The organism is Pseudomonas crudilactis, assembly GCF_013433315.1.
Lineage (GTDB): Bacteria > Pseudomonadota > Gammaproteobacteria > Pseudomonadales > Pseudomonadaceae > Aquipseudomonas > Aquipseudomonas crudilactis.
This window is the reverse complement of the sequence record NZ_WXVV01000010.1, coordinates 55,260-112,930: the sequence shown is the minus strand read 5'-3', so window position 1 is coordinate 112,930 and position 57,671 is coordinate 55,260. Positions and strand designations below refer to the sequence as shown.

The following is a 57,671-nucleotide window of genomic DNA, read 5'->3' as shown; positions in this document are numbered from 1 at the left end:
CACGGGTCAGCGGTGACTGGCAATCATTGCCACGCACACGACTGAGGGCGAAACAACACAAGGACGTCACACATGAAACCGTTAACCCTCAGCGACAGCAGTACGTCGGCGCAAATCTGGAACAGCGCCGCGCAACTGGACAACATCCCCGTCATCAATACCCGCAGTCTGGTGCCCGACGGTGCCCGCGCCGTGGTCATCGCGCCGCATCCGGGCGATGAAGTGGTCACCTGTGGCGGCCTGCTGCAATTACTCTCCAGCCTTGGTCATCCACTGCAATTGCTCTCGATCACCGATGGCAGCGCCAGCCATCCGGGTTCACGGCAATGGTCGGAAAAACGCCTGAGCGTGTTCCGCCCGCAGGAAAGCGTCGAAGCCTTGCGCCGCCTCGGCCTGCCGATGCACAGCCTGAAATGGGTGCGTGGCGGCTTCACCGACAACGCTCTGTGCGACCAGCAAGCGCAAGTGACCGAGTTTATCAGCCGTTACCTGCGCCCCGGTGACGTGGTGTTCAGTACCTGGCGCGGCGATGGCAACGATGACCATGAAGCGGTGGGTCGGGCCAGCGCCCAAGCGGCGGAACAGGCCGGGGCGACCTTCCACGATGTACCGGTGTGGGCCTGGCACTGGCCCGAGCGCGACCAGCAACTGATCCCTTGGGAACGCGCGCGCAAACTACGCCTCGACACCTGGACCGTGGCGCGCAAGAGCCACGCCACTCACGCCTATGCCAGCCAGTTGAAGGGCGAACCGGCGATCGGCATCGCACCGATGCTGCCACCGGTGATTCTCGAAAGAATGCGCCTGCCCTATGAAATCGTTTTCGTCTGAATCTCTGATTCCCTGTGGGAGCGAGCTTGCTCGCGAAGAGGCCGTCACATTCAATATTCGTATCGACCGGTACGACGCCTTCGCGAGCAAGCTCGCTCCCACAGGGTTTGATGTGCAATCGAAATTATCCAGAAGGAACTGCCGCCCCTCCCCATCAGTCGCATGAATAAGCGGCCCGCAATCCAGAGGAGTGAACGTGTCCAGCGATCCCAAGCGTCATGTTGTCGACGCGCCCGTCATCCATCGTTTAAGGGTGCTGACGGTCAACACCCACAAGGGTTTCACCGCACTCAATCGGCGTTTCATTCTGCCGGAACTGCGTGAAGCGGTGCGCAGCACCTCGGCCGACCTGGTGTTTCTGCAGGAAGTGGTGGGTGAACACGAACGCCATTCGAGCCGTTACAACGAATGGCCGCAAACCTCGCAATACGAGTTTCTCGCCGACAGCATGTGGAGCGATTTCGCTTACGGGCGCAACGCCGTCTATCCCGACGGCCACCACGGCAATGCGCTGCTGTCGAAATACCCGATCCGTGAATACCGCAACCTCGATGTGTCGATCACCGGCCCAGAACGCCGTGGCCTGCTGCACTGTGTGCTTGACGTGCCAGGTCACGCTGAGGTCCACGCGATCTGCGTGCATTTGAGTCTGCTCGAAAGCCATCGGCAATTGCAGCTGCAATTGCTCTGTCAGTTGCTCGAATCCCTGCCCGACGATGCCCCGGTGATCATCGCCGGTGACTTCAACGACTGGCAGTTACAGGGCAACGCCGCCCTTGCCCGTCGCGATTACCTGCACGAAGCCTTCGAGCGTCATCACGGCCGCCCGGCGAAGACCTATCCGGCGCGGTTTCCGTTGCTGCGACTGGACCGGATCTACCTGCGCAATGCCAGCAGCCATGACCCACGGATCCTCGGCAACAAGCCGTGGACACACCTCTCGGATCATCTGCCACTGGCGGTAGAGGTGCACCTGTAGCCGCAATAGTGACAGCAATGCAGGAGAAGATGGGGCAGCTCATTCGGCAGTTGAAAAATTACCGGCAGACCATCTGTCGGTAACTGGACACCTCTGAGTCGGGGCTTTCGTTGCGTTTTTCCATACAAACAACCACTTAGTTATGTGCAGAAAAACAAACGCTTGCAAAACCTGTTTTGCCACTACCGCTCATCGTTCAAATTCTTGACGCGGACTCGCGACTCTTCTTATCTCTACCTTACTACCCCCGGAATCACTACCCGGGACGAGCCTTCGGACACTCGCGAAATCGAGCGGTCACGGTTCGCCCCGCTCCATTCGGTCGCCCCTCGTTCGGGGTAGGAGAGACGCCACACAGAGAGAATGCATGCGCCTGCAAGGTAGACCTCCATGAAAACTTCCATCAGCCCACACGAGATCAAAATCACTTTCTGCACAGTGTCCAGTTCTATCTTGCTGTGCTCATCCATGGAGGCGCAGGCCGGTCCTGCGGCGGATGAAACCACCCCGTGGTATAGCGCAGATGTGCCGGTGATGACATTGCCGACCACCGTCATCACCCCAGGCCCGCAACGCTTCAGTCCACGCCCCGATCTGCAAGGCACGCGCCTGATCACCGAAGACCTCGCTCCGTCGGCCTGGGATGAGTTGTACGGCAGAAGCGCCCGGCAGGCGCAAACCGATGTGCTGTCGTCAGGCTACGCGATGCCCGGCAGCGGCCACTTCAAAGGGCCAGCCGTGCTGACCGTGCAAGGTGGCGGACATACTCAGACCATCGGCCTGATCGGCGGCGTCAACCAGATTCAAGCCAGTGGCAACGGCGTGCTCACAAGTCGCGCTTTGGCCGATCCGAACAGTGACACCCTCAATCTGCAAGGCCAGAGCCTCGGTGCCTACTACAGCCTCACCGGTGCCCAAGGCTGGCACGTTGATCTCTCGGCCAGCGGCGGCCGGGTCAGTGGTTTCAGTCGCAACGGCCAAGGCGCCCGGCAAGCCACTGAAGGCAGCGCGATGACCTTCTCGGTGGAAGGCGGTTTTCCGATTGGCCTGAGTGACAACTGGGTGGTCGAACCGCAGGCGCAATTGATCAATCAACGCATCACCCTCGACACGCCGTACGCCGGCTCGGGCAATGCTTCTTCCACCGATCTGACGGCGTGGAGCGGTCGCGTTGGTGCACGGTTGAAAGGCAGTTACGATTTGAATGGCTTGCCGGTCGAGCCCTATGTACGCACCAACCTGTGGCACACGGTGTATACCGGCAGCACGGTGACGCTGGATCAGGTCGACAAGATCAGCAGCAGCCGCAAGTCATCCACCGTTGAGTTGGGACTGGGGCTGGTGGCGCGAGTGACGCCGGCGGTGAGTCTGTATGTCAGTGCCGATTACAGCAGTGATGTCGATGACAATGATCTGAACGGGATCATTGGTAGCCTTGGGGTGCGGATGCGTTGGTGAGCGTCAGGTCACCGAAGCCCCCTGTGGGAGCGAGCTTGCTCGCGAAAGCGGTTGAGCACTCAACATCATCGTTGACTGACAAACCGCCTTCGCGAGCAAGCTCGCTCCCACAGGTTTTACAGTGCCTTGGATCAACCCTCCGGTTTAAGGATCAACACCGCCAACGGCGGCAGGTTCAACTCCAGCGACAACGACTGACCATGGCTCGGCACTTCCTCGGTAAACGCCCCGCCGCCATTGCCGTAATTGGAACCGGCATAGGTGTCGGCATCGCTGTTGAGTAATTCAGTCCAGCGTCCGGCAAACGGCACTCCCACGCGATAGGCCTGACGCGGCACCGGGGTGAAGTTGGCCACCACCAGCACCGGTTTACCCTCCTTGCTCCAACGCAGCCAGGCATAAACGCTGTTAATCGCATCATCACCGATCAACCACTGAAAACCCTGCGGCGCGTCGTCCTGATCGTGCAGTGCCGGCTCCTCGCGATACAGCCGATTGAGATCGCCGACCAGTTTCTGCACGCCTTTGTGCTCGGAATACTGCAGCAGATACCAATCCAGCTGCTGATCGTGATTCCACTCGCGCCACTGGCCAAATTCGCAGCCCATGAACAACAGTTTCTTGCCCGGATGCGTCCACATGAAACTCAAGTAGGCGCGCAGGTTGGCGAATTTCTGCCAGCGATCACCAGGCATCTTGTCGATCAGCGAATGCTTGCCGTGCACCACTTCATCGTGGGAGATCGGCAGGATGAAACGCTCGGACCAGGCGTAAACCAGACCAAAACTCAATTCGTTGTGATGATGCGCGCGGTACACCGGGTCCTGCTGAATGTAATGCAGCGAATCGTGCATCCAGCCCATGTTCCATTTGTAAGCGAAACCCAGACCGCCCTGCTGCGTGCTCTGGCTGACACCGGGCCACGCCGTGGATTCCTCAGCGATTACCAGTGCGCCCGGTGCTTCCAGTTCAACCACATCATTCAAGTGCCGCAGGAAGTCGATGGCTTCCAGATTCTCCCGACCGCCATGCCGGTTCGGCACCCATTCGCCAGCCTTACGCGAATAGTCGCGATAGAGCATCGAGGCCACCGCATCGACGCGCAAACCATCGACATGGAAATGCTTCAACCAGTGCAGCCCGGACGCGAGCATGTAGCCGTGCACTTCGGTACGACCCAAGTTGTAGATCAGCGTGTCCCAATCCTGATGGAAGCCTTCCAGCGGATTGCCGTACTCGTACAGCGCGGTGCCGTCGAACTGCGCCAGACCATGGGTATCGGTCGGAAAATGCGCCGGTACCCAATCGAGAATCACACCGATCTCCGCGCGGTGGCAGGCGTCAACGAACTCGGCAAACTGCGCCGGCGTGCCATACCGCGCGCTCGGCGCAAATTGCGAGAGCAGTTGATAACCCCAGGAACCACCGAACGGATGTTCCATGATCGGCATCAGTTCAATGTGGGTGAAACCCAGTTCCTTGACGTAGGGAATCAGCCGCTCAGCCAACTCCGGCCAGGTGTACTGGCGCGCCACTTCACCGAGATCATCCAGCTCGCATTGCCACGAACCTGCGTGCAGTTCATAGATCGACAGCGGCGCCGAATGCTTGTGACGGTCACGGCGGCTGTTCATCCAGTCCTGATCCTGCCAGTCGATCTGCAGCGGCTCAGCGACTTTCGACGCGGTGTCCGGCGGCAGACTGGTGGCCAGCGCCATCGGATCGGCCTTGAGCGGTAGAATTCCGTGAGCGCCGAGAATTTCGTATTTGTACAATTCGCCCGCTTGCAGGCGCGGGATGAACAGTTCCCAGACCCCGGACGGATGACGCAAGCGCATCGGATGGCGGCGACCGTCCCAGACGTTGAAATCACCCACCACCGACACGCGCCGGGCATTCGGCGCCCACACGGCAAAACGCACACCGTCGACGCCATCAACGGTTTTCAGCTGGGCGCCGAGGCATGCGCTGAGGTCGCGATGATTGCCCTCGGCAAACAGATACAAATCCATTTCACCGAGTAACTGGCCGAAGCTATACGGATCCTCGGCAACCTGCTCGCCGCCTGCCCAGCGCGTGCGCAACTGATAAGACCGCGCCTGATCGAAATGGCCGACAAACAGCCCCGGCGTTTCGGTCTGCTCCAGCGGACCGCGTTCTTCACCGCTGTCCTTGTCCAGCACCACGACACTCAACGCGCCGGGTAGATAGGCGCGAATAAACTGCCCGCCAGCGCCATCGCCGTGCGGGCCAAGAATGGAAAAAGGGTCGTGATGTTCAGCACGGACCAAGGCATCGATATCTTTTGCCGAGGGCAGCAATGCTTCTTTGACCTGACCCTGTTCCTTGTTCGAGAAACTCATGACTACTCTCCACCAAGATCGGAAAAGGGTTTAAGCCCCGTCAATAACCCATACAAACCGTGCAATGGCACGGGCAGCCACGTGGGGCGATTTTCGGCTTCATAGGCCACTTCATAGGCCGCCTTCTCCAGACCGAACAACGCAAGTGCAGCGTCGGCACCTTCAGGATCTTGCCAAGCATGATCAAGACTAGCTGCCGCGCGGCGATATGCCTGAACAAATGCCTCACGGGCCTCACGCAGATAACGCTCGGCGACCAGACGCCGCGCGGTTTCAGACTCCGCGCTGTGGTCAACGTTGTGCACGTTGATGGTCATCGCTGCCGCGTAATCGAAGGAGCGCAGCACGCCGCTGACGTCCTTGTACGGACTGTGTTTGCCACGACGCTCGCTCAATGGCCGCGCCGGTTCGCCCTCGAAGTCGATCAGATAGGCATCGCCCTTGATCACCAGCACCTGGCCCAAATGCAGATCGCCATGGACGCGAATGCGCAAACCGCCGACGGCTTTTTTCGCCAGATCCTGCACGTGGCCGAGAATGGTTTTCTTCTCGTCGACCAGGCGCTTGACCAGTTTCTGATCCGCTGCGTTGAGTTCGCCCTGATGCTGCTTGAGCAACTTCAACGCATGCTCGACCTGCGCCACAACATCCTTGCCGGTGGCCTGCATGTCTTTGGCCGTCGACACCTGCGGCGCGAAGTCGGCATTGTCGGTGGGCGCGGCGAGCACCTTGTGCATCTCACCCAGACGCTGACCGAGCATGCCGGCAAAATCCTTCAGCTCCCCGAGGGCGTTGTAATGCTGTTCCTGTTCGGACATGGCATCGGCCAGCTCATCGCGCAGCGCCCTTTCAAGGTTGTTCTGCGTCCATTCCCAGGCGTCACCCTGATTGCTCAAATAGCCTTGAGCAATCATCAGCAGATTGTCTTCGCCCTTGGCATCGCGGCGAATCACCGAGCCGAGCAGCGGAGAGATATTGGCAAATCCAGCCTCGGTCAGGTAAGCGCTCATCTCCAGTTCCGGGTGTACGCCAGAAGCGACTTTACGTATCAGCTTGAGCACCAGGCTGTTGCCGATCACCACCGAACTGTTCGATTGCTCGGCGGACAGATAGCGCACTTCCGACTCGGCACCGAGGCCGAGTTTTTCCAGATGCGGCGTCGGTGCGAAGCGGATTTCACCGTCGTTCGACTCCAGTACCGTGTTGTTCTGCATACCTTGCAGCACCGCACGAATAAACGCTTCAAGGCTGAAGGCGTCGGTGATCAGACCCACTTGTCGTACACGGCGTACACGCGACAAGGCCAATTGCTGCGGCAACGCCGGGCCAACCTGATCTTCGGCAATAAATCCGAACGGCAGTTGGTAGCGACTGGTCTGCCCGCCACTGGTCACTTCGATTTCGCTGAGCAGCACCGGATGCTGGGCATCGCCGAAGCGCACGCCATAGGCCAGATGCACCTTGTCGATGGCCGCATCCTTACCGGCGAACCAGCGCCGGTTCTGCAGCCAGCTCGGCAGGATGCTCTGCTCCAGCGTCGTACGCGACGGCGCTTCGAGCAGTTCTTCCATGCGTTTTTTCAGCACCAGCGTGGTGAAGTCCGGCAGGCTCTGCGCCGGTTCGACGTGCCAGCTCGGCATCTGGTTTTCCGTCGCCAGGGCGAACCAGTAGAAACCGTACGGCGCCAACGTCAGCAGAAAATTCAACTGGCCAATCGGCGGGAACGCATTGCCGCCAAGCATCTCCACCGGCACCATGCCGACGTAGGCCGACAGGTCCAGCTCCACCGCTTGCGCACTGCGCGAAACGTTGGCCACGCACAGGATGATTTCGTGCTTGCCGTCGGCATCGGTGAATTCGCGGGTGTAAGCCAGCACGCGGCGGTTGTTCGGCGACAGCATCTTCAAAGTGCCACGGCCGAAGGCCTTGGACTGCTTGCGCACCGCCAGCAAACGACGGGTCCAGTTGAGCAGCGAATGCGGATCACCGGACTGGGTTTCGACGTTGACCGACAGATAGCCGTACTGCGGGTCCATGATCGGCGGCAGCACCAGACTCGCCGGGTCGGCGCGGGAAAAGCCGCCGTTGCGGTCGATTGACCATTGCATCGGCGTACGCACGCCATCACGGTCGCCAAGGTAAATGTTGTCGCCCATGCCGATCTCATCGCCGTAATACAACGTCGGCGTGCCGGGCATCGACAGCAGCAGACTGTTGAGCAGCTCGATGCGGCGGCGATCACGCTCCATCAGCGGCGCCAGACGCCGGCGGATGCCAAGGTTGATCCGCGCACGGCGGTCAGCGGCGTAGTAATTCCATAGATAGTCACGTTCTTTGTCGGTGACCATCTCCAGCGTCAGTTCATCGTGGTTGCGCAGGAAAATCGCCCACTGACAGTTGGCAGGAATTTCCGGGGTCTGGCGCAGAATATCGGTGATCGGGAAGCGATCTTCCTGGGCCAGCGCCATGTACATGCGCGGCATCAGCGGGAAGTGAAAGGCCATGTGACATTCATCACCGTTGAGGCCTGCCGCATCGGTATCACCGAAGTACAGCTGAGTATCTTCCGGCCATTGGTTGGCTTCGGCGAGCAGCATGCGGTCGGGATAGTTGGCGTCGATTTCTGCGCGGATCTGTTTAAGAACGTCGTGGGTCTCGGGCAGATTTTCGTTATTGGTGCCGTCGCGCTCGATCAGGTAAGGAATCGCGTCCAGACGCAGACCGTCGATGCCCATGTCCAGCCAGTAGCGCATCACCGAGAGCACGGCTTTCATCACTTGCGGGTTATCGAAATTCAGATCCGGCTGGTGCGAATAGAACCGGTGCCAGAAGTACTGGCCGGCGACCGGGTCCCAGGTCCAGTTGGATTTTTCCGTGTCGAGGAAAATGATTCGGGTGCCGTCGTACTTCTGATCGTCATCCGACCACACATAGAAGTCCCGCGCTGCCGAGCCGGGTTTGGCCTTGCGCGCACGCTGGAACCACGGGTGCTGGTCGGAGGTATGGTTGATGACCAGCTCGGTGATCACCCGCAAGCCGCGTTTGTGCGCCTCGGCGATAAAGCGCTTGGCGTCGGCCATGGTCCCGTAATCGCTGTGCACGCCGCGGTATTCGGCGATGTCGTAGCCGTCGTCGCGACGTGGCGAGGGGTAGAACGGCAACAGCCAGATCGTATTGACGCCGAGGTCGGCGATGTAATCGAGTTTGGCGATCAGGCCGGGAAAGTCGCCGATCCCGTCGTTGTTGGAGTCGAAAAACGATTTGACGTGAACTTGATAGATCACCGCGTCCTTGTACCAGAGCGGGTCTTTGATGAAGGTGGCTGCCTTGGGTTTCTTCGCCATGTGAAACTCCTGAAAAATTCGTTTCTGCACAGAATCTGATTGTGCTGATCCCCCTGTAGGAGCTGCCGAAGGCTGCGATCTTTTGATCTTGCTTTTAAAAGATCGCAGCCTTCGGCAGCTCCTACAGGGGTTTGGGCAATGCTTAGGTGGCAGTAATTCGCCAGATGCCGAACGGCTGATACGCCGGGTCCAGGCGCATGAACTGGTATTTGCCGTGCCAGTCCCAACGGTGCCCGTTCATCAGGTCTTCGCCGTGGGTCGTCGCATCGTCGGGCAGGCCCATTTCCCACAGCGGCAGTTCGAAATTCGCCTCCTGCACGTTGTGCGGATCGAGGCTGACCGCGACCAGAATGAAATTGCTGCCGTCAAAGCTGCGCTTGCCGAAATACAGAATGTTGTCGTTCCAGGCGTTGTAGACCTTCAAGCCCAAGTGCGTGTGCAGCGCCGGGTTCTGCCGGCGAATGCGGTTGAGCTGGGCGATCTCGGCAATGATGTTGCCGGGCGCTGTGAAGTCGCGGACGCGAATCTCGTATTTCTCCGAGTCGAGGTATTCCTCTTTGCCCGGCACTGGGGCCGACTCGCACAGTTCGAACCCCGAATACATCCCCCACAGGCCCGAGCCCATGGTTGCCAGCGCGGCGCGGATCAAAAAGCCCGGGCGCCCGGATTCGTGCAGGAACGCCGGGTTGATGTCCGGCGTATTGACGAAGAAATTCGGCCGGTAGCATTCGCGCCACGGTGATTCATTCAGTTCGGTGAAATAGGTCGCCAGCTCAGCCTTGCTATTGCGCCAGGTGAAATAGGTGTAGCTCTGCGTGTAACCGACCTTGCCCAGACGCGCCATCATGGCTGGCGTGGTGAAGGCCTCCGCGAGAAAGATCACCTCCGGGTACAGCGCCCGCACATCGGCGATCAGCCATTGCCAGAACGGCAACGGTTTGGTGTGTGGATTGTCGACGCGGAAGATCTTCACGCCCTCCTCGACCCAGCCGATGACAATGTCGCGCAACTCGATCCACAAGCTCGGAATCGCTTCTGGCGCATAGAAGTCGACGTTGACGATGTCCTGGTATTTCTTCGGCGGGTTCTCCGCGTATTTGATCGTGCCGTCCGGGCGCCAGTTGAACCAGCCCGGATGCTGCTTGAGCCACGGGTGATCCTGGGAACACTGAATGGCGAAGTCGAGAGCGATTTCCAGGCCATGATCGGCAGCGGCGGCGACCAGTCGGCGGAAGTCTTCGCGGGTGCCGAGTTGCGAGTGAATCGCCTCGTGACCGCCCTCCTCACTGCCGATCGCATATGGACTGCCGGGATCGTCGGGGCCAGCGGTCAATGAATTGTTACGACCCTTGCGATGCGCGCGACCGATCGGGTGGATCGGCGTGAAGTACAGCACGTCGAAGCCCATGTCCTGAATCATCGGCAGACGTGAGTGCACATCGTTAAAAGTGCCGTGACGGTGGGGATCGTCGGTGATCGAGCGTGGAAACAGCTCGTACCAACTGGCGAACTCGGCGAGTTCGCGCTCGACGTCCATTGGAAATTCGGGACTGACACTCAAATAGGCGCGGTGATCGGCCTCAGCCATCAACTGCGCACTGCGCGAGTGCAAAAACAGCGCGACCTGCTCGGTTTCGAGCAGCCCGGACAATTCGTGGTGCAACGCGGCGAGCTGTTCGCTGAGCTGCCCTTCGCTGCGTTCGGCGGCCTGCTGCACCATGCTCCGGCCTTCCTGCAACTCCAGCGACACCGGTACCGCAGCGGTGTGTTTCTTCTCCAGCTCGTACTGAAAACTGGCGAAATGATCGATCCACGCTTCGATGCAATACAGGTAGCGGCCCTGATGTTCAGGGCGGAACTGGCCTTGCCAGCCATTGTTGCCCTGATCGGCCATGACTTCGCTTTGCCAGGTTTCCTCGCCTTCCTCGCGCCAGCGGATGCGCACCGCGAGTTTGTCGTGACCGTCGGCAAACACCTTGCTGGTGACCACCACTTCACGGCCGGCAATCGACTTCACGGCGAACTGCCCGCCATCAAGGGTCGGCATGGTGTTTTCAATGACAACGCGCGGCAGCAGCAGTGCCTGCGACAGTGGCATGTGCGGGTTGTAGCTCAGTTCAGAAGGTCTTTCAGCAGTCATTGAGCATCTCTCCTTAACGCCCCAAGGACGCTCTTGTGCCGGATCAGTGTCCACAACGAAGCACCTGCCCCGAAATGAACTCACTTAGGTTCCGAGCGACCGGCGCCGGGAAAAGTTCAGATGAAATTACCGTGTCAGAAAAGCGGATCGAATTGCGTGCAGGGTGGTCAATCCACTTAAGCACTTCTCACGCCATGTGCCACACGGAGGTCATCAGATGAACATCCCGATCCCGGCCGAAACGCCTGATCCCAACATCGACAAACCCACTTTGCCCGAGACCGAGCCGCAGCCGATTCCAGAGCAGGAACCGCCGGGCACCACGCCACCGCCGAAAGAAGAACCGCCGAGCACGATGCCGCCCGTGATCGTTTAACTTCGCGAACTGATCATTCCCACGCTCCGCGCAGGAATGATCAGTGGTCGTCAGTCTTCTCCTCTTCCTTTTCGAAAAGCTTCACGATCCGTGGCATCACGCTGAAAATTGCCAGCGCCAGAAATGTGCTGAGCAATGCCGTAGCCTCTTTGCCCAACCCGGCAGCCACACCAATGGCCGCCGTCATCCATAACCCGGCAGCAGTAGTCAGGCCTTTGACATGGCCTTCATCGCCTTCCTTGTTTTTCAGGATAGTGCCGGCACCGAGAAAGCCGATCCCGGCAATCACACCTTGCACTACCCGGCTCATCGCATCGGACTCGGCGCCGGACGTTTGCGGCACCAACACAAACAACGCCGCCCCAAGCGCCACCAGCATATGCGTGCGCACCCCGGCAGCCTTGCCTTTGTGCTCACGTTCGAACCCGAGAATGCCGCCCAGAATCGCCGCCATCAGCAGGCGCACGGTAATGCGCGTCAATTGCGAAGCGTCGCCAACGTCGGCGAACTCTGCTTGCAGGGTTTCCCACACTTCATGCCACCACGCGTTCATCGTGCAGTCCTTGTTATTGGCTCGATAGACGATGGACAGCGGCGACCATTAATCAGTTGCGCAGAACGATCAGCGCGTCGTGCGCCCTAACCTTGCAGACCTCCCTGAAAAAAGGACTGCTCCCATGCCTCTTCGAGTCGATGAATCCAACCCCGAACAAAAAGTGTGTTTTTTCACCGTTGAACATGGCGAGGAAATTCGCATTTGCGACACCCTGGAAGTCATGACGGATAGCGAAAAATCCATGTCGTTCGTGGAAATAGAAGGCCGACGCGTTTACATCAGCGAAAAAGAAGCTGACGCCTTGACCGTCGCAGGTGCCAAGGATGGTCGCAAACACCTGAAAGCCGACGAGAGTGATTCGGTGATTTGACTGACCTTGATCAATACCCCGCGCAAACGTCTGCGATAGGCGTTTGCGCCCTTACCTGCGGGTTGCTTCAAGTTGTCGCAGGCGTTGCGCAAAATCGCATCTGATCCGCTTTTTATTGAAATACCTGAGTCTGTTATGCAAACAGATCGACGCTCATAGTGCTCTGGCCTGATGGAGGCTGATGAGCGAATAACCATGAGCGAACAAATCCCCGTCCGAACCGTAGAAGCATCTCCAACTATCAAAAGTGTGCCCGCACGCCCAATGAAGGCGACGGCCAAATCCAGCGACAACCAGATCCACACCCGCAGCTTCACCGGTCTGTTCCGCACCCTGCGCATGAGTGGCGCGGGATTTCTGTTCGTGCTGTTTTTCGGCACCGTGTGGCTAAATTGGGGCGGACGTCAGGCGGTGCTCTGGGACCTTTCCGAAAGCAAATTCCACATCTTCGGCGCGACGTTCTGGCCGCAGGATTTCATCCTGCTCTCGGCGCTGTTGATCATCGCCGCATTCGGCCTGTTCGCCATCACCGTGTTCGCCGGCCGGGTCTGGTGCGGCTACACCTGCCCGCAGAGCTCGTGGACGTGGATCTTCATGTGGTGCGAAAAGATCACCGAAGGCGAGCGCAACCAGCGCATCAAATTGCAAGCCACGCCGTGGAGCCTGAACAAACTGGCACGGCGTGCAGCCAAGCACACCTTGTGGCTGGCGATCAGCGTGCTGACCGGCCTGACCTTCGTCGGGTACTTCACCCCGATCCGGCCATTGGCCGAAGAACTGCTGACCCTGCAAATCGGCGGCGTCAGCCTGTTCTGGGTGCTGTTCTTCACTGCCGCCACTTACATCAATGCCGGTTGGCTGCGCGAGGCGGTGTGCATGCACATGTGCCCGTATGCACGGTTCCAGAGCGTGATGTTCGACAAGGACACCCTGGCGATTTCCTATGACGTGGCCCGTGGCGAAAACCGTGGCCCGCGCAAACGCGACGTGAAACCCGTTGAAGCCGGCCTGGGTGATTGCATCGACTGCCAATTGTGCGTGCAGGTCTGCCCGACCGGCATCGACATCCGCGACGGCTTGCAGATGGAATGCATCGGTTGCGCCGCGTGTATCGATGCCTGTGACTCGATCATGGACAAAATGAACTACCCGCGTGGTTTGATCCGCTACAGTTCCGAGCGCGAATTGCAGGGTGGCAAGACTCACCTGCTGCGTCCGCGCTTGATCGGTTACACCGTGGTGCTGGTGGCGATGATCGGCGCATTGGCATTGGCGTTGGTCGAGCGGCCGATGGTCTCGCTGGACGTGACCAAGGATCGCGGCTTGTTCCGCGAGAACGGTCAGGGCCAGATCGAAAACATCTATAGCCTCAAAGTCATCAACAAGACCCAGCAACGCCAGGATTACCACCTGAGCCTGGTCGATGGCGACGGTTTCCAGTTGCAAGGCAAGACTGAGTTGAGCTTGGCGCCAGGGGAAATTGTCGATGTGCCGGTGTCGGTGGCGATGACCACAGAGCGCCCGGCCAGCAGTTCGCAAACCCTGAGTTTCAAGATTGCCGACAGCGATGAGCCTGAGGTTTACAGCGTGGCGAAGAGCAGGTTTGTGGCGCCGATGAATCGTTGATCCGTTAGAATCTTTTCCCCTCACCCCAGCCCTCTCCCGGGGGTAGAGGGGGCCGACCGAGGTGTCTGTCGCTATACATCGACCTGACAGACCGAGTCGATTATGGATTCAACAAAGCACTTCCCGGCCGAGTCGATTATGGATTTAGCAAAGCACTTTCAGGTCGAGTCGATTACGGATTCGGCGAAGCACTTTCAGGTCGGTGTAGTTCACAAGCATCCCCCAATCAGTCCCCTCTCCCTCTGGGAGAGGGCTAGGGTGAGGGCTTTTCCCTCCCTGACACCCCACAATTCAACCAGCACCAAGGCTCCTCGATGAAACGCTACGAAAAATTCGCCGACGACATCGCTGAACTGATCCGCTCCGGCGTCCTCGGCCCCGGCCAGCGCGTGCCTTCGGTGCGTTACGCCAGCCAGACCTATGGCGTCAGCCCGTCCACGGTGTTCCAGGCCTACTACCTGCTTGAACGTCGTGGCCTGATCCGCGCCCGACCGCGCTCCGGCTACTTCGTCAACACCCATGCGCCGAGCCCGTTTTCCGAGCCGGTGATCAGCAGCCACGTCAACGATTCCACCGAAGTCGACGTCAGCGAACTGGTGTTCTCGGTACTCGATTCGATCAAAGACCCGAGCACCATCCCCTTCGGCTCGGCATTCCCCAGCCCTACCCTGTTCCCGTTGCAGCGCCTGTCGCGCTCACTGGCCAGCGCCGCCCGCGAGATGGATCCGCGCATGGTCGTCACCGACATGTCGCCGGGCAACCCGCAACTGCGCCGGCAGATCGCCCTGCGCTATATGGTCGGTGGCTTGATGCTGCCGATGGAAGAATTGCTGATCACCAACGGCGCCCTCGAAGCGCTGAACCTGTGCCTGCAAGCGGTGACCGAACCGGGCGATCTGGTGGCGATCGAAGCCCCGGCGTTTTACGCCAGCCTGCAAGTTCTGGAACGGCTGAAACTCAAAGCCGTGGAAATCCCTGTGCATCCGCGCGATGGCATCGACCTCGGCGTACTTGCGCAAACCCTGGAACGCCATCCGATCAAGGCCTGTTGGTGCATGACCAGTTTCCAGAACCCGATGGGCGCGACCATGCCCGAGGCGAAGAAACAGGAACTGGTCGAACTGCTGCGCCGCCATCAAGTGCCGCTGATCGAAGACGACGTCTACGCCGAACTCTATTACGGACAACAAGCACCGAAACCGGCCAAGGCTTTCGATACTGAAGGTCTGGTGATGCACTGTGGCTCGTTCGCCAAGAGCCTGGCCCCCGGCTATCGCATCGGCTGGGTCGCCGCCGGACGCTACGCGCAGAAAATCGAACGGCTGAAACTGATGACTTCGTTGTGTGCTTCGATGCCCGCGCAAGCGGCGATCGCCGACTACCTGCAACACGGCGGCTATGACCGGCATCTGCGCAAACTGCGCTACGCACTGGAGGAACAGCAGAGCGCGATGCTCGCGGCGATCGCCCGGTATTTCCCGGCGCAGACGCGGGTCAGCCAACCGGCCGGTGGCTACTTTCTCTGGCTGGAACTGCCACCGCAGATGGATTCGCTGAAGCTGTTTCAGATGGCACTGGCGCAAGGCATCAGCATCGCGCCGGGGCCGATTTTCTCGCCGACGCAGCGCTTCAGGAATTGTATTCGGTTGAATTATGGCAGCCCTTGGACCGAGGATTCGGAAAAGGCCATGGAGACGTTGGGGCGGATTGTGCGGTCGTTCTGACAGATTGATGGTGTTTATTTTGGCCTCTTCGCGAGCAAGCTCGCTCCCACATGGGTTCTGTGCCATTCACACATCCAATGTGGGAGCGAGCTTGCTCGCGAAGGGGTCGGTGCTATCGAAATCCAGGCGATTAACGCCCACCCCCCAAATCAACAAACGTCCCGGTCGCATAAGACGCTTTATCCGACAACAACCAGACAATCGCCTCCGCCACCTCATCCGGCCGCCCGCCACGGGCCATCGGAATCGCCGACTCCAGCTTGCTGACCCGATCCGGATCGCCGCTCAACGCGTGAAAATCGGTATAGATGTAACCCGGGCGCACCGCGTTGACCCGAATCCCCTCGCCCGCCACTTCCTTGGACAAGCCGATGGTGAAGGTATCGAGCGCGCCTTTGGACGCGGCGTAATCGACGTATTCGTTTGGCGAGCCAAGACGCGAGGCGACCGACGACACATTGACGATGCTGCCGCCCTGGCCGCCGTGCTTGGGCGACATGCGCAGGATCGCGTGCTTGGCACAGAGGATCGGCGCCAGGACATTGGTTTTCATGATTTTCAGAATGCGGAATTCGGACATTTCGTCGACCCGCGATTTGTGTCCGACGGTGCCGGCGTTGTTCACCAGCGCAGTCACACGGCCCAATTCGCTGTCGACCCGCTGGAACAGCGCGATCACTTCGTCTTCGATGCTGACGTCAGCGCGCACGGCGATGGCTTGTGCGCCCAATGCACGGACTTGCTCCAGCACACTTTGCGCAGCCTGCTCGTCTTGCTGATAGTTAATGCAGATCCGATAGCCTTGCTCGGCAGCCAACAACGCCGTAGCGGCGCCAATCCCGCGCCCGCCCCCGGTGATCACAATGACTTTATCCATGCTGGCCTTTCTCCCCCGATGCACACGTAACAGTCGGGGGGAAGAATAACCGCCATTGACGGGTTTTGCATGAGGTCTGTTGTGTCGGGCCGGACGCCTTCGCGAGCAGGCTCGTTCCCACAGGGGTATGCATTCCAAATGTGGGAGCGAGCTTGCTCGCGAAGAACGATAACGCGGTCGATCAGACCACCGTTAACTGCTCACCCCGCGCAATATCCTGCATGAATTTGTCCGCCGGCATCGGATGCCCGAGCAGATAACCCTGCAACGAATCACACCCCAGCTCAGTCAGAAACGCCTGCTGCACCCCGGTTTCAACACCCTCAGCGACAATCCGCAAGCCCAGCGCCTGCCCCAGCGCAACGATCGCGGAAACAATCGCCGCATCGTCGCTGTCATGCTCCAGATCGCGCACAAAGCCACGGTCGATCTTCAGCTCGTTGGCCGGCAAGCGCTTGAGGTACATCAGGCTGGAATAACCGGTGCCAAAGTCGTCAATCGACAGGTCGACGCCCATATCCGACAACTCCTGCAACACCGTCATGCTCGCATCGGCATCGCTCATGGCCGTGGTTTCGGTGATTTCCAGGGTCAGGCTGTTGGCCGGCAAGTGGTGAGTGGCCAATGCCTTGGCGACGCTGCGCACCAGCCCGGTGTGGCAGAACTGCAGCGCCGACAGGTTCACCGCGATACGCCAATCGGTGTAACCGAGCACGAACCATTCGCGCATCTGCCGACAGGCTTCATTGAGCACCCAGTCGCCGATCGGGATGATCAGGCCCGATTTCTCGGCCAGATCGATAAACTTGTCCGGCATCAGCATGCCGTGGATCGGGTGTTGCCAGCGCAATAGCGCTTCGGCTCCGACCGGATGGCCATTGGCCGCGTCGAATTTGGGCTGGTAATGCAAGCTGAACTGACTGTGTTCCAGTGCCGCACGCAGGTCCTGCAGCAACTGCAACTGCTTGCGCGCGTTGTTGTTCATCGACGCATCAAAAAAGCTGTAACCGTTTTTGCCGCCGCCCTTGGCGTGGTACATCGCCGCGTCGGCGTTCATCAGCAGTTCCTGCGCGTTCTGGCCATTGCCCGGATACAAGGCGATGCCGACGCTGGCGGATATCTGCAAGTCATGTTCGGCGACGCGGAATGATTGCGCGATCAGGCCGACCTGGCGTGCCGCCAGCCCCAGCGCATCATTGGGTTCGCTCAGACGCACCAGCAACACGAACTCATCGCCACCGATCCGCGCCAGTGTGTCGAGGCTGCGCAAGTCTTCACGCAGACGCACACCGACTTCGCGCAATAACTGATCACCCATGTGATGGCCGAACGCATCATTGACCGGTTTGAAGCCGTCCAGATCGATGAACATCAAGGCAAAGCAGCCGCCCTGCTCGTTGACCTTTTTCATCGCCTGATTGATCCGGTCGTCCAGCAGCATGCGGTTCGGCAGGCCGGTCAGGGTGTCATGCAGGGCCAGTTGCGTCAGTTCGCGGTTAGCCACAGTCAAAGAGTGGGCGAGATCAGCGGTGCGCGCTTCGAGGCGCGCGTCGAGAATCGAGGTCAGCAAGGCAATCGACAGCACCGCCAGCGTGGTGATCAACACCAGGCTGTCGAGGCCATTACCCTTCAAGCCATTGACGGTGGCGCCACAGAAACTGCCGTCGGGGAACTGCGCGGCGGCCATGCCGGTGTAATGCATGCCGACAATGGCGATGCCCATGATGATCGCTGCGCCGCCACGAATCAGGCGCACATAAGGAGAGTGCTGACGCAGGCGAAAGGCGATCCACAGCGCCGCCGCCGACGCACCGACGGCGATCAGCAACGACGCGCCAAACAGTGTCGGGTCGTAGTCGATTCCCGGGGTCATGCGCATCGCCGCCATGCCGGTGTAGTGCATGGCACTGATGCCGGCGCCCATGATCAGCGCGCCGAACGCCAGTTGCAGAATCGGCAGTTTCGGCTGGCTGACCAGCCACAAGGCAAACCCGCAGGACAACACCGCGATCAACAGCGACAACGCCGTCAGGCTGATGTCATAGCCCAGATCGATCGGCAGCTTGAAGGCGAGCATGCCAATGAAATGCATCGACCAGACGCCGATGCCCATGGCGAACGCACCACCGGCGGTCCAGAAATGCACCGCACGGCCTTTGGCCGTGGCGATACGACCGGTGAGGTCGAGCGCGGTGTAGGAAGCGAGAATCGCCACGCACAACGAAATGAAAACCAGGGTGGAGGAATAACTACCGATGAGCATGGGATTTCTCGTGGCCACCCAACGCGGACTGCGTCCATTCTCGGTCAGGCAAATGCGGCGATTGTACTGATTACGCAGAAGAACGCACTGACAAAGTAAGCAATTGGCCATCAAGCCGATGAAACGTTTGTTTGATCGTCCGAGATGCCTCTGGAATGGGGCTTTCTGAACCTTGCGCGATCATTGTGGGAGCGAGCCTGCTCGCGAATAGGCTCTCTGATTCAAAATAATCAGTCACTGCATTGACGCCTTCGCGAGCAGGCTCGCTCCCACAGGATTTCGGCCACGGCGTGATTTATTGAGTGTCACTGACATCCAGTTGCCCATCCCACCCACCACCCAGCGCCGCGATGAGTTGCACGCTGGCGATCAAGCGGCTTTGCAGGATATTCAGCACGCTGCGCTCGTTGCTCAGTGCCGTGGCTTGCACCACAACTACATCGATGTAGGCGATCAATCCGGCCTTGTACTGGTTTTCCGTCAGGCGCAGGGAATCGCGGGCGGCATCCAGCGCTTCTTGGCGCACCGCCGCTTCGTCTTCGTACACCTTGAGCTGCACCAGATAGTTTTCCACCTCGCGGAAACCGTCCAACACGGTCTGGCGATACTTGGCCACGGTCTGGTCATACACCGCTTCGGTGCGATCGACTTCTGCCGAACGAATGCCGCCGTCGAACAGCGGCAACGCCAGTTTCGGCCCGACCGACCAGAAGCGGTTCGGCAGGCTGACCAGATTCTGCGAGGTGCTGCTGCTGTAACCGCCGCTCAGGCTCAGGCTCAGGTCCGGGTAATACGCCGCTTTGGCCACGCCGATATTGGCGTTGGCGGCGATCACCGAACGCTCTGCCGAAGCAATGTCCGGGCGGCGCTCCAGCAACTGTGAAGGCAGGTTCAATGGCACCTGCGGCAACTTCGGAATGGTCTGCACTTCGGCAATGTTGAAATCCGCCGGCGCTTGGCCGGTCAGTACGGCAATCGCATTTTCAAACTGCGCGCGCTGCCAGATCAGGTCGACGAGATCAGCCTGGGTGCTTTTCAGCTGCGTCTGCGCCTGCGCTACCGCATCGCGCCCGGAGACGCCGGCGCGGTACTGGTTCTGGGTCATTTTCAGCGAGCGTTCGTAGGCGGCGACCGTGGCTTCGAGCAGGCGTTTCTGCTGGTCGATCACGCGCAGTTGCAGGTAGTTCTGCACCAGCTCCGATTGCTGGCTCAGGCGCATGGCGGCCAGGTCGGCAAAACTGGCCTGGGCACTGGCCTCATCGGCTTCCAGTCCACGGCGCAGCTTGCCCCACACGTCTGCTTCCCAACTGACGCCCAGTTCGGCGTTATAGGTGTCGCGGATGCCGCTGGAGGAACTGCTCAAACTCGAACTGCTGCTGCCGGTGCCCTGACTGGAGCGGGTCTTGCCCAAGCTCAAGTCAACACTGGGATAAAACGCCCCGCGCGCACTGCGCACCAACGCCTGGGCCTGACGGTACTGGGCTTCCGACTGTGCGACGGTCTGGTTGGAATTGTTCAGGCGTTCGATCAAGCCGTTGAGCTGCTGATCGCCGTACAACTCCCACCAGGCACCACGGGCCAGCGAATCGCTCGGGTTGGCCTGGGTCCAGCCCTCGGCTTCCTTGTACTGGGCAATTTCAGCGGTCTGCGGACGCTGGTAGTCCGGGCCGACAGCGCAGGCACTGAGCATCGCCACGCACAGCGACAGGCTGAGCAAGCGCGAGCCGCGAACAGTGGCCAGATTGAAAAGCGAACGGTCAGTCATAGCGGAGTTTCCAGAGCGGCGTCAGTACGCACGCCACGCCATTTGTTGAAACGATGGCGCAGCTTGTCGAGATAGAGGTAAACCACAGGGGTGGTGTAAAGCGTCAGTACCTGGCTGAAAATCAGCCCGCCGATGATGGTCAGACCCAACGGCTGGCGCATTTCCGCACCTTCGGCCCGGCTGAGCAGCAACGGCAAGGCACCGAGAATCGCCGCCAACGTCGTCATCAGAATCGGCCGCAGGCGTTGCAGGCAGGCACTGCGAATAGATTCCAGCGGCGACAGGCCCTGATGACGCTCCAGTTGCAACGCGAGGTCGATCATCAGAATGGCGTTTTTCTTCACCACGCCAATCAGCAGGAACAACCCGAGCAACGAGATCAGGCTGAACTCACCGCCCAGCGCATAGATCGACAGCAACGCGCCGACGCCGGCCGACGGCAGGGTCGATAGAATCGTCAGCGGATGAATGTAGCTTTCATACAACACGCCCAACACCAGATACACCGCCAGCAACGCACCCAGAATCATGAACGGCTGGCTCTTTTGTGTAGCGGCAAAGGCGTCGGCGGTACCGGCCATTTTCGCGATGACATCTTCCGGCAGGCCGAGCTTGGCAATCGCCCGTTCGATGGCGGCACTGCCTTGCTCCACCGTCACGCCTTCGGCCATGTCGAAAGAGATGTCCTCGGAGGCGAACTGGCCTTCGTGGCTGACGCGGTCGTCTTCCAGGCTATTTTCGTAGTGAGCGAACGTCGACAGCGGCACCCGCGCACCGTCAGCGGTGATCACCTGAACCTGCTTGAGCGTCACCGGGTCCTGGGCGTATTTCGGATTGACCTCCATCACCACCTGATACTGGTTGAGGCTGTCATAGATCGTCGAAATCTGCCGCTGGCTGTAGGCGTTGTTCAACACCGAGGTAACCATGTCCATGTCGATCCCCAGGCGCTTGGCCTGATCGCGGTCGACAATCAACGTCACTTGCTGGGCACCCTTGCCTTCACGCGCGTCGATCGCGGTCAGCTCAGGCAACGCCCTTAACGCGGCAACCACTTTTGGATACCACTTGCGCAACTCGCCCAGATCACCACTTTGCAAAATGTAGCTGTACTGCGAGGTGGTCTGTTCGCGGCCGCCGCCGAATTGCAGGTCCTGATCGGCCATCAGCATCAATTGCGCACCGGGGACCTTGGGCATTTCCTTGCGCAGGCGCTCGATGACTTTCTGCGCGTTGAGCTGGCGCTCCTTGATTGGCTTCAGACGCACCAGCATGAAGGCGTTATTGGTGCCGTTGCTGCCGCCAATGAACCCGGCAACACTTTCCACCGCTTCGTCCTTGAGCACGGCGCGGCGGAAGATTTCCATTTTCGGCTGCATCACGCTGAACGACAGGCCGTCGTCGCCGCGCACGAAACCGATCAACTGGCCAGTGTCCTGCTGCGGCATGAAGGTTTTCGGCACCACCACGTACAGCGCGACGTTGACGCCGACGGTGATCAGCAGGCTGAGCAGCGTCAGGCGCCGGTGGCGCAACACCCAGTCGAGGCTGGTGGCGTATTTGCCGACCATCCAGTCGTTGGTGCGGCGACTCCAGCGTTGCAGGCGGTTTTCCTGTCCCGGCGTGTGTGGTTTGAGCCAACGGGCGCAGAGCATCGGCGTCAGCGTCAGCGAGACCACCAGCGACACGACGATGGCCGCAGCCAGGGTGATGGAAAACTCGCGGAACAGGCTTTCGACAATCCCGCCCATGAACAGGATCGACAGGAACACCGCCACCAGCGAGACGTTCATCGACAGCAAGGTGAAACCGACTTCCTTGGCCCCGAGATAGGCGGCCTGCATCGGTTTGACGCCTTCGTCGATGTGCCGGGAAATGTTCTCCAGCACCACGATGGCATCGTCCACCACCAATCCGGTGGCCAGAATCAGCGCCATCAGCGACAGGTTGTTCAGCGAGAAGCCATAGAGGTACATCACCGCAAAGGTGCCGACCAGCGACACCGGCACGGCCAGTGTCGGAATCAGCGAGGCGCGGAAGTTACCGAGAAACAGGAACACCACCAGAATCACCAGCGCCACGGCAATCAGCAAGGTCATCTCGGCTTCGTGCAGAGTGGCTTTGATCACTGGTGAGCGGTCCATGGCCAGATTCAGCTTCACGCTGGCCGGCAGCACGGCTTGCAGCGCCGGCAACTGCGCCTTGATCTCGTTGACCGTCTCGATGATGTTGGCGCCGGCCTGGCGGTTGATCACCAGCAGCACCGCCGCGTCATCGTTGAAGAAGCCGCTGTTATAGCGGTCTTCGACGCCGTCGCTGACCTTGGCCACGTCCTTGAGGCGCAGCGCGGCGCCGTCAGCGTAGTGGATGATCAGTGACTCGTAATCCTTGGCTTTCTCCAGCTGGTCATTAGCCTGGATCTGCCACAAACGCTGGCCGTCCTCGACCGAACCCTTCGGCCGGCGCACGTTGGCATCGGCGATGGTCTTGCGCACATCGTCGAGCGCCACGCCGTACTGGTTCAGCGCCTGTGGTTCGAGCTCGATGCGCACCGCCGGCAGCGAACTGCCGCCGATCTGCACTTCACCGACACCCTGCACTTGCGACAGGCTCTGCGAAAGAATCGTCGAGGCCAGATCGTAAAGCTGGCCTTTTTCCAGCACATCGGAGGTCAGCGACAGCACCATGATTGGCGCCTGCGACGGGTTGACCTTCTTGTAGGTCGGCATGCTGCGCATGCCGCTCGGCAGCAGATTGCGCGAAGCGTTGATCGCTGCCTGCACTTCCCGCGCGGCACCGTTGATGTCGCGGTCGAGATCAAACTGCAGAATGACCCGGGTCGAACCCTGACTGGAACGGCTGCTCATGGTGTTGACGCCGGCGATCGCGCCGAACGAGCGCTCCAGCGGTGTGGCCACGGTGGACGCCATGACCTCCGGGCTGGCACCGGGCAGACTCGCCTGCACGACGATCACCGGGAAATCCATCTGCGGCAGCGGTGCCACCGGCAGCAGACCGAAGCTGACACCGCCGAGCAGCATGATCGCCAGGCTCAGCAGCATTGTGGCGACCGGACGCTTGATGAAAGGGCCAGAGAGGTTCATCGAACACGATCTCCGCCTTCACCGCAGATCCCTGTGGGAGCGAGCCTGCTCGCGAATGCAATCTTGTATTCAACAATGATGTTGCCTGACAGGCCGCTTTCGCGAGCAGGCTCGCTCCCACAAGGGATGTGTGATGCTCGCGAAGTCATACCGACACCTCTTCAGTGTCAGCATTGGTCTTGCCAAAGCGCCGACCGAGGCGGTCGAAATACAGGTAGATCACTGGCGTGGTGAACAGCGTCAGCACCTGGCTGACCAGCAAACCACCGACCATCACCAGACCCAGCGGCTGACGCAATTCAGCACCTGAGCCCGTGGCGAGCATCAACGGCACCGCACCAAACAGCGCCGCCAGCGTGGTCATCAGAATCGGCCGGAAGCGCAACAACGCCGCCTGATAGATCGCCTGTTCCGGCGCCATGCCTTGCGTGCGCTCAGCATCGAGGGCGAAGTCGATCATCATGATCGCGTTCTTCTTGACGATACCGATCAGCAGGATGATGCCGATGATCGCGATCATGCCCAGATCATTGCCGCTGAGCAGCAACGCCAGCAAGGCACCGACCGCCGCCGACGGCAAGGTCGAGAGAATGGTGATCGGGTGAATGTAGCTCTCGTACAGCACGCCGAGCACGATGTACATGGTCACCACCGCCGCCAGAATCAGCAGCAAGGTGCTCGACAGCGAAGCCTGGAACGCTTCGGCCGCGCCCTGGAACTGGGTCTGCACGCCGACGGGCATGCCGATGTCCTTCTGCACCTGTTCGATGATGTCGACCGCATGCCCCAGCGCCACACCGGGCGCGAGGTTGAACGACATCATTACCGCCGGGAACTGGCCGATATGGGTGATCGCCAGTTGCGCCTGACGCTCCTCGATATGAGCCAGACTCGACAGGCGTACCTGCGCGTCATCGGTGGTCTTGACGTGAATCTGGTCCAGCGCCTGCGGGCCGATCTTCTCTCCGGCCTGGGCTTGCAGCACCACGCGGTACTGGCTGGCCTGGGTGTAAATGGTCGAGATCTGCCGCTGGCCAAAAGCGTCATAGAGCGCATCGGTGATGTTCGCCACCGAAACGCCAAGGCGTGAGGCGGCATCGCGGTCGATCACCAGATAGACCTGTAAACCCTTGTCCTGCAAATCACTGGCAACGTCGGTCAATTCCGGCCGTTGGGCCAGCGCTTCGACCAGTCGCCCGCTCCACTGGCTGAGCAGTTCGGAATCCGGCGAGGACATGCTGAACTGATACTGGGTCCGGCTGACACGGTCTTCGATGGTCAGGTCCTGCACCGGCTGCATGAACAGGCGGATGCCGACCAGTTTGTCCAATTGCGGTTGCAGGCGCGCAATCACTTCAGTGGCGCTTAGATCGCGATCGCCATGGGGCTTGAGGTTGATTAGCAAGCGGCCGCTGTTGAGCGTGGCGTTATCGCCGTCGACACCGATGTAGGACGACAGGCTCTGCACCGCCGGATCTTGCAGAATGATTTTCGCCAGTTGCTGCTGACGCTCGCCCATCGCGGCGAAGGAGATCGACTGCGGCGCTTCGGAAATGCCCTGAATCACCCCGGTGTCCTGCACCGGGAAGAAGCCTTTCGGCACGACCATATAGAGGAACACGGTCAACCCCAGCGTAGCGATGGCCACCAGCAGGGTGAGCGGCTGGTGCTTGAGCACCCAGCGCAGCATCCGCCCGTACTCGGCAATCATCCAGTCAATCACCGCGCCACTGGCCCGATAGAAACGGCCCTGCTCGTGTTCTTCCGGTTCGCGTTTGAGCAGACGCGCGCACATCATCGGCGTCAGGGTCAGCGAGACCACCAGCGAAATCAGGATCGCCACGGCCAGGGTGATGGCGAACTCGCGGAACAGCCGCCCGACCACGTCGGCCATGAACAGCAACGGAATCAATACTGCGATCAGCGACAGGGTCAGGGAAATCAGGGTGAAGCCGATCTGCTTGGCGCCCTTAAGCGCCGCTTGCATCGGGCTGTCGCCCTCTTCGATGAAGCGCGCGATGTTCTCGAGCATGACGATGGCGTCGTCGACCACGAAACCGGTGGCAATGGTCAGCGCCATCAAGGTCAGGTTGTTAACCGAGAAGCCGGCCAGATACATCACGCCGAAAGTGCCGATCAGCGACAGAGGCACGGCCACCGATGGAATGATCGTGGCACTGGCGCGGCGCAGGAACAGGAAGGTCACCATCACCACCAGGGCGATGGCGATGAGCAATTCGTGTTGTACGTCGGTGACCGAGGCGCGAATGGTCTGCGTGCGGTCGGTCAGCACCGTCACTTCGAGGCCGGCCGGCAGGTTGTCGGTGATGCTCGGCAGCAGCGCCTTGATGCGGTCGACCACCTCAATCACGTTGGCACCCGGCTGACGCTGAATGTTCAGCAACACGGCCTGATTCTGGTTGGCCCACGCTGCGAGACGTTCGTTCTCGGCGCCGTCGACGATTTCCGCCACGTCCTTGAGTCGCAACGGCGCGCCGTTCTTGTAGGCGAGGATCAGGTTGGCGTAGTCCTCGGGCGAGGTCAGCTGATCGTTGGCGTCGAGCATCGACACCCGGGTCGGGCCGTCGAAGTTGCCTTTCGGCTGGTTGACGTTGGAAGCACCGATCAAGGTGCGCACGTCGGACAGGTTCAGGCTGTTGGCCGCCAGCGCCTCCGGGTTGACCTTGATTCGCACCGCCTGACGCTGACCGCCGGCAATGCTGACCATGCCGACGCCGCTGATCTGGGCGATTTTCTGCGCCATGCGCGTATCGACCAGGTCATTGAGTTTGGGCAGCAACATGGTTTTCGAGGTGATCGCCAGGGTCAGCACCGGGGTGTCCGCCGGGTTGACCTTGTTGTACACCGGCGGCGCCGGCAAATCGGTTGGCAGCAGATTGGTCGCGGCGTTGATCGCGGCTTGCACCTGTTGTTCGGCGACGTCCATGTTGATGTCGAGGCTGAAACGCAGGGTCAGCACCGACGCACCGCCGGAGCTGGTCGAGGCCATTTGCGTGAGGCCCGGCATCTGCCCGAACTGGCGCTCGAGCGGCGCGGTCACGGCACTAGTCATCACGTCCGGGCTGGCGCCGGGATAAAGGGTCATGACGCGGATGGTCGGGTAGTCGACCTGCGGCAGCGCCGACACCGGCAGCAGGCGGTAAGCGATCAGGCCGGCCAGAACAATGGCCAGCATGCTCAGGGTGGTGGCTACCGGTCGGAGGATGAACAGCCGCGAAATGTTCATGCGCCCTTCTTGGCCTTGTCGGAGACAGCAGCGTCAGTCGGGGTGGCGGCAGATTTGCCTTGCAGGTGTTCGGTCGGGGTGGTCGGTACTTGGTTGCTGTCGTTGACCACTTCCACTTCACTGCCTTCCTTGAGGCGGTCGGTACCTTCCAGCACAACGCGGTCGCCGGCGGCCAGGCCTTCGGTGACCACGGTGTTTTCGCCATCACTGGCGCCGATCTTCAATTGGCGAATGGTGACTTTCCTGTCGCCATCCAGTGCATAGACGAAGGTGCCGTTGGTGCCGAACTGGATGGCCGCTGACGGTGCCAGCACCACGCCTTTCAGCGTGTCAGCGAGCAAGTGAACGTTGACGAACTGGTTGGGGAACAGCGCCTGATCGCGGTTTTCGTAACGGGCCTTGAACTTCAGGGTGCCGGTGGCGACGTCGATCTGGTTGTCGAGGCTTTGCAGCACGCCGGTGGCTTGCAGTTTGGTGTCGCCGCGGTCCCACGCCTCGGCCGGCAGCTTGGCGCCGCTGCGATAGCGGGCGAGCACGGTTTCGAGGCTGTTTTCCGGCAAGGTGAAAGCGACGCTGATCGGTTGCGTCTGGGTGATCACCGCGAGAAACGTGGTGTCGTTGGCGGTGACGAGGTTACCGACGTCAACCTGACGCAGACCGACGCGACCGGCAATCGGCGCGCGGATCTTGGTGAATTCGAGATTGAGCTTGGCATCGTTGACCGCTGCCTGATTGGTCTTGACCGTGCCCAGATACTGGCCGACCAGCGCTTCGGCGGTATCCAGGGTCTGTTTGGCGATGCTGTCCTCTTTGTACAGACCGCGATAACGCTCGACGTCGACCTGAGCGTTTTTCAGTTGTGCCTGATTCTGCAGCAAAGTGCCTTCGGCCTGCAGCAAGGCGTTCTGGTACGGACGTGGATCAATCTCGGCCAACAGGTCGCCGGCCTTGACCATCTGCCCTTCTTCGAAATTGATCTTGACCAGCTCGCCGCCCACCCGGCTGCGCACATTGATGGTGTTGAGCGCGGTCACGGTGCCCAGCGCCTTGTAGTACAGCGGGAAATCGCCAGTAACCGCCGGCGCCACGCGCACCGGAATCGGCCCCGTACCGCCACCGAAGCCCGGCCGCATCATCCCCGAACGCCCGGTGTGCCCGGCCGCAGCCTTGTCAGTGCCCTCTTTGTGGGCTGAACCGGCGGGCCAGAATTTCCAGCACAGGACAGCGATCACCAACAGGACAAGCAGGCTGATCAGCCAGCGACGGGAGTTACGAGGGGACGATTGCATGGAGTGATTAACCATTGGGCGCGTGGGCTTCTTTTACGGGAGGCTGAACGATAAGCACTGATGGGGAATTAGCAAAGCAGCTTTACCGGCAATTTACCTTCAACTTACGTTTCAAGGTGTGAGGCAAAACACTGATACACAAATGAAAACGGCCTGGACAGGGCCAGGCCGTTAACAATTGTAAAAGCGCTTACTTGAGAACGGACAGTGCCGCTTCGTAGTTAGGCTCTTCAGCGATTTCCTTGACCAGTTCGCTGTGCAGGACGTTGTCGTTTTCGTCCAGAACCACGACTGCGCGAGCGGTCAGGCCTTTCAGCGGGCCGTCAGCGATGGCCACGCCGTAGTTCTCGATGAACTCGGCACCGCGCAGGGTCGACAGGTTCTGTACGTTTTCCAGGCCTTCGGCGCCGCAGAAACGCGCTTGGGCGAACGGCAGGTCAGCCGAGATGCACAGCACTACGGTGTTTGCTACTTCGTTGGCCTGAGCGTTGAACTTGCGCACGGAAGTGGCGCAGGTCGGGGTGTCGACGCTTGGGAAGATGTTCAGCACTTTGCGCTTGCCGGCAAAGTCTTTCAGGGTGACGTCGGACAGATTGCCGGCAACCAGAGAAAAGGCTGGCGCCTTGGAACCGGCTTGTGGCAACTGGCCGTTGACTTGAACCGGATTGCCTTTAAGGGTGACTTGAGCCATGACTTGAGTCCTTCTGATGTTTTGATTGGAAAGCATGCAAGAGGCCGAAGTTAACCACGAAATGTTTCAAGGACCTATGCCCTTTAATGAAATTGTTGGGTGGTCGCGCGAAAAATTGTATACAAAACCAGCACAATTCCCATGTGGGAGCGAGCCTGCTCGCGAAGGCGCCGGATCAGTCAGCATAAATGTTGAATGTGACGACCTCTTCGCGAGCAGGCTCGCTCCCACATTGGATTCTGCGGTGTTGTTGGTCTTTTATTTAGAGCCCCTGTCGATTCAGCGCTAACCCGTTCGACTAAGCAATGAATCCCACCAAACTCACGGAGTACCCGCCATGCGATTCATGATCCTTGTCAAAGCCAGCGCCGATTCGGAAGCCGGCATCATGCCCAGCGAAGAGCTGATCACCGCCATGGGCAACTTCAACGAAGAACTGGTCAAGGCCGGTATCCTGATCGATTGCGACGGCCTGCACCCGAGCAGCAAAGGCGCTCGCGTGCATTTCTCCGGCGACAAACGCACGGTCATCGACGGGCCGTTCATCGAGACCAAAGAACTGGTGGCGGGTTACTGGATCTGGGAAGTGAAATCGAAAGAAGAAGCCATCGAATGGGTCAAGCGCTGCCCTAATCCAATGTCAGGCGATTCTGATATTGAAATCCGCCAGATATTTTCTGCCGAAGACTTCGGCGCCGAGTTCACCCCCGAAGCGCGGGAACAAGAAGAACGCGTTCGCGAACAAGCCAAGAAAAACAGCTGAACCGGATATCCCCATGTAGGAGCTGCCGAAGGCTGCGATCTTTTGATCTCAAAAAGCAAAGTCAAAAGATCACAGCCTCATTTCATTCGACAGCTACAGAATCGATCACTCGGGCATAGAGCGGATCTTGATCGTTCCCACGCTCTGCGTGGGAACGCCTCAAGGGACGCTCCGCGTTCCAGCTTGCGAATTTGACGCAGAGCGTCAAGGGCCGCATTCCCACGCAGAGCGTGGGAATGATCATTCAAGAGCGATCAGTTTTTGAGTTCGACGTGATCGAGGGCTTGATTCACCGCGAGTTCCCCCAGCATGACGACCTGTGCGATCCCCAGTGCGGTCTTGCGCTGCGAGGTTTCCAGCGAGGCGGCGAAGTTGATCAGCATCTCGCTGGCCGAGCCGAGGGTTTCGCTGGCGTTGGCGAGCAGGGATTCGGTGTTGTATCTGGGATTGGCGAGGTACATGGGTTCCGGCTCGTTGGCGCTGGACATGATGCGGGCGGCGGGAGTGAGGTAGTAGTCGAGGGCGCGGTCGGCGGCTTCGTGAAGTTTTTTACTGTCGATTGAGGCGTAGGGGGATGTGGTGTTGGCGTCTGATTCTGGGGGATTGGGTGTTGGTTTTTTCATGGTGTAACTCCGCTGAAAGTTGGAGCTGTCCCATTCGGTTTCCGGACGAAGAGGTGGCAGCTGTACGCAGGTTGGAAACCCGGGCAGCGGCGACCCGGTCGACCCGAAGGTCTCCCGCGCACAGCCGCCATAACGGACTGCACACATTCGAAGTGCGCAAGGATACGTTATGAAAGGCGTGTACGCGCCACTAATACCCGTCGGGGTTTCCAGTCCCGGTCGCTGATTTGGCAGCGACGAACACAGGCTAGAGACCCGACGTCCGACGGACAACCTGAAAACCTTGTGGGAACGTTCCGCAAAATCGAAACAACCTTTAAACATCCCGAATTGAAATACGCATATGTAAGAGCTGCCGAAGGCTCGAACCGCGATCGGACGATCGAAAATCACCGAGCGCTTCCAGAAGGACATTGTGCGCAGCACCTTGCAGGACGTCGGCATTGGCTCGGCCGCTTGGGTCAACTACCGTGCCGCGTTGGGATGGAGGGAATCCTTACTTTCGCTGGTTTACCGGGCAATGATGTAGCGCCTGAGCAAATGCCATCGCGGGCAAGCCCGCTCCCACAGGGAACGATGTGAATCAAAAATCGTATTCACAACGCCGAACCCTGTGGGAGTGGCTTGCCCGCGATGGGGCCATCAACTGCGCTGAATCATTTGGACCCTGACTTCAACTTGAGATACGACTGACGCAGGTCTGAGGCCCATCCATCGATCACAGGTTTGACGTCATTCGCCGTCATCGCCTGCTTGTCATTTTCCAACGGCTTGCCGGTACCTTTGCGCACCACTTGCGCGACGACCTTGTTATTCGCGCCATCGAGAAACACCGCTTCGGTGGCCAATGTAGTTTCCTGATCGCGAATACCGCTGGCGGTGCTGACCGCTGCGGCGACCAGAGCGATCGGAATCACTTCATACGCGTGCAGGCCTTCGGTCTTGCTGCTCACGGCGGTGATCGCCGCGCGCACCACAATCACGCCTGGGCCCGGGCCGGTGGCCAGCGGCAAGTCTTTACCGATCTCACGTTTGAGCGCCTGATCGTAGTAGGAGGTGATGCCATTGAGGGTCTGCTGGGAGATCTTCGCGGTCGGTTGCGGTTTCGGGTAGAGCTGAGTCGGTTCGATGTACACACTGGTGAATTTCTTGATGTCGACCTTTGGATCGATCCAGCGCATCACCTCGGCACCGGACGGCGATTTGGCCTCCTTGAGCTGACTGTAGTCCTTGAGGAAGCCTGAGTACTCTTTCGGGTCGACGGTTTTGCTGGAACAACCCACCATTGCGACGGTGGCAATGCACAGAGTGCCCATCATCACTGCTAGCTTCATGCTGTAACTCCTGTCAGAAGGCCGAAAACTTTGTCCGGGGGAATTACAGGTATAGCTAAAACCTCAGTAATTGCGATTGCAAAGCACAATATTCACGCAAGGCTGCGCGGTGGATCACATGCGTCATTTGAAAGACGTCGAGCATCCGGCAACGCTGCATTGAGCACTTGGCAATGCGTGAACTTCAAGAGTCGGCTGCACTGGAGCAAGTTGAGCCGGAACGCCCGCAAGTGCTTTTGCAGGGCTGGAAGCAGATGAACCAAGTGATTGGCTGGAGATTGTCTTCCCTCACCCTAGCCCTCTCCCAGAGGTAGAGGGGACCGAATGGGGGATATTCAAGAGATACACCGACGTGAGCGATTGGCTTTGAATCCATAATCGACTCGGTCTTTCACGTCGGTGCAGGACGACAGACACCTCGGTCAGTCCCCTCTGCCAGAGGTAGAGGGACCGATTGGGGGAGATTCAAGAGATACACCGACGTGACCGATTCGCTTTGAATCCATAATCGGCTCGGTCTTTCACGTCGGTGCAGGACGCCAGACACCTCGTTCAGTCCCCTCTCCCTCCGGGAGAGGGTTAGGGTGAGGGGCTCTTAAGGATTCACCCGATTACCAGGATGAAGTCTCACCACTGCGCAAAGCCATCTCCCGCCGGCTGTTGATGTGCATCGCCTTGATCAACGACACCGTGCCCACCAGCAAAATCGCCGCCCCCAACAGGAAGTCGATGTTGTACAGCTGAAAATCCTGCACCGGCCCGATCAGCAGCACCCGCACGATCGCCGCGCCCAACAGCGTGGCGAGGAAGTCGATCCCCGGCTCATTACGGTAAAACACCAGCAGCAATGGCAGACATAGCACCAACAGCAGCAGCAACACCACAACCTTGAACGAGCCTTTGCGCTCAACGCTGAAGGCACATTCGTGCGGCCCATAAGCCTTGTAATCCTCGTCGCGGATCATCGAGGTTTTCTCGTTGATGTAATCGACGCGGTTGTACTTCTGGATCGGTGTGAAGGTGTTGGACATCTCCATCAACGTGGTGATGTTCTTGAAACGCAGGTCGATGCGCTCGCTGCCCTTGAGGTAATAGAGCACCGGTTTGTAGCCGTAGCGATAGGTGTCAAAAGGGAATTCGGTGACCTGGCCCTGCACGCCGATCGGGCGCGGTTCAAGTTCGGCGTAGGCACTTTTGTTGGTGGCCGACAGGTTGCGGCTCAGCGGTTGCACCTTGACCTGCTCAAGGAAGATCGGCGTGACGCCGTAGGACCACTGCAACGGTTCCAGACGCAAGCGCAGTTCGTTGCGAGCGAGGTCATAGCGGTTGAAAGTACGTTCAGAGACCACCAGGGAACCGCTGAACATGAACTCGCCGCGCAGGTTGTTGGTGACGCGCAAGGTCAACTGATCCTTGCCCAGCAGCGCTGCTTCCGTAGTCGGTGGCGTGCCGCACCACGCGGTGCTTTCGCCGACGCCGCCGAGCTGGCCGTTGCGGTTTTCCTTGAATACGTAAAAGTAACTGGCCCACAGCGTCACCATTAACAGCAACGCTGTGAGGCCGAGGATTTTTTTGCCCGGACTCACTGATCAGACTCCCTTCTTCGGTTCCATCGTCCAGCCGAAAACCCGCTGGCGACGGCGACTCTACCAAAAGGCCAGCATCGACCCAAGGGAAAATGCCCGATTCATCAGGTTTCTAGGGGTTTCCCCTGCCCGGGCAAAGGGTTAGCGCCGACGAAAAAGCGGGCGCGGTTCGATGACTGAGCGGCCGTAGAGCACGCTCATGCCGGCAAGTCCCTTGAGTGCATCCTCAGCCGATTTGTCCTCACGCACCGCGAAACTGTCAAACCCGCACTGGCGCATGTGGCTGAGCTGATCGCGCAACACATCGCCAATCGCGCGCAACTCCCCTGCCCAGCCGAACCGACTGCGCAGCAGATAAGCCTGGCTGTACGCCCGACCATCGCGAAAACTCGGGAAATCCAGCGCGATCAGCGGCAACGACCCCAGCCACGGCACCAGACTTTCAACCTCGTCATCCGGGCCGAGCCACACGGCGTGAGTCGACGGCGATTCAAGCCAATGCGTCAGCGGCAACATCAGCAATCCGTCCGGCCTTGGCATCGATGGCTCGCGCACCAGCGTCCACGGATCGTCCGTCACAATCCGCGCTTCACCGTGCTCCAGCCGCAACAGATTGTTCATGCCGACACCTCCAGCGTCTTCGGATAGACCCGTTCCTTGAACGGCTCCAGGCCGATCCGTGCCACGGTATCGACAAACAATTCCTCGTGCTCGCGATAGCGCACGAAGGTGCCGATGATCCGCTCGATCACCTGCGGCACCTCGGCGGCGCTGAACGACGGGCCGATGACTTTACCCAATGCGCTGTTTTTACCTTGAGCACCGCCAAGGGTGATCTGATACCACTCGCTGCCGTTCTTATCGACCCCCAAGATGCCTATATTGCCGATGTGGTGGTGGCCGCAGGCGTTCATGCAGCCAGAGATGTTCAGGCTGATATCGCCCAGATCATGCAGGTAATCGAGGTTGTCGAAACGCGCCTGAATCGCCTGGGCGATCGGGATCGATTTGGCGTTGGCCAACGCACAGAAATCGCCGCCGGGGCAGGCAATGATGTCGGTCAGCAGGCCGACGTTGGCGCTGCCCAGGTCATGTTTGCACGCCAGTTGCCATAGCGCGTAGAGGTTGGTTTTCGGTACATCGGGCAGAACGATGTTCTGCTCATGGGCAATACGAATCTCGCCAAAACCGAAACGCTGCGACCAATCGGCCACCGCGAGCATCTGCACAGCGGTGACATCCCCCGGCGGCGACGCCATGCCCGGTTTGGTCGACAGCACCACACTGGTGTAGCCCGGCACTTTGTGCGGCTGCACGTTGCGTGCGACCCAGCGGGCGAACGCCGGGCTTTCCGCCAGGCGCGTGCCGAAGTCCAGATCGGTGTCGGCCAGGCTGTGATAGACCGGCGGCACAAAGGCACTGGCGACCCGTTGATATTCGTCTTCGGTCAACTGCGCCGGGCCGTCCTTGAGGTGCTGCCATTCCTCTTCGACTTCCTTGGCGAACGCCTCGATGCCCAATGCTTTCACCAGAATCTTGATCCGCGCCTTGTACTTGTTGTCACGCCGGCCATGGCGGTTGTACACCCGCAGAACCGCTTCGACGTAGGACAGCAAATGCTGCCACGGCAAACCTTCGCGAATCTGCAAACCGAGGATCGGCGTGCGCCCCAGACCTCCGCCGACGATCACTCGCAGGAGCATCTGCCCGTCGCGTCCGGAGTAAAGGTACAGACCGATGTCGTGCATCATGATCGCCGCGCGATCCTGCTTGGCTGAACAGATGGCGATCTTGAATTTGCGCGGCAGAAAGAGGAATTCCGGGTTGATCGTCGACCACTGCCGCAGGATTTCGGCCAACGGGCGCGGGTCGATCATTTCGTCTGCTGCGACCCCGGCGAACGCCTCGGTGGTGATGTTGCGCACGCAGTTGCCGGAGGTCTGGATCGCGTGCATGTTGACCTGCGCCAAGCGTTCGAGGATGTCCGGCACCTCGGCCAGTTCGATCCAGTTGAACTGCATGTTCTGCCGCGTGGTGAAGTGGCCGTAACCGCGATCGTAATCACTGGCGATGCTGGCCAACGTGCGCATCTGCTCGGCGCTCAGCGTGCCGTAGGGAATCGCCACGCGCAGCATGTAGGCGTGCTTCTGCAGGTACAGGCCGTTTTGCAGGCGCAGCGGCAGGAACTCCTCCTCGCTCAACTCCCCAGCCATGAAGCGCTCGACCTGATCGCGGAATTGCGCAACGCGCTCGAACACCAGCGCCCGGTCGTAATCATCGTATTGATACATGCACACCTCACCAAAATTGATCACAGATCAAAACTGTGGATTTTCCCAGACTATGGCCGAACAGCGCAGCACGTTACAGATTCACCTGAGGCGATAAAAACCATATCAGGGCGCGGCAGAACGCCGCAGCCAGCCCTTCAATCTGATCCGCACAAATCGAAGATTCCTGAGCCTGTTTTGTTTCTCGCGGGGTTTCTACAGTGCAGCTCATGCCAGACCGGGTGGCCTGGCAAGACTTTGCAACCGTGGATGAACTGACCATGAGCACAGCAACAATCGGACAGGCTTACAACTACAAGGTCGTCCGCCAATTCGTTATTGCGACAATTTTCTGGGGTGTGGTGGGCATGGCGATGGGCGTGTTGATCGCCTCGCAACTGGTCTGGCCGGAGATGAATCTGGACCTGCCATGGACCACTTTCGGCCGACTGCGACCGCTGCACACCAGCCTGGTGATTTTCGGTTTCGCCGGTAGCGCGCAATTCGCCGCCAGTTACTACGCGGTGCAGCGCACCTGCCAGGTGCGGCTGTATTCGGACACCCTTGCCGCGTTCACTTTCTGGGGCTGGCAATCGGTGATCGTGATCATGTTGATCACCCTGCCAATGGGCTACACCACAACCAAGGAGTACGCCGAGATCGAATTCTCCGGCGCGGTGTGGATGGCCGTGGTCTGGGTCGCCTACGCCGTGGTGTTTTTCACTACCGTGGTGCAGCGCAAGACCAAGCACATCTACGTCGGCAACTGGTTTTTCGGCGCGTTCATTCTGGTGATCGCCATGTTGCATGTGGTCAACCACCTGTCAATTCCGGTGGACTGGTTCAAATCCTATCCGGTGTATTCCGGCGCCACCGACGCCATGGTGCAGTGGTGGTATGGGCACAACGCGGTGGGTTTCTTCCTGACCACCGGGTTCCTCGGGATGATGTATTACTTCGTGCCGAAACAGGTCAATCGGCCGGTGTATTCGTATCGTTTGTCGATCGTGCACTTCTGGGCGCTGATCACCCTGTACATCTGGGCCGGCCCGCACCATTTGCACTACACCGCGCTGCCGGACTGGGCGCAGTCGCTGGGCATGGCCATGTCGCTGATCCTGCTCGCGCCGAGCTGGGGCGGCATGATCAACGGCATGATGACCTTGTCCGGCGCCTGGCATAAGTTGCGCACCGACCCGATCCTGCGCTTCCTGGTGCTGTCGCTGGCGTTCTACGGCATGTCGACCTTCGAGGGGCCGATGATGGCGATCAAAACCGTCAATGCCCTCTCCCACTACACCGACTGGACCATCGGCCACGTCCACGCCGGTGCCTTGGGCTGGGTGGCGATGATCACCTTCGGCGCGACCTATCACATGGTGCCGAAAGTGTTTGGTCGCGAGCAGATGTACAGCACGCCGCTGATCAACCTGCACTTCTGGCTGGCGACCATCGGCACGGTGTTGTACATCGCCTCGATGTGGGTCAACGGCATCACCCAGGGCCTGATGTGGCGGGCGATCAACGAGGACGGCACGCTGACCTATTCGTTTGTCGAAGCGCTGCAGGCCAGCCATCCGGGGTTCATCGTGCGCTTTGCTGGCGGGGTGTTTTTCCTCACCGGCATGTTGCTGATGGCCTATAACGTCTGGCGTACGGTGCGCGTTGCGGACGTGGCGCTGGCCCACCGTGAAGCGCAGATCGCCTGAGGCAGGGAGCCGAATGTGATGGATATTTTTTTCAATGTGTTGGGCGTGGTGTTTCTGTGGCTGGCGGTGGAGTACTGCTTGCGGCGGGAGACGGCGGACAGTCTGGATGAGGCGAGCATGGTGCCGTTTGCCGATGACCCGGAGGTGGCGCGGCGGGTGGAGCTGGCCACCGGCAAGACTGTGAAAGCGGTGGCGCCGGAAATAGCGAAGCCGGGGTGGGTCAATCTCGATATGTGAGGGGTGTCAGTCGGGCTGCCCTCACCCTAGCCCTCTCCCAGAGGGAGAGGGAACTGACCGAGTGGTTTGTTCGGGTTACGTCGACCTGAAATATCCAAGGTGAATGCAATCTCAAAAACAATGAAGATCGGCTCCCTTTCCCCCTCGCCCCCCCTGGGGGAGAGGGCTGGGGTGAGGGGGTAAGCTCTTGATCTTAAGCGCGATCGCGAGGAATCAAGCTCTGCAACTGCTGGGCAAGGAAATTGGCGTCGAAGGCAAACGTATCCGGATCCTTCAGCCCATTGGTCTTGCGCCACTGCCACTCACCATTCGCCAGTCCCACCAACGAAATGCTGCCATAACGCGCCGCCGTCAGCCCCATCACCGCAAGAGAGATCTGTCCCGCGCTGCCCATCACATCCGGCACGAACTCCACCGGTTTGCCGGCAATCACAATGCTCAGTTTTTCCGTCTTGAAGGTCGAGGTTTCCACCGGTGTGCTCGGCCCGAACGCGACGTACGCCTCGCGATTCACCTCCAGCAGATTCGGCGCCTGCACCGGCTCCAGCCATTGCTGAATATCGCCGAACAGCGCGGCAATCCGCGTGGCCCAGACCGCTGACTGTGTTTCGAACAGTTGCTTCTTGTGCGCTTCGCTTTCGGCGTAATGACGAAGCATTTCGCCCAATTGTTGTACGTCGTCCATAGCGGTGTTCCTCGGAAAGGAGCTGCAAAGGTCGATAGTGGCAGATACCAGCCGCTGCGTACGTTTAACCTGCACCAAGTCCGATGAAGCACCATGACACTTGGGTGAAAGATCAGCAGTACAGTCACTTGTTGCTGGCATCGGCCCCTGAACAAAAGGAAACTCCCCGCAGACCCGAACGTTCGACACTGTCATATGCCTGAGGACATCCAATGCGCACCATCGGCCTGATCGGCGGCATGAGCTGGGAATCCAGCGCCGAATATTATCGCCTCATCAATCAGCAAGTCCGCGACCGTCTCGGCCCGTTGCGTTCGGCGCAATTGCTGATGTACAGCGTCGACTTCGGCCCTGTCGAACAGGCCCAGCACGCCGGGCGCTGGGACGATGCCGCAGCGATTCTGGTGGATGCCGCGCGCAGGCTCGAAGCCGGCGGCGCCGAATGCGTGGTGCTGTGTACCAACACCATGCACAAAGTGGCCGAGCAGATTCAGGCAGCGATCAGCATTCCGTTTCTGCACATTGCCGAGCCGGCCGCGCAGGCTGCTCTGGAGATTGATGCGCGCACGGTCGGCCTGCTCGGCACGGCGTTCACCATGGAACAGGATTTTCTCAAGCAACGCCTGGTCGCCAAGGGTTTGACCGTGTTAGTGCCGGACGAAACAGAGCGCAAGGATGTGCACCGGATCATCTACGACGAACTCTGTGTCGGCGTGATCAGCGAATCTTCGCGGCAAATCTATCAGCGAGTCATTGAATCCCTGACCGCACGCGGTGCACAGGCGATCATTCTCGGTTGCACGGAAATCGGCATGTTGATCAAACCCGAACACAGCGCCCTGCCCCTGCTCGACACCACCGAACTGCATGCACAGTCGGCGGTGGCGTTCGCGCTGGGCGACTGAGTCAGGTTTTCGGGCGAGTGCGCAGGCGCGCCATGCTCAGGGTGTCGACCCACTGCCCGTCGCGCACGGCGTAATCACGAAACAGGCCTTCGGTCTCGAAACCGAATTTGCGGTAGAGCGCGATGGCGGCCTCATTGTCGGCGTAAACCGAGAGTTCGACGCGGTGCAGATTCATCCAGTTGTCGGCGACGTCCAGCGCCGCCGCCAACAGCTGCGAACCCACGCCTTTGCCCTGCCACGCGACCGCAACGCCCATACCGAAACTGCCAGCGTGCGCCCGTCGCATCCGCGAATACGCCTCCAGTCCGAGGTTGCCGATCACCACGCCCTGATGCAGCGCCACCAGTTTCACCGCACGTTCGTTGTCCGCCAGCAGGCGTTGGCGCCAGACTTCTACGGACTGAAACGGCATCTGCAACACCTGCCGCGCCACGGCCGGATCGTTGTACAGCGCGGTGATGCCTTCGAGGTGGGATTCGTTGAAGCGTTCGAAGTGGATGGCGGGGTTGTGGTCGGGCATGGCGGATCCTTCCTGGATCGATGTGTGGCCGATCACTCTAAACCGCTGAACACTTTGTCTGCCATAGCAAAATATTTGTAGGGGAATGTGGGCACAGGAGGATTGCGTCAGGGCTGAAACCATTCGTGGCGTTCGTTGAAGGTGTGGTGGATGAGGTCAGTGAGCGTCTGCACTTCGGCCACATTCTGTGACTCGGCATTCACCGCCAGCCATGCCTGCAATTGCATGGGTTCGGCGAATAATCCGGGCAGCGCGATCAGGCCCCGATCGAAGCGGCTCATGTACGCCGGCAACAACCCGATGCACGCGCTGCAGCGAATCATCTCCAGCATCAATTCATAAGACTGCATCTGCACCACACCCGCCAGGCGCTGCTCTACCAACTCATTCCACGGCCGGAAGCTGTCGATCTGCCGGTCGTGTTGCCACTGCACCAGCATGAAATCGGCGAGGTCATCAGGCGTATCCGGGCGGGCGGTGACGCGGGAGTAGCGTTTGGCGATGTGTGGCAGGTAGTCGAGGCGCGCCAGTGGTTGCGGTTCGCTGGTGGCGAAGGTCGGGCCGGGGTGTGGGGTTTCACCGTTGGCCAGCCACAGCACGATGTCGGCGCTGACCGCGCGCAGCGACAGTTCGCTGTCCAGCGCGATGATTTCCAGACGTACGCTGGCGTTGCGGCGCAGCAGTGCGATGAGGTCGCGGCCGAGGATGTCGTGCAGGATGGATTCGGCGACGGCCAGGCGAATCAGCGGTTGTTCGATCACTGGGAGTTTGCGCTCGTTGGCCAACGCAACCAGTTTGGCCTGGAGTTGCTGGCCTTCGCGGGTGAGGCTTAGCGCGCTGCCCTGAAAGCTGAACAGCGTGTGCTGAAGTTCTTGCTCAAGCTGCGCGAGTTGTTTGCGCAGCAAGGTCGAGCGCACGTTGAGGCTGCGCGCGGCTTGCATGAAGCAGCCGCAGCGGGCGCTGACCAGGAAGTATTGCGCGACGTCGGCGTCGATGGTCGCGGCGTGTGCGAGCCACGGTTCGCTTTTGTCGTGCGGCCAATGGTATTCGGGATTGCCCTGTCGTCCTGCGGGTTCGGTGAATGACATCGATGACTCCCTGTCGATCTTTGTATTTGTCTTGAGTGCACCATAGATCCCTGTGGGAGCGAGCTTGCTCGCGAAAGCGGAGTGTCAGTCAGCAAATATGTCGAATGTGCTGGCGCTTTCGCGAGCAAGCTCGCTCCCACAGGGGTAGCGGTGGAACTGGGATTAGTGTTTTTCCTTCAGGACTTTGTTGAGTTCAGCCCCGTCGATGCTCAGTGTTGCGGTGTTGAGCATTCCGTCCAGATAGGCTTGAGCGATTTGCTCCTGGCGCTGCGCACGCAAGGCCTGGGTCAGTTGATCGCGCAGTTCGTCGAGGGTCGCGTTGCGCGCCGGTTGTTGCTCGGTGAGTTTGATTACGTGGAACCCGGCTGCGCTCTGGACGGGATCGGAAACCGCGCCAACCTTGAGCCGCGCCACTGCACCACGCACCTCAGGCACCAGTTGCTGCAACGGTTGCAGGCCGCTATCGCCGCCGCGTTCAGCGGTGACGCGATCCTGAGAATATTGCGTGGCCAATGCAGCAAATTCCGCTGGCGTCGTCTGAGCTTTCTTGCTCAGGTCAAGCGCCTGCTTGCGCACCGACTCAAGATTCTGCGGATCACTTACGCCGAGGAAAATCTGACTGACCCGATACAACGCCGGGGTCTGCCAATTGGCTTTGCCCGCGTCATAAGCCTGCTGCAATTCAGCCGCACTTGGATAATCCGCCGGCACTTGACTGACCGAACGCAAATAATCACGGAAGACAATCTGCTCAGTCGCCGCACGGGTCTGCCGTGCCACCTCCGGGCGCTGTGCCCACCCCTGCGCATCAGCCTGTTCCAGCACCGCTTTTTCAGCCAGACGCGTGCGAATCCAGCGTTCCAGCGCCTCACGGTTGCCGCGCAATTGTTCGCGGGTTTCCGGCGGCACTGTCGCCAGCAACGCCTGCAATTCGTCAGGCGAAACCTGCTGATTACCCAACCGCGCCACCGCCGGCCCCGCAGCAACCGCCGCCACAGGCGACGATTGCTGGGCGGCGACCGGGTCACTGCCCGGTCGCACCACCAGCGCCACGGCCACCACCAACAGCGCCACCGCAGCGGCGCTGATCACCATGGCAGGCTTTTTCACAGCGCGACTTCCGCTTGCTCGGCGACGGCGACTTTGGCGGTCTGCGCGCTGCCGTTCTGGGTGAAGTCACGCAGATAAACGATGAACTCCTGCAGCAGGCGATCCCACAATTCCAGGTTGCCGCGCAGGTGATCGTTGCTCACGCCCGCCGCCACCACCACATCCATTTCCATCACCAGAAACTCGCCCTGCAACGACAACCGCGCAAACCGGCGGCTGGCGTTCCACTGCTCCGCCACACCCTGTGGCAACTCACCCTGCACCCGCAGCGCACAGCTGAAAGTGAAATCGACGTAACTGCCCTGCTCCACCGCCGGGTTGCCGAAACGCACAGCGTAACCAATGCCCTGGCTGGCGCTGAGCAGCTGGACGATGCCGTTCTGTTCGGTCTGGTTGACGCGATAACCGGCGGCTTGCAGGACGTCGGTCAGGGATTGTGGGGAAACATGGCTGATCAATTGAGTCATTACTTCTTCCTTGTTTATCAGTGCGTGAGCGCGGCTTGCGGCGCGTCGAATTGAGTCTTGTAAAGGTCATCGCCAAACCCCTGAGCCAGTTCATCGAACTTGACCCGGGCGCTGCCCGCGAAGGGCTGGCGGATCTTCATCACCTCGGCCACGTCGATGTTTTCGTAGGCAGTGAGGATCTGCTTGGCGACGCCGTACATCTGCTGATTCTTGACTGAACATTGCTGCACTTGTGTGTCACGTTCAGCCAATTGCGCTTGAAGCTTAGACCGTTCTGCCTCTTTGGCACGGGCCATGACCAGCAACTCGTCATAGGCTTTTTTGAACTTGCCGGTCTGCTCGGCGCTGGCTGCCACTTGTGCCTGCGCCTGGCTGTGCAGGCTCTGTTGCTGTCCGGCCAATTGCTCGGCAACTCCTTTGGCCTTGGCCAGTTCAGCGCTCAATTGCTTGATTTGCGCCTGCGCAGCCTTGGCTTCGTTTTGCGCCGCCAATTGCGCGGCGCTGGCCTGGGCCTGTTGACTTTGCAGGGCCTGCAACTGCTGCGTGGTGCTGCGCAATTGCGTGCGCAGGCGTTCTTCCATGCCTTCGGCATGCGCTCCAGTGGCGATCAAAAGCCCGAGCCCGAGCCACACAAATCGCGTTTTCATAACCCTCTCCCGGCGCCTTAGAAGCGCGTGTTGATCTCAAGCTGCAAGACGTCGATGTCGAACGGCGCGCCGTACACCGCTTCGGTGCTCATCCAGCGACCGGTGGCGTAAACGTTCTTCGCCAGACCGTAGTTGCCGCCGATGAAGTAACCCTTGGCGTTGGTGCCGCCGAGGTGGAACGACGAGTCGTTGAAGCCGTCCGGCAAGGCGTCGGGCTGGATGTATTTGTAGCCAGCGAACATGTTCCAGTCGCCCTGCTTTTTCAGGTCCAGCGCGCTGCCGAGGGTGAACTGCACCATCCATGCGTTGGCGCCGCTTTCGATGTCGCCGTTGCTGTCGAGGTTGTTGACGATCTGCCCGGCCGAGCGCTTGCGCATGTCGCCTTCGTCGTACGCGAGGTTGTGGATGTAGTTGCCCTGGCTGCGCAGTTTGAAGTCTTCCGGCAAGTCGGCGTCCCACACCACGTTCAGATCCAGCAGATTGAACTCGGACGCGAGGCCAACAAACTGAGGCTGCGGCGTGGTGGTCGGGTTGAGCGGGTTCGGCGTGATGTCGCGCAGCAGGAACACGCTGTTGCCCTTCTGCATGAACGCCGCACGGCTGCCGTCGCTGTCGCAACCCGGTGCGCCGGCCCACGGTTCGCAAGGGCTGGAACGCTGGCCTTGAATGTCGTCGAAGCGGTAGTAAGCCAGCGCGCCTTTCAAGCGGTTGTTGCTGTTGATCGCCCATTTGGCACCGATCTGCGCGCCGTACAGCCACTTGTTGTCGCTCTCTTCCTTGTCGAAGCCGTTGCTGCTGGCGGTGTCGTTGGTGTAATCCACCGGGAACGCGCCGACGGTGCCGAACACGCCCCAGTCGCGGTTGAGTTTGTGGTCGAAAATCGCCGCCACGCCGTCGAAGTTCAAGTCGTTGGAATAGAGCATGTCGGTGGACATGAATGGGTTGGCGAAGCGGCCGCCGGTCAAGGTCAGCTCATCGCTCGGCTTCCAGTTCAGGTAACCCTGATCGAGCCAGATGTCTTTCTTGGCGAAGCCGCCGCCGAGGCTTTGCGTGGTCGATACCGGGTTGTTGTCGGAGCCGGTGCCGATGCGAATGCCAGCGGTCCATTGCGGCGAGATCTCGGCTTTCATGCCCAGTCGCGCACGAATGCGGAACTGGTTGGTGCGGTCTTCGCGAGTATTGAGCAATGGCGGCAGATTGGTGCTGCTGTTGGGGTTTACGTCGTATGGGCCGTTGTTGTTGAGCTTGGCGAAGTCGACGATCTCGTTGCTGTTGCTGTCCGAGTAGTAGCGCGATTCGTCACGCAGACGAATGTCGCCGTCGAAACTGATGCGCGCGGCCCATTCCGGGAAGCTGTTGGGCGCGGCCCAGTTTTCCTGTTTGGCGGTGGCCATGACTTCGGCTTTGACCTGATCGCGGATTTGGTCACGCACGGCTGCCGGCACATATTGCACACGGACATCGCCCGGCGCCGCCACTGGCCCCGCCGCCACAGCGGTGGATGCCGCAGCTTGTTTCGCCTGCGCCGCTTCGTTCTGCGCCTGGGCGATCAGTGCGTCGGCCTTGTCCTGTTTCAGAATGCCCTGCTCGACCAGCAAGCGGATCAGATTGATCGTGGCGTTCTCTGAGGGCGCAGGCGCTGCCGCGGCCTGACCGACCAGGGTCGCAATGACCATGCCGACCGCCAGGGACAATCGATTCACGTTGGAAATCATCTGCACACAACTCCTTTTGCCAAAGCGTAAATAAGTGAATTAACCCGGACGCCGCCCTTGCAGGGACAGGCGCACAGGCAAAGTGATGGAGGCTGGAGGCCGTTCGCTCAGGGCCGGCGCACCACGCAGCGCGGCCAACACCTGCGTATCAATCTCGGGGTTGCCGCTGGATTTGATCAGCTCGACCCGGGTGATCTCGCCGACGCTGCTCAGCCAGACATCGGCCTGCAGCGAAAACGCGAGGTTGCGCAGTTCGGGGTTCTCACGCAGCAAGCGCTGGAAGGTGAACGCCAGAAACTGGCTGTACGTCCCGGTGCCCAGACGCCCGCCGCCAGCTCCGGCCATGCCGCCACCCTTGCCTGCGCCGATGTTGAAGGCGTCGTTGCCGCTTTGAGCATCACCGTCCATTTGCATCGGGTTGGCCAGATCGTCCGCCGGTGATGGCGGCGCCTCTTCCTCAGGCTTGACCTCTTCTGGCTCGGGCGTCGGTTCTGGCTCGACGACTTTCTCTTCCACCGGGGTTTCCGGTTCCGGCGGCTTTTCCGGCGGCGGAGGTGGCGGTGGCGGCAACGGAATGATCGTCGGCACCTTCGGCGCTTCGCGGCGGATGCCACTCATGTCGTTGGCCCATTGCCAGAGGAACCACGCGGCGAGTGCGCCGATCAGCAAGCCGGCGCCCCACTTCGCATAACGCAGCGCTGGCTTCTTCACCGGCAGCGGCTCGATCGGGAGTTGTGCGCTCATGACTCAGCCCTGACTCGGTTTGCCGGTGACGAGACCGACCTGGGACAGTTCGAGCCGGCGCAACAGATCCAGCACTTCGATGACTTTCTGGTACTGCACCGTCGCGTCGCCGCGCACGATCACCGGGAAATCCGGGCTCTGCGCCTTCTCGATGCGCAGGCGTTCTTCCAGCTCGGCCAGCGTCACCGGGTAGGCATCGAGGAACACCTGGCCGCCGTCATTGACCGAAATCGCCTTGGTCTTGGCCTCGGACAGCGACACGGACGCGCTGGCCTTGGGCAGGTTGATCTGGATCCCGGAAACCTGCGCGGTGGCGGTGAGGATGAACATCACCAGCACCACCATCAACACGTCGACCAGCGGGGTGATGTTGATGCTGTCCACCGCTGCATCTTCGTCATCGTCGTGGGAGGCATTTACAGACGCCATGTCAGTGCTCCTCAGGCCGGTACAGAGTGGTTGGCGTGATGGCCGCGATGCGCCGACTCACTGAACTGGCTCTCGCCATGCATCTCCGCCAGCCGGGTGATGAACTCGTCGACGAACACGCGCATGTCGGCGCTGACTTCCTTGTTGCGGGTGATCAGGCGGTTGTAGCCAAACAGCGCCGGGATCGCGACGAACAGGCCCATGGCGGTGGCGAGCAAAGCGGCGGCCATACCCGGGGCGATGGCGTTGATATTCACGTCACCGGCCATTGCGGTGCCGAGGAACACCACCATGATCCCCAGCACGGTGCCGAGCAGGCCGATGTAAGGGCCGCCGGCGATCGCGTTGGACAAGGTCGAGAGTTTCGAGCTCAGTTGTTGGTTTTCGCGGGTGCGCACGCCGTCCATGGAGCAGCGGATGGCCTCAATGGTCGCGGCGGAAACCGACGAGGTATCGGCGCCCTGCTCTCGGCGAGTGCGAATCTCTTTCACCGCTACCAGATACAGGCGCCACAGCGACGAATGCTGCAGGCGTTGGGCGAGTTGCGCGTCGTCGGCGAACATCTCCAGACGCGTGCCGACCTTGGCGAACTGCACGCGGAAGTCTTCGTTGGCGGCAGACACGCGGCTGAGGCTGCGGTTCTTGCGCAGCATTATGACCCACGACTGGAACATCATCAGCACCAGCACGGCGATGATCACCCAGGCGTCGATTGGCACGGCGTTGAGCAGGAAGCCGAGGCTGCCGAAACCGAAACCGGACTGTTCTTCGTCGACACCGTAAACCACCAGTTTCGACTCGGCACCTTGCGAAGTAGCGTCCGCCAGCAACAGCGCTGCCGGGCGCGAAACCTTCGACAGACGCAATTCATCGATAGCGCCAACGAATGGCTGGAATGGACCTTCGTGCACGTCAGCGCCGATGGCCATGACCGAGTTGAATGCCGGCATCGCCAGAGCAAGCGTGGCCGCTTCGCGACCGTTGATGAACAGGGTCACTTTGGAGCCTTCAGCGGTCAGCGCGACATGCTGCCATTGGCCCGGATTCAGCGCTTGGGTGGCGACGGCGCGTTGGCCATCGATTTCCACAAACGGCACGCCTTGGTTGGCACCGATCAGCAGACTGTTGGCGCCTTCACGACGGGCGAGAATCAGTTGTTCGCCACTGGCCTGATCCAGACGCAGCCAGGCACTGAAGGTAAACGCACTGCCGGCGTTGTGTTGCAGCGATGGGCTGGCCGGCAGCAACAACGGCTGGCCTCTGAACTGCAACGCGCGCCCTACTACGCCGTCAATCGCCGCGCCGGTGGCGCTTTGCGCAGTGTTGCCGTAGGCGGTGGTGTCTTTGGCCGGAGTGCCGGTGGCGCCGTCGAAGTGATACAGCGCGGTGTAATTCGGATCAAACGTCAGTTGGCCGTTGCCGGTCGCCGGGGCCTTCTGATTGCCGTAGTACATCCAGATATCTTGACGCTGACCGCCCTCGACATTCGGCACATCGACCCAGATCAGCGCCATGCCCATCAGCGCGTCGAAACTTTCGATCTGGTGGTTGAGCACGGTCTTGTCATCGGCGGCGACGAAGCGCAGGTCCGAACCGTCCTCCTTGACCCCGTCGAAGGTGAAGTTGCCGGTGTGCAGGCGTACCAGCAGCGCGGTGCGACCGAGGGCCTGATTGATTGCCGCGCCTTGTGGCGTGGTGTCGACGGCGATCTGTTTGCGGTAATGCCAGTCGTCCTGCCACCAGGCCTGAGCCGTGGCCGGGAGCACGAAGCCCAGGCAGATCAACAACGAAAGGAAGAGGCGCTGCATGAACGTGCTCCTTGTCAGAAAGTGGCTTGAAGGTTGAAGTGCAGGCGCGATTCCTGTTTCGAGGTGTTCGGCCCTTCGAGTAGCGGGTAGCCCCAGTCGAGGCTGCCGGACAGCCATTTGCTCAGGCTGGCGCGGGTGCCGAGGCCGACGCTGGCCAGGGCGTAATTGGCGTCCTGATCGGGCAGTTCGTCGCGCAGGTAAAGTTGCGCACCTTCGGCGAAGGCATAGAAACGCCAGTCCTGCATCCACGTGCCGGCGTACTTGGCCAGCGATGGCGTGCGCACTTCCTGACTGAGCAGCAAGCCGTCATCGCCGGTGCGTTCGGCGGCCAGATAGCCACGCACCGAGGTCGCGCCGCCGGCGGAGAATTGTTCGTTGGAAACCAGTGGCCCGGACGCCAACTGGAACGCGGCTTTGCTTGCGCTCTGCCAGTCGCTGTCGAAGGTCCAGGTGTAATTGGTGTCGCCCTTGAGCACGGCGAAGCTCGGTTTGGCGCGATAGCGTTTGTAGTCGAAGTCTTCGTCGGAACTGCCGTAACCGAAAATGCTGCGAGTGGCGGCGACCAGGCTCAGGCCGAGGCCGAGCTGACTCTTCTCGGTGTAGCGATAGCCGTTGTAGGCAAAAGTGAACGGCGCATATTGCAGCGGGACTTTGTCACTTTCGCCGGACAGGGTCAGGCGTTCGTCGAAGTCCTTGAAGTCGATGCCGGCCGACAGCGAGTTCGACCAGTTGCCGCTGGAGGGCAGCGTGTAGATCGCCGAGACGCCGTAGCTGTGGCCCTTGCCGAGCACGTTGCTGCCGCCGATGGTGGCGACGTTGCTGTCGGACTGGTAACCGGAGAACTGCACGCTCCAGCGCTCGGTCAGCGGTGCGGTGTAGGAGCCGGACCAGACCTTGGCGTTATCGGTGTCCTGCGGTGCGGTGAAGAACGTCAGGTTGACGCTATGGCCGAGTTGCCAGAGGTTGTTGTAGCCGAGGCTGGTGACCGTGCGCAGCTTCTCGGTGTCGGCGCTGTAGTCGTTGTTGAGGCCGACGCTGGCGGTCCACGGGTTCTGGTCTTCGACCTGCAAATCGACGTCCATGGTGCCGGGGCGCTGACCTTCGCGCACCAGCGGCATCACCTGTCGGCCCGGGGTTTTGTTCAGTTGCGCCAGTTCGCCCTGAACCTTGGCGAAGTCCGGTACCTCACCTTCTTTCAGCGCCGGGACGTCGTCGCGGATGTCCAACGGCGAATAGTGTTTGGCGCCGACCACACGTACCCGGCCGACCTTGGTTTCGCTGACTTGCAGGTAGACGATACCGTCGGCCACGGCTTGCTCCGGCAACTCGACGAACACCGATTGGTAGCCGCGTTCCTGATAGGCTTTCTGCAAGGCGTCGCGCGCACCTTCGATGTCGCTGAGGGCTTTTTGCGGGCCGAGAAACGGGTATACCGCCTCTTCGATCGCCCGTGCATCGAGCACGGTGTTGCCGCGCACGAAGTATTCGTTGACGTCGACCAGACGCTGCGCCGCCGAGTTGTTGGCGGCCTCCTCGGCCAATGCCGGCTGCGCGCCCGCCGTCACCAGCAGCCAGCCCCACAGCGCCAGCCGTGACTTGAAAATCGGTTCCACACTACCCCCTGAATTCGCGATGACCTGTTGGCGTTTCGAACGCCGCGTGTATGGCGTCAATTGCTGGCTGTCGAGGCGCAGGCGTGTTTGCCCAGCCATGTGTGCAAAAGCGCGAAGTTCAGCGAGAACTCGGGCATTTGCAGCAAGGCACCGCAGAACACTTCGCCGATGATTTTTTGAATGAGCAGCACCGCGCGCGGCTCGTTGAGCAACGTGGCGATGTCGCGACTGAGGGCGTTGAAGCTCCAGACTTTCTGGTTCAGGCCGAGGCCGACGAACCAGCGGAACAGCAGGTTGTAATTAAGCTGTTCATACAGTTGCTGCTCGCTGGGCACCGAATAGAGCAGTTGCAGGAGCAGGATGTGCATCACCGTTTGCGCGGGAATCAGCATGCCCGGCTCGGCATTGAGGTCGTGCAGGAGTTCGCGGTGGGCGTCGAGCAAGTCGTCGATCTGCGGGCGCAGCAACACCAGCGAATGGCCCGGCGGAATGTAACTGGACACCTCTTTCAAGGCGCCCTGCCAGTCATCCTGCGAGACAATCCAGACCCACGGCGCGCCGTAGCGATACACCGAAACCGGCTTCTTGCGCGCGGCTTCGACGATCTTCGACAAGCGTTGATCGAGTTCCTGCATGCCCACTTTCGAGTAGCGTTCCATAGTCCCCATTGCCTCACTCCCGGCGTCCCGCCTCGGCTTGTGAAAAGCGCCCCGTTGGGCCCCTCAAGCGCGTTACATAGGCATGACCGGACTGGCGATGTGCTACCGAACTTTTGTCATAAAAGCTTCATTACAGAATTGATCTGGATTTAACAGACAACACAAAACCCTGTGGGAGCGAGCTTGCTCGCGAAAGCGGCGTGCCAGTCGAGTAGAAGGTGACTGACAGGACGCCTTCGCGAGCAAGCTCGCTCCCACAAGGGGATTTGTGGTGATTTGGGGTCAGGTGTAGACGGGCCAGGTGTCGACGATTTTGCCGTTGCGCACGGCGAGCAAATCGCCAAATTGCAGGAGTACGGCTTCGGTCTGGGTCGGGCGCAGGAACACCTGGTCTTCCACAGTGAGGCCGACGGCATTGGAGCCGTTGACCATTTCCTGATTGGAGCTGCGACCATACACGCCGTTGCTTTGCAAACCAGCGGGCGATTCGAACTCGGCCATCCAGTTACCGCCATAGATGAAGAAGGTCTGGCGCTGATTCTGGTCCCACCACGAAAACAGCTTCGACTTGTCATCCAGCGCCGGAATGTTTACCGCGCCAGTGCTTTTCAACACGGGCGTAGCGATGTAAGTCGCGGGGACGTGCTCGCTGAGCGATGGCAAATCGTAGTGAGTTGGTTTGAGCATCGCCGTGCCCACGGAAACCTCGCTGCTGAGCTTTTCGTTTTCGTGAATGCGATAACTCGGGCTGCCGGCGGTATTCAGGCACAAGCCGTCGTGCCACAACGCGGGAAACTGCTGGCGGGTGAAATCCACGCAACGCTGATAAATCACCATGACCTTGGCAAACAGTTCCTCGGGCGAGCCAAGAATCCCCGGCACCCCCATGCCCACGAACGGGTCGTAGCCCATGAACCCGGCGAACTCCAGATGTTGGGGGTTCGCGCTGATCAGCGTAAACATCTGCCCAAGGACATTCACATCACTGACCCCACCGCGATGCAGGCCGACATCCAGTTCGATGTTGATGCGCATCCGTGTGCCCAGTCCTTGAGCCAGCGCAAGGTATTGCTGCAAACGTTCGGGGCCGTCGAGCAACCATTGCAGTTGTTTCGCAGGATCGAACGAGCCTTTGTGGGCTTGATAAAACAGCTCTGCCGAACGCACCGGCAACGGCTTGCCGAGCAGAATGTCGGACTGCGGAAACACCTGCGCATCGTGATTGAGAAACGGCTGATGAAACGACATCAGCTTTTGCGTGCCGGCACGTTGCGCGATGTAGCTCAATAGCCCCGGCGCGGGCAGCGACTTCTCCACCAGCCGCAGGTGTTTACCACCGCGTTTGACCGACTGCATCACCACATCAATGTTGTGATCGAGACGATCGAGATCGATCAGCAGCACCGGGCGCATAGGCCCTTTACCCCTCAACTCTTTGTTCAGTGAGCGGAAATATTCGCTGTACGGCGCGCCTCGATCGCCCGGTCGCAGCCACGCGCCAACCCCCACCAACAAAGCGCCGACCCCCAAAGTGCCAAGCAGAAAATTGCGCCGATTGACCGCCATCAGCTCACCCCCAATATCGACGCCAGATGCGCATTGAGAAAGCGTCCGCTCGGATCCAGCGCCTGGCGCACGTCGACAAATTCGCGCCAGCGCGGATACAGCGGTTGCAGGTTCTTCGCGTTGAGCGTGTGCAACTTGCCCCAGTGCGGCCGGCCGTTGTACTTCCAGAAAATCGGTTCGACAGCCGCGAAGAAATTGTGATGGTCCATCTGATAATGCTGGTGCACCGAGATCGAACAGCTGTCGCGACCCTCAAACATGCTCAGCGGAATGTCGTCAGCCTTGACATAGCGGTACTCGATGGGAAACCAGGTGCGCAGGTCCTTGTCTTGAATCAGCTTGAGAATTTCGCGAAGGCAGGCCGGGCCGTGTTCGGCCGGGACCGAATACTCCATTTCATTGAAACGTACGGTGCGCACGTTGGCGTAAATGTCGAACGAGTCGCCCACGCGGTCATCGAAACTCGCCAGATGGCGCAAGCTGTTGAGCAGCGTGCGGCGCAGGTCGGGGAAGTCGCTGCCGTACTTGTCGATCTTCTCGATCAGGGTGACAAACTCGTTGCCGCCCTCCTCTTCAGGCGGAATCGGAGGTGTGGCCGGGTCATCGGTTTCGTTTAGGGCGATGGACAAGGCGTAATCGGAATGCGTGACGACGAGCATTTCCCAGTGCTGGTTTTCACGGGTGTTCTTTTCGAGGTCTTCGAGCAGCTCTTCGGTCTTGGCGATCCATTGCCGTTCGCGCAAGCGATAAGCCGGGCGGTTTTGCAGACGGATTTTGGTGGCCACGCCGAGTGCACCGAGGGAAACGCGTGCGGCGTTGAATACTTCGGGATGGCGCTGGCTGTCGCAGTCCAGTACTTCACCATTGGCCGTCACTAATTGCATGCCGCAAACGTGCGCCGAGTAGGACTGAAAGTGTTTGCCGGTGCCGTGAGTCGACGTGGCAATGGCCCCGGCGAGGGTCTGGTAATCGATATCGGCCATGTTCTGCAGGGCCTGACCAATGTCTTTCAGCGGCAGGCCCATGCGTGACATCGGCGTGCCGGCGGCGAATTCGGCTTGCAGGGTTTTCGCATCGTGGTCGAGCAGTCCGTTGAAATAGCTCAACGACAACAGCGTGCCGTCGGTGGGCACTAGCGCGCTGAACGAGTGCGCCGAACCGACCGGGCGGATCTTGCCTTGTGCCTGCTTGATGACGGTTGTCAGTTCATCGAGATTTTTCGGTGCCAGCCGCGCCGCTGGCAGGCAACTTTGCCCGCCCGACCAGTTGCGCCACGGAATCAAGCGCGGCGCGCGCAGCAATTGGCCCAATGCCGGGTTACTGGCCAACGCACTGAACGCGCCGACAATGCTCGCCCGTTGCAACAACTGACGCCGTGTCAGATCCATGGTCATGCCGGGCACCTTATTCTGGGAGGGGCTGGTCGGCCATGAAGCCGATCAATTGCAGGAATTGTTCTTCCGAGCACTCGACGCACTGGCCCATCGGCGGCATGCCGTTGTAGCCGTTGATGGCGTGGTCGAGCAGCGTGTCGCTGCCCTGCCGGATGCGCGGCTCCCAGGCTTTGCGATCACCGGTGAGCGGCGCATTGGCGGCCGGGTTGGCGTGGCAGAGCTGACAGCTGTTGGCGTAAATCTGCGCCAGTGCCGAGTCTTTCGGCGTAGCGTTGCTATTGACGCTGGCCGGGGGCTTGGGGTCTTCGCCGCAACCAGGCAGCGCCACGGCCAACGCCAGCAGTAGAGTGAGTCGGATTGCCCGCATAACGGCCTCGCTTATTGTTGTGCTCACACCTTAAGGCAGCGGCTGCAACGGGTTGAGGGCATTGCGGGACAGTGAGGGGGGCAAACGGGGCCAGCTCTCGCCCCGATGATAGTTCCCGCGCTCTGCGTGGAAACGATCATCAAGCCAGCCCCCTCTGCTCTGCGCCTTTGCGTGACATTCCGGTGACATTTGCGGGTTTAAATTTCGGCGCATTCAGGCGTATAACCTGTAGAGACTTTTGATCTGCATGCGGACATCAACACGGGGTAGCGACATGACCACAGCAAACATCCTTGGCAATCTGTTCCCTTCTGTCGGCGACATCCCGGAAAAATACCGCCTCGACGCTCAGGTCGAGCAACGCGAATATCTGGTCGACGGCCAGTTGCGCCGCTGGGACGGCCCGCTCGCCACCGTGCGCAGTCCGGTCTATCTGAAAGGTGACGCCGGCGACGAACAAGTGATTCTCGGCAGCACGCCGCTGCTCGATGCCGACACCGCCCTCACCGCCCTCGACGCCGCCGTCCGCGCCTACGACCGTGGCCAGGGCCTGTGGCCGACCATGCGCGTAGCCGAACGCATTCAGCACGTCGAAGCCTTCCTCGGCCGCATGCGCCAGCAGCGCGATGCCGTGGTGAAGTTGCTGATGTGGGAGATCGGCAAGAACCTCAAGGACTCGGAAAAAGAGTTCGACCGCACCTGCGACTACATCGTCGACACCATCAACGCACTCAAGGAACTCGACCGCCGCTCCAGCCGTTTCGAGTTGGAGCAGGACACCCTCGGGCAGATCCGCCGCGTGCCACTCGGCGTCGCCCTGTGCATGGGCCCTTACAACTATCCGCTGAACGAAACCTTCACCACGCTGATTCCGGCGCTGATCATGGGCAACACCGTGGTGTTCAAACCGGCCAAGCTCGGCGTACTGCTGATCCGTCCGTTGCTCGAAGCGTTCCGCGACAGCTTCCCCACCGGCGTGATCAACGTGATCTACGGCAGCGGCCGCGAAACCGTCAGCGCGCTAATGGCCAGCGGCAAGATCGACATCTTCGCCTTCATCGGCACCAACAAGGCCGCCAGCGATCTGAAGAAACTCCACCCGAAACCGCACCGTTTGCGCGCCGCACTGGGTCTGGATGCGAAGAACCCGGGCATCGTCTTGCCGGAAGTCGATCTCGACAATGCTGTCAGCGAAGCAGTGACCGGTTCGCTGTCGTTCAACGGCCAGCGCTGCACTGCGCTGAAAATCCTCTTCGTCCACGAAGACGTGGTCGACAGCTTTATCGAAAAATTCAACGCCAAACTGGCCACGCTGAAACCGGGCATGCCGTGGGACAGCGGCGTGTCGCTGACGCCGTTGCCGGAGTCGGGCAAGGTCGATTACCTGCACGGGCTGGTGGCCGACGCGCGCAGCAAGGGTGCCGAAGTGGTCAACCCCAATGGCGGCGAATCCCGCGAGTCGTTCTTCTACCCGGCAGTGCTGTACCCGGTGAATCCGCAGATGCGTGTGTATCAGGAAGAACAGTTCGGTCCGGTCGTGCCGATCGTGCCGTACCGTCATCTCGATACCGTGATCGACTATGTGCTGGAGTCGGATTTCGGCCAGCAGTTGAGCATCTTCGGTACCAACCCGGTGGCAGTCGGACGGCTGGTCGACACATTCGCCAACCAGGTCGGGCGGATCAACCTCAATGCTCAGTGCCAGCGCGGTCCGGATACCTACCCGTTCAATGGCCGCAAGAATTCCGCAGAAGGTACGCTGTCAGTACACGATGCATTGCGGGTGTTTTCGATCCGCACACTGGTGGCAACCAAATTCCAGGACAGCAACAAGGATCTGATCAGCGAGATCATTCGCGGTCGCGATTCAAGCTTCCTGACCACCGACTACATCTTCTGACGAGGGCCTTGCACTGAGTACGTTCAGCACCTACCGATTGCCGCCACTGTTGCGTCGAATTCTGCGTCCGCTCCTGGATCCGTATCGCCGCTACCGACACGCCCGCTTGATCCACGCGGTGCGGGTGGCATTGGGGTTGCTGGCGACGATTGTGCTGACCACCGGCATCAACCTGCCCCACGGTGAGTGGGCATCGGTGACCATGCTGGTGGTCATCGGCGGTTTGCAGCACCACGGCAACATCGGCAAGAAAGCCGCCGAGCGCGCCACCGGTACTTTGATCGGCGCCGGCGTCGGTTTGTTACTGGTGGCGCAGCATGCGTGGCTCGGCATGCCATGGCTGACCTACTTTGCGATGGCGGTGGTCTGTGGCTTCTTCTCCTATCACGCCATCGGCAAGGGCGGCTATACCGCCCTGCTCTCGGCAATTACCGTATTCATTGTCGCCGGGCATGGCGACAACCCGATCACCGACGGCTTGTGGCGTGGCGTCGATATTCTCATCGGTATTGCGCTGGCGCTGGCATTCTCCTTCGCTCTGCCGCTGTACGCGGTGTACTCGTGGCGCTACAACCTGGCCGATGCCTTGCGCGATTGCGCGACGGTATACAGTCGAATCATCAACGGCCAGCCGGTCAGTGCCGACGAGCACCTGAAGCTGATGAGCCGTTTGAGCGCGGTGATGGTGCAATTGCGTTCGCTGATGCCGTCGGTGTCCAAGGAAGTAAAGATCTCCATGACCGAGCTCGATGCGATCCAGCGCAACCTGCGCATGTGCATCAGCACCCTGGAAATCCTCGGCAACACCCGCCCTGATGCCAACGACCCCGAAGCCATGGCTCATCTGCAATCAGCGTTGAAGGCCGAACACCGCATGATCCGCGTGCAATTGATCGGCATGGCCCGCGCCTTGAAATCCGGTGCGATACAGCGCCTTGATCGTCCGCTGGCGTTACCGGACGCCAGCCTTGATGCGCCGGTCTACAGCGCGCTGGACGGCTATCGCCTGTTGACCCGGCAACTAGCGGCGAACATCGCCGAGATGCGCCAGCGCCTGGCCAAAACCGCACCGCGCTGGAACATCTGAGGTTTATTGCGCAGCCAGTCGACGCGCCTTGAAGCCCCAGCCCTGCTGCATGCCAGCGGCCGCGAGGAGAATCGCCGCCACGCCTAGCCATTGCAAAGTCTGCAAGCGATGACCGAACGCGAACCAGTCGACAAAAATCGCTGCAATCGGGTAAATGAAGGACAGTGCGCCGGTGAGCGCCGTCGGCAATTTCTGGATGGCACCGTACAGCAACACATACATCAAACCGGTATGAACGATGCCCAGCGTCACCAGACTGGCCCACGCCCCTGGTGTTGGCGGCAGTGCGGAAAAATGCGCAAACGGTGCGAGCAACAGCACGCCGGTGCAGACCTGGATCAGTGCGATCAGATGTGGCGGTGTGCCGGTCAAACGCTTGATGATCAGCGCTGCAATCGCATAGAGAAAAGCCGCACCCAACGCCAGGGCGATTCCCACCAGATAGTCGTTACCGCTGCTGCCTTGCTGACCATGGGCGCTGACAATCGCCAGCATCCCCATAAATGAAATCGCCAGCCAGAACAGCTTATGCACGGTTATTTTTTCGCCGAGAAACAGTGCCGCCAAGCCGACCAGCATGAACGGCTGCACGTTGTATACCGCAGTGCCAATGGCGATTGAAGCCCGAGAATACGAGGCAAACAGCAGCACCCAATTTCCGACAATCGCCATCCCGCTGAGCACCGCCAGCCAAAATGTCGTACGGGTCAGAATGCGCGGCCGCAGAAAACCGAATGCCGCGCAAATCAACAGCAAGGTAGCGGCACCGAATACGCAGCGCCAGAACACCACGTCCAGAACCGCTTGCCCGGAAACCAGCACGAACCAGCCAATCGTCCCGGATATCAGCATGGCAGCGGTCATTTCAAATGAGCCGCGACGGATCGGGTTGTCCATCTTCAATCTCCTCAGCATTTGGCGAAAGCGTGGCAAAAGTATGCCAAGCGGACACGGCATCGCTCCAGAGCAAAAGGCAGGCTAAACTGCTGATCTGCCTTTTTTATCGAGGGTGATTGTTAGAAATCGCCTAATCCAGGAGTTGAGTGATGACCGACGATATCGACCAGATTCTTATCAGCGCACTGATGGAGGACTCACGGCGTTCGCTCAAGGCGCTGGCGCAAATCAGTGGTTTGTCTTCGCCCAGCGTGGCCGAGCGTTTGCGCCGGCTGGAAGAGCGTGGCGTGCTCAAGGGCTACACCGTGGAAATCGACCCGAAATGCTTCGGCTATCAATTGCAGGCCATCGTCCGGGTACGGCCGCTGCCGGGGCAGTTGCAGGAAGTCGAGCGGCAGATTCTGTCGATTCCAGAATTCACCGAGTGCGACAAAGTGACGGGCGAAGACTGCTTCATCGCCCGCCTGCACGTACGTTCGATGGAACAGCTGGACATCCTGCTCGACCGCCTCAATACGCTGGCTGAAACCAACACAGCGATCGTC

The 57,671-nt window shown here is 60.0% G+C and carries 46 protein-coding genes (1 of these 46 only partly in view); 14 read left to right on the top strand and 32 right to left on the bottom strand.

The window, feature by feature from the left end; all coding sequences use genetic code 11:
- Positions 1-72: 72 nt before the first annotated feature.
- The 3 genes from GTU76_RS13120 (at position 73) to GTU76_RS13110 (ending at position 3,268) form a co-directional block, all read left to right on the top strand.
- Entirely contained in the window at positions 73-831 is a 759-nt protein-coding gene (locus GTU76_RS13120; RefSeq protein WP_016985208.1) for a PIG-L deacetylase family protein, read from the top strand.
- A gap of 196 nt (positions 832-1,027) precedes the next feature.
- Positions 1,028-1,810 carry an endonuclease/exonuclease/phosphatase family protein gene (locus GTU76_RS13115; RefSeq protein ID WP_038368981.1) on the top strand — a complete coding sequence of 261 codons (783 nt, stop codon included), beginning with the start codon at positions 1,028-1,030 and terminating at the stop codon, positions 1,808-1,810.
- A 390-nt stretch (positions 1,811-2,200) separates the two neighbouring features.
- Positions 2,201-3,268, top strand: coding sequence for an autotransporter domain-containing protein (locus GTU76_RS13110; protein WP_180698774.1), 1,068 nt, complete (start codon positions 2,201-2,203; stop codon positions 3,266-3,268).
- A 131-nt stretch (positions 3,269-3,399) separates the two neighbouring features.
- Here GTU76_RS13110 and glgB read toward each other — a convergent pair whose 3' ends face one another.
- The 3 genes from glgB to GTU76_RS13095 all read right to left on the bottom strand — a co-directional run bounded on the left by glgB (position 3,400) and on the right by GTU76_RS13095 (position 11,115).
- Complete coding sequence (glgB, locus tag GTU76_RS13105) at positions 3,400-5,631, bottom strand: 1,4-alpha-glucan branching protein GlgB (RefSeq protein WP_175554230.1); 2,232 nt, start codon at positions 5,629-5,631, stop codon at positions 3,400-3,402.
- A gap of 2 nt (positions 5,632-5,633) precedes the next feature.
- Positions 5,634-8,975 carry a maltose alpha-D-glucosyltransferase gene (gene treS, locus GTU76_RS13100; RefSeq protein WP_180698773.1) on the bottom strand — a complete coding sequence of 1,114 codons (3,342 nt, stop codon included), beginning with the start codon at positions 8,973-8,975 and terminating at the stop codon, positions 5,634-5,636.
- Between the two features lie 142 nt (positions 8,976-9,117).
- Entirely contained in the window at positions 9,118-11,115 is a 1,998-nt protein-coding gene (locus tag GTU76_RS13095) for an alpha-1,4-glucan--maltose-1-phosphate maltosyltransferase (RefSeq protein ID WP_180698772.1), read from the bottom strand.
- A 217-nt stretch (positions 11,116-11,332) separates the two neighbouring features.
- Here GTU76_RS13095 and GTU76_RS13090 point away from each other — a divergent pair, with 217 nt between their 5' ends.
- The gene (locus GTU76_RS13090; RefSeq protein WP_016985118.1) at positions 11,333-11,491 is read left to right on the top strand and encodes a hypothetical protein; all 159 of its coding nucleotides are present in this window, start codon (positions 11,333-11,335) and stop codon (positions 11,489-11,491) included.
- A 40-nt stretch (positions 11,492-11,531) separates the two neighbouring features.
- Here GTU76_RS13090 and GTU76_RS13085 read toward each other — a convergent pair whose 3' ends face one another.
- Entirely contained in the window at positions 11,532-12,044 is a 513-nt protein-coding gene (locus GTU76_RS13085; protein ID WP_105708126.1) for an MgtC/SapB family protein, read from the bottom strand.
- Positions 12,045-12,168: 124 nt separating this feature from the next.
- On the opposite strand from GTU76_RS13085, the gene GTU76_RS13080 reads away from it, so the two are divergent.
- The 3 genes from GTU76_RS13080 to mapR all read left to right on the top strand — a co-directional run bounded on the left by GTU76_RS13080 (position 12,169) and on the right by mapR (position 15,767).
- A complete protein-coding gene (locus GTU76_RS13080; RefSeq protein ID WP_064391076.1) occupies positions 12,169-12,417 on the top strand; it encodes a DUF3203 family protein in 249 nt (82 codons plus the stop codon).
- 195 nt (positions 12,418-12,612) lie between these two features.
- On the top strand, positions 12,613-14,043 hold the full coding sequence (gene ccoG, locus GTU76_RS13075; RefSeq protein WP_180698771.1) for a cytochrome c oxidase accessory protein CcoG: 1,431 nt from the start codon (positions 12,613-12,615) through the stop codon (positions 14,041-14,043).
- Between the two features lie 314 nt (positions 14,044-14,357).
- Positions 14,358-15,767 (top strand): GntR family transcriptional regulator MpaR, encoded by a 1,410-nt coding sequence (gene mapR, locus GTU76_RS13070; RefSeq protein WP_034155962.1) that lies wholly within the window; start codon positions 14,358-14,360, stop codon positions 15,765-15,767.
- A gap of 130 nt (positions 15,768-15,897) precedes the next feature.
- Here mapR and GTU76_RS13065 read toward each other — a convergent pair whose 3' ends face one another.
- The 7 genes from GTU76_RS13065 to tpx all read right to left on the bottom strand — a co-directional run bounded on the left by GTU76_RS13065 (position 15,898) and on the right by tpx (position 29,003).
- Positions 15,898-16,644: an SDR family oxidoreductase gene (locus GTU76_RS13065; RefSeq protein ID WP_016985122.1), complete on the bottom strand. Its 747-nt coding sequence runs from the start codon at positions 16,642-16,644 to the stop codon at positions 15,898-15,900.
- A 181-nt stretch (positions 16,645-16,825) separates the two neighbouring features.
- Positions 16,826-18,907, bottom strand: coding sequence for a putative bifunctional diguanylate cyclase/phosphodiesterase (locus GTU76_RS13060; protein WP_180698770.1), 2,082 nt, complete (start codon positions 18,905-18,907; stop codon positions 16,826-16,828).
- Between the two features lie 295 nt (positions 18,908-19,202).
- Positions 19,203-20,672: an efflux transporter outer membrane subunit gene (locus GTU76_RS13055; protein ID WP_180698769.1), complete on the bottom strand. Its 1,470-nt coding sequence runs from the start codon at positions 20,670-20,672 to the stop codon at positions 19,203-19,205.
- The gene (locus GTU76_RS13050) at positions 20,669-23,776 is read right to left on the bottom strand and encodes an efflux RND transporter permease subunit (protein ID WP_180698768.1); all 3,108 of its coding nucleotides are present in this window, start codon (positions 23,774-23,776) and stop codon (positions 20,669-20,671) included. Before GTU76_RS13050 ends, GTU76_RS13055 begins: the two co-directional genes overlap by 4 nt.
- Before the next feature lie 145 nt (positions 23,777-23,921).
- Positions 23,922-27,023: an MdtB/MuxB family multidrug efflux RND transporter permease subunit gene (locus GTU76_RS13045; protein ID WP_180698767.1), complete on the bottom strand. Its 3,102-nt coding sequence runs from the start codon at positions 27,021-27,023 to the stop codon at positions 23,922-23,924.
- On the bottom strand, positions 27,020-28,327 hold the full coding sequence (locus GTU76_RS13040; RefSeq protein ID WP_180698766.1) for an MdtA/MuxA family multidrug efflux RND transporter periplasmic adaptor subunit: 1,308 nt from the start codon (positions 28,325-28,327) through the stop codon (positions 27,020-27,022). The genes GTU76_RS13045 and GTU76_RS13040 overlap by 4 nt, the downstream gene beginning before the upstream one ends.
- A gap of 175 nt (positions 28,328-28,502) precedes the next feature.
- On the bottom strand, positions 28,503-29,003 hold the full coding sequence (gene tpx, locus GTU76_RS13035; protein ID WP_016987527.1) for a thiol peroxidase: 501 nt from the start codon (positions 29,001-29,003) through the stop codon (positions 28,503-28,505).
- 337 nt (positions 29,004-29,340) lie between these two features.
- Between tpx and GTU76_RS13030 the strand changes: the two genes are divergently transcribed.
- Positions 29,341-29,766, top strand: a complete 426-nt coding sequence (locus GTU76_RS13030; RefSeq protein WP_116254697.1) for a YciI family protein — start codon at positions 29,341-29,343, stop codon at positions 29,764-29,766.
- A gap of 254 nt (positions 29,767-30,020) precedes the next feature.
- Here GTU76_RS13030 and GTU76_RS13025 read toward each other — a convergent pair whose 3' ends face one another.
- The 5 genes from GTU76_RS13025 to GTU76_RS13005 form a co-directional block, all read right to left on the bottom strand.
- A complete protein-coding gene (locus GTU76_RS13025) occupies positions 30,021-30,389 on the bottom strand; it encodes a DUF6124 family protein (RefSeq protein ID WP_180698765.1) in 369 nt (122 codons plus the stop codon).
- Positions 30,390-31,045: 656 nt separating this feature from the next.
- Positions 31,046-31,723, bottom strand: coding sequence for a DUF3313 domain-containing protein (locus GTU76_RS13020; RefSeq protein ID WP_095118720.1), 678 nt, complete (start codon positions 31,721-31,723; stop codon positions 31,046-31,048).
- Between the two features lie 611 nt (positions 31,724-32,334).
- The gene (locus GTU76_RS13015; protein WP_180698764.1) at positions 32,335-33,309 is read right to left on the bottom strand and encodes a hypothetical protein; all 975 of its coding nucleotides are present in this window, start codon (positions 33,307-33,309) and stop codon (positions 32,335-32,337) included.
- A gap of 141 nt (positions 33,310-33,450) precedes the next feature.
- Positions 33,451-33,930 (bottom strand): DUF934 domain-containing protein, encoded by a 480-nt coding sequence (locus GTU76_RS13010; protein ID WP_016987520.1) that lies wholly within the window; start codon positions 33,928-33,930, stop codon positions 33,451-33,453.
- Entirely contained in the window at positions 33,927-35,600 is a 1,674-nt protein-coding gene (locus tag GTU76_RS13005) for a nitrite/sulfite reductase (protein ID WP_180698763.1), read from the bottom strand. Before GTU76_RS13005 ends, GTU76_RS13010 begins: the two co-directional genes overlap by 4 nt.
- 260 nt (positions 35,601-35,860) lie before the next feature.
- On the opposite strand from GTU76_RS13005, the gene ccoN reads away from it, so the two are divergent.
- Positions 35,861-37,288, top strand: coding sequence for a cytochrome-c oxidase, cbb3-type subunit I (ccoN, locus tag GTU76_RS13000; RefSeq protein WP_122855164.1), 1,428 nt, complete (start codon positions 35,861-35,863; stop codon positions 37,286-37,288).
- An 18-nt stretch (positions 37,289-37,306) separates the two neighbouring features.
- Entirely contained in the window at positions 37,307-37,525 is a 219-nt protein-coding gene (locus GTU76_RS12995; protein ID WP_175554218.1) for a cbb3-type cytochrome c oxidase subunit 3, read from the top strand.
- Positions 37,526-37,718: 193 nt separating this feature from the next.
- On the opposite strand, the gene GTU76_RS12990 is transcribed toward GTU76_RS12995, so the two are convergent.
- A complete protein-coding gene (locus tag GTU76_RS12990) occupies positions 37,719-38,210 on the bottom strand; it encodes a hypothetical protein (RefSeq protein ID WP_016983400.1) in 492 nt (163 codons plus the stop codon).
- A 212-nt stretch (positions 38,211-38,422) separates the two neighbouring features.
- Between GTU76_RS12990 and GTU76_RS12985 the strand changes: the two genes are divergently transcribed.
- Positions 38,423-39,115 (top strand): aspartate/glutamate racemase family protein, encoded by a 693-nt coding sequence (locus tag GTU76_RS12985; RefSeq protein WP_180698762.1) that lies wholly within the window; start codon positions 38,423-38,425, stop codon positions 39,113-39,115.
- A 1-nt stretch (position 39,116) separates the two neighbouring features.
- Here the strand turns inward: GTU76_RS12985 and GTU76_RS12980 are convergent, their stop codons facing one another.
- From GTU76_RS12980 to GTU76_RS12915, 14 genes are all read right to left on the bottom strand, one after another.
- Complete coding sequence (locus tag GTU76_RS12980; RefSeq protein ID WP_180698761.1) at positions 39,117-39,635, bottom strand: GNAT family N-acetyltransferase; 519 nt, start codon at positions 39,633-39,635, stop codon at positions 39,117-39,119.
- Between the two features lie 107 nt (positions 39,636-39,742).
- A complete protein-coding gene (locus GTU76_RS12975) occupies positions 39,743-40,723 on the bottom strand; it encodes a LysR family transcriptional regulator (RefSeq protein ID WP_016983403.1) in 981 nt (326 codons plus the stop codon).
- A gap of 162 nt (positions 40,724-40,885) precedes the next feature.
- Complete coding sequence (locus tag GTU76_RS12970) at positions 40,886-41,833, bottom strand: peptidylprolyl isomerase (protein WP_180698760.1); 948 nt, start codon at positions 41,831-41,833, stop codon at positions 40,886-40,888.
- On the bottom strand, positions 41,830-42,300 hold the full coding sequence (locus tag GTU76_RS12965; RefSeq protein ID WP_180698759.1) for a YbjN domain-containing protein: 471 nt from the start codon (positions 42,298-42,300) through the stop codon (positions 41,830-41,832). Before GTU76_RS12965 ends, GTU76_RS12970 begins: the two co-directional genes overlap by 4 nt.
- A gap of 17 nt (positions 42,301-42,317) precedes the next feature.
- Positions 42,318-42,947 carry a DNA repair protein gene (locus GTU76_RS12960; protein WP_180698758.1) on the bottom strand — a complete coding sequence of 210 codons (630 nt, stop codon included), beginning with the start codon at positions 42,945-42,947 and terminating at the stop codon, positions 42,318-42,320.
- A gap of 17 nt (positions 42,948-42,964) precedes the next feature.
- On the bottom strand, positions 42,965-44,662 hold the full coding sequence (locus GTU76_RS12955; protein ID WP_016983408.1) for a putative porin: 1,698 nt from the start codon (positions 44,660-44,662) through the stop codon (positions 42,965-42,967).
- 39 nt (positions 44,663-44,701) lie between these two features.
- A complete protein-coding gene (locus GTU76_RS12950) occupies positions 44,702-45,406 on the bottom strand; it encodes an energy transducer TonB family protein (RefSeq protein WP_150692666.1) in 705 nt (234 codons plus the stop codon).
- A gap of 3 nt (positions 45,407-45,409) precedes the next feature.
- Entirely contained in the window at positions 45,410-45,835 is a 426-nt protein-coding gene (locus tag GTU76_RS12945) for an ExbD/TolR family protein (RefSeq protein WP_007915482.1), read from the bottom strand.
- 11 nt (positions 45,836-45,846) lie between these two features.
- Positions 45,847-47,643 (bottom strand): DUF2341 domain-containing protein, encoded by a 1,797-nt coding sequence (locus GTU76_RS12940; protein ID WP_180698757.1) that lies wholly within the window; start codon positions 47,641-47,643, stop codon positions 45,847-45,849.
- Between the two features lie 14 nt (positions 47,644-47,657).
- Entirely contained in the window at positions 47,658-49,256 is a 1,599-nt protein-coding gene (locus GTU76_RS12935) for a ShlB/FhaC/HecB family hemolysin secretion/activation protein (protein ID WP_180698756.1), read from the bottom strand.
- A gap of 56 nt (positions 49,257-49,312) precedes the next feature.
- Positions 49,313-49,924, bottom strand: a complete 612-nt coding sequence (locus GTU76_RS30595) for a transposase (protein WP_007915478.1) — start codon at positions 49,922-49,924, stop codon at positions 49,313-49,315.
- A gap of 273 nt (positions 49,925-50,197) precedes the next feature.
- Positions 50,198-51,406: a DSD1 family PLP-dependent enzyme gene (locus GTU76_RS12925; RefSeq protein ID WP_180698819.1), complete on the bottom strand. Its 1,209-nt coding sequence runs from the start codon at positions 51,404-51,406 to the stop codon at positions 50,198-50,200.
- 74 nt (positions 51,407-51,480) lie between these two features.
- Complete coding sequence (locus GTU76_RS12920; RefSeq protein WP_180698818.1) at positions 51,481-52,809, bottom strand: D-arabinono-1,4-lactone oxidase; 1,329 nt, start codon at positions 52,807-52,809, stop codon at positions 51,481-51,483.
- A 76-nt stretch (positions 52,810-52,885) separates the two neighbouring features.
- The gene (locus GTU76_RS12915) at positions 52,886-53,242 is read right to left on the bottom strand and encodes a c-type cytochrome (RefSeq protein ID WP_180698755.1); all 357 of its coding nucleotides are present in this window, start codon (positions 53,240-53,242) and stop codon (positions 52,886-52,888) included.
- A gap of 274 nt (positions 53,243-53,516) precedes the next feature.
- Between GTU76_RS12915 and GTU76_RS12910 the strand changes: the two genes are divergently transcribed.
- Positions 53,517-55,142: an NADP-dependent glyceraldehyde-3-phosphate dehydrogenase gene (locus GTU76_RS12910; RefSeq protein ID WP_175554206.1), complete on the top strand. Its 1,626-nt coding sequence runs from the start codon at positions 53,517-53,519 to the stop codon at positions 55,140-55,142.
- Positions 55,143-55,188: 46 nt separating this feature from the next.
- Entirely contained in the window at positions 55,189-56,229 is a 1,041-nt protein-coding gene (locus GTU76_RS12905; protein WP_026000472.1) for an FUSC family protein, read from the top strand.
- Between the two features lie 3 nt (positions 56,230-56,232).
- Here GTU76_RS12905 and GTU76_RS12900 read toward each other — a convergent pair whose 3' ends face one another.
- Positions 56,233-57,126, bottom strand: a complete 894-nt coding sequence (locus GTU76_RS12900) for a DMT family transporter (protein ID WP_180698754.1) — start codon at positions 57,124-57,126, stop codon at positions 56,233-56,235.
- Between the two features lie 149 nt (positions 57,127-57,275).
- Between GTU76_RS12900 and GTU76_RS12895 the strand changes: the two genes are divergently transcribed.
- Positions 57,276-57,671, top strand: partial view of an Lrp/AsnC family transcriptional regulator gene (locus GTU76_RS12895; protein WP_016983425.1) — the 5' portion only. It continues 42 nt past the right edge of the window; the window shows 396 of its 438 coding nt (coding positions 1-396); its start codon is at positions 57,276-57,278; its stop codon lies beyond the right edge, outside the window.

What these genes read in the sequence shown, in the direction of transcription:
- GTU76_RS12960 (WP_180698758.1), bottom strand. Translation starts at nt 42,947, where the DNA reads ATGAAAACGCGATTTGTGTGGCTCGGGCTCGGGCTTTTGATCGCCACT.
- ccoN (WP_122855164.1), top strand. Translation starts at nt 35,861, where the DNA reads ATGAGCACAGCAACAATCGGACAGGCTTACAACTACAAGGTCGTCCGC.
- tpx (WP_016987527.1), bottom strand. Translation starts at nt 29,003, where the DNA reads ATGGCTCAAGTCACCCTTAAAGGCAATCCGGTTCAAGTCAACGGCCAG.
- GTU76_RS13080 (WP_064391076.1), top strand. Translation starts at nt 12,169, where the DNA reads ATGCCTCTTCGAGTCGATGAATCCAACCCCGAACAAAAAGTGTGTTTT.
- GTU76_RS13040 (WP_180698766.1), bottom strand. Translation starts at nt 28,327, where the DNA reads ATGGTTAATCACTCCATGCAATCGTCCCCTCGTAACTCCCGTCGCTGG.
- GTU76_RS12955 (WP_016983408.1), bottom strand. Translation starts at nt 44,662, where the DNA reads ATGATTTCCAACGTGAATCGATTGTCCCTGGCGGTCGGCATGGTCATT.
- GTU76_RS13025 (WP_180698765.1), bottom strand. Translation starts at nt 30,389, where the DNA reads ATGAAAAAACCAACACCCAATCCCCCAGAATCAGACGCCAACACCACA.
- GTU76_RS13030 (WP_116254697.1), top strand. Translation starts at nt 29,341, where the DNA reads ATGCGATTCATGATCCTTGTCAAAGCCAGCGCCGATTCGGAAGCCGGC.
- GTU76_RS12915 (WP_180698755.1), bottom strand. Translation starts at nt 53,242, where the DNA reads ATGCGGGCAATCCGACTCACTCTACTGCTGGCGTTGGCCGTGGCGCTG.
- GTU76_RS12990 (WP_016983400.1), bottom strand. Translation starts at nt 38,210, where the DNA reads ATGGACGACGTACAACAATTGGGCGAAATGCTTCGTCATTACGCCGAA.
- GTU76_RS12975 (WP_016983403.1), bottom strand. Translation starts at nt 40,723, where the DNA reads ATGTCATTCACCGAACCCGCAGGACGACAGGGCAATCCCGAATACCAT.
- GTU76_RS13050 (WP_180698768.1), bottom strand. Translation starts at nt 23,776, where the DNA reads ATGAACCTCTCTGGCCCTTTCATCAAGCGTCCGGTCGCCACAATGCTG.
- glgB (WP_175554230.1), bottom strand. Translation starts at nt 5,631, where the DNA reads ATGAGTTTCTCGAACAAGGAACAGGGTCAGGTCAAAGAAGCATTGCTG.
- GTU76_RS12965 (WP_180698759.1), bottom strand. Translation starts at nt 42,300, where the DNA reads ATGACTCAATTGATCAGCCATGTTTCCCCACAATCCCTGACCGACGTC.
- GTU76_RS13045 (WP_180698767.1), bottom strand. Translation starts at nt 27,023, where the DNA reads ATGAACATTTCGCGGCTGTTCATCCTCCGACCGGTAGCCACCACCCTG.
- GTU76_RS13085 (WP_105708126.1), bottom strand. Translation starts at nt 12,044, where the DNA reads ATGAACGCGTGGTGGCATGAAGTGTGGGAAACCCTGCAAGCAGAGTTC.
- GTU76_RS13020 (WP_095118720.1), bottom strand. Translation starts at nt 31,723, where the DNA reads ATGAAGCTAGCAGTGATGATGGGCACTCTGTGCATTGCCACCGTCGCA.
- GTU76_RS13010 (WP_016987520.1), bottom strand. Translation starts at nt 33,930, where the DNA reads ATGAACAATCTGTTGCGGCTGGAGCACGGTGAAGCGCGGATTGTGACG.
- GTU76_RS13005 (WP_180698763.1), bottom strand. Translation starts at nt 35,600, where the DNA reads ATGTATCAATACGATGATTACGACCGGGCGCTGGTGTTCGAGCGCGTT.
- GTU76_RS13120 (WP_016985208.1), top strand. Translation starts at nt 73, where the DNA reads ATGAAACCGTTAACCCTCAGCGACAGCAGTACGTCGGCGCAAATCTGG.
- GTU76_RS12995 (WP_175554218.1), top strand. Translation starts at nt 37,307, where the DNA reads ATGGATATTTTTTTCAATGTGTTGGGCGTGGTGTTTCTGTGGCTGGCG.
- GTU76_RS13060 (WP_180698770.1), bottom strand. Translation starts at nt 18,907, where the DNA reads ATGCTCATCGGTAGTTATTCCTCCACCCTGGTTTTCATTTCGTTGTGC.
- GTU76_RS30595 (WP_007915478.1), bottom strand. Translation starts at nt 49,924, where the DNA reads ATGGGGACTATGGAACGCTACTCGAAAGTGGGCATGCAGGAACTCGAT.
- GTU76_RS13095 (WP_180698772.1), bottom strand. Translation starts at nt 11,115, where the DNA reads ATGACTGCTGAAAGACCTTCTGAACTGAGCTACAACCCGCACATGCCA.
- GTU76_RS12980 (WP_180698761.1), bottom strand. Translation starts at nt 39,635, where the DNA reads ATGCCCGACCACAACCCCGCCATCCACTTCGAACGCTTCAACGAATCC.
- GTU76_RS12985 (WP_180698762.1), top strand. Translation starts at nt 38,423, where the DNA reads ATGCGCACCATCGGCCTGATCGGCGGCATGAGCTGGGAATCCAGCGCC.
- GTU76_RS13055 (WP_180698769.1), bottom strand. Translation starts at nt 20,672, where the DNA reads ATGACTGACCGTTCGCTTTTCAATCTGGCCACTGTTCGCGGCTCGCGC.
- ccoG (WP_180698771.1), top strand. Translation starts at nt 12,613, where the DNA reads ATGAGCGAACAAATCCCCGTCCGAACCGTAGAAGCATCTCCAACTATC.
- treS (WP_180698773.1), bottom strand. Translation starts at nt 8,975, where the DNA reads ATGGCGAAGAAACCCAAGGCAGCCACCTTCATCAAAGACCCGCTCTGG.
- GTU76_RS12950 (WP_150692666.1), bottom strand. Translation starts at nt 45,406, where the DNA reads ATGAGCGCACAACTCCCGATCGAGCCGCTGCCGGTGAAGAAGCCAGCG.
- mapR (WP_034155962.1), top strand. Translation starts at nt 14,358, where the DNA reads ATGAAACGCTACGAAAAATTCGCCGACGACATCGCTGAACTGATCCGC.
- GTU76_RS12910 (WP_175554206.1), top strand. Translation starts at nt 53,517, where the DNA reads ATGACCACAGCAAACATCCTTGGCAATCTGTTCCCTTCTGTCGGCGAC.
- GTU76_RS13065 (WP_016985122.1), bottom strand. Translation starts at nt 16,644, where the DNA reads ATGGATAAAGTCATTGTGATCACCGGGGGCGGGCGCGGGATTGGCGCC.
- GTU76_RS12940 (WP_180698757.1), bottom strand. Translation starts at nt 47,643, where the DNA reads ATGCAGCGCCTCTTCCTTTCGTTGTTGATCTGCCTGGGCTTCGTGCTC.
- GTU76_RS12945 (WP_007915482.1), bottom strand. Translation starts at nt 45,835, where the DNA reads ATGGCGTCTGTAAATGCCTCCCACGACGATGACGAAGATGCAGCGGTG.
- GTU76_RS13110 (WP_180698774.1), top strand. Translation starts at nt 2,201, where the DNA reads ATGAAAACTTCCATCAGCCCACACGAGATCAAAATCACTTTCTGCACA.
- GTU76_RS13090 (WP_016985118.1), top strand. Translation starts at nt 11,333, where the DNA reads ATGAACATCCCGATCCCGGCCGAAACGCCTGATCCCAACATCGACAAA.
- GTU76_RS12900 (WP_180698754.1), bottom strand. Translation starts at nt 57,126, where the DNA reads ATGGACAACCCGATCCGTCGCGGCTCATTTGAAATGACCGCTGCCATG.